At 65.0% G+C, this 55483-nt stretch carries 54 protein-coding genes and 1 riboswitch (1 of these 55 running past the window's edge); of the genes, 30 read left to right on the top strand and 24 right to left on the bottom strand.

Annotated elements, in window-relative coordinates; translation table 11 throughout:
- Positions 1–37, bottom strand: partial view of a DUF1328 domain-containing protein gene (locus AXZ77_RS18795; protein ID WP_075776656.1) — the beginning only. It extends 137 nt beyond the left edge of the window; only the first 37 of its 174 coding nucleotides appear in the window; the start codon lies at positions 35–37; its stop codon lies off the left edge, out of view.
- Between the two features lie 177 nt (positions 38–214).
- Here AXZ77_RS18795 and AXZ77_RS18790 point away from each other — a divergent pair, with 177 nt between their 5' ends.
- The 3 genes from AXZ77_RS18790 (at position 215) to AXZ77_RS18780 (ending at position 2106) form a co-directional block, all read left to right on the top strand.
- Positions 215–409 carry a PLD nuclease N-terminal domain-containing protein gene (locus tag AXZ77_RS18790; RefSeq protein WP_098412320.1) on the top strand — a complete coding sequence of 65 codons (195 nt, stop codon included), beginning with the start codon at positions 215–217 and terminating at the stop codon, positions 407–409.
- A 108-nt stretch (positions 410–517) separates the two neighbouring features.
- A complete protein-coding gene (locus tag AXZ77_RS18785) occupies positions 518–937 on the top strand; it encodes a phage holin family protein (RefSeq protein ID WP_098412319.1) in 420 nt (139 codons plus the stop codon).
- Entirely contained in the window at positions 934–2106 is a 1173-nt protein-coding gene (locus tag AXZ77_RS18780; RefSeq protein ID WP_098412318.1) for a hypothetical protein, read from the top strand. The genes AXZ77_RS18785 and AXZ77_RS18780 overlap by 4 nt, the downstream gene beginning before the upstream one ends.
- A 163-nt stretch (positions 2107–2269) precedes the next feature.
- Here the strand turns inward: AXZ77_RS18780 and AXZ77_RS18775 are convergent, their stop codons facing one another.
- Positions 2270–2467 carry a CsbD family protein gene (locus tag AXZ77_RS18775; RefSeq protein ID WP_098412317.1) on the bottom strand — a complete coding sequence of 66 codons (198 nt, stop codon included), beginning with the start codon at positions 2465–2467 and terminating at the stop codon, positions 2270–2272.
- A 158-nt stretch (positions 2468–2625) separates the two neighbouring features.
- On the opposite strand from AXZ77_RS18775, the gene AXZ77_RS18770 reads away from it, so the two are divergent.
- Positions 2626–3687 (top strand): AI-2E family transporter, encoded by a 1062-nt coding sequence (locus tag AXZ77_RS18770; protein WP_098412316.1) that lies wholly within the window; start codon positions 2626–2628, stop codon positions 3685–3687.
- A 42-nt stretch (positions 3688–3729) separates the two neighbouring features.
- Here the strand turns inward: AXZ77_RS18770 and AXZ77_RS18765 are convergent, their stop codons facing one another.
- The 4 genes from AXZ77_RS18765 to AXZ77_RS18750 form a co-directional block, all read right to left on the bottom strand.
- On the bottom strand, positions 3730–5301 hold the full coding sequence (locus AXZ77_RS18765; RefSeq protein ID WP_098412315.1) for a phospholipase D family protein: 1572 nt from the start codon (positions 5299–5301) through the stop codon (positions 3730–3732).
- A gap of 64 nt (positions 5302–5365) precedes the next feature.
- Positions 5366–7216, bottom strand: a complete 1851-nt coding sequence (locus tag AXZ77_RS18760) for a sensor histidine kinase (RefSeq protein ID WP_098412314.1) — start codon at positions 7214–7216, stop codon at positions 5366–5368.
- Positions 7213–7803, bottom strand: coding sequence for an RNA polymerase sigma factor (locus AXZ77_RS18755; protein WP_098412313.1), 591 nt, complete (start codon positions 7801–7803; stop codon positions 7213–7215). The genes AXZ77_RS18760 and AXZ77_RS18755 overlap by 4 nt, the downstream gene beginning before the upstream one ends.
- Positions 7800–7946: a NepR family anti-sigma factor gene (locus AXZ77_RS18750; RefSeq protein WP_098412618.1), complete on the bottom strand. Its 147-nt coding sequence runs from the start codon at positions 7944–7946 to the stop codon at positions 7800–7802. The genes AXZ77_RS18755 and AXZ77_RS18750 overlap by 4 nt, the downstream gene beginning before the upstream one ends.
- A 97-nt stretch (positions 7947–8043) precedes the next feature.
- Between AXZ77_RS18750 and AXZ77_RS18745 the strand changes: the two genes are divergently transcribed.
- Positions 8044–8841 carry a response regulator gene (locus AXZ77_RS18745; RefSeq protein ID WP_098412312.1) on the top strand — a complete coding sequence of 266 codons (798 nt, stop codon included), beginning with the start codon at positions 8044–8046 and terminating at the stop codon, positions 8839–8841.
- A 96-nt stretch (positions 8842–8937) separates the two neighbouring features.
- Here AXZ77_RS18745 and AXZ77_RS18740 read toward each other — a convergent pair whose 3' ends face one another.
- Positions 8938–10836: a glycoside hydrolase family 15 protein gene (locus tag AXZ77_RS18740; protein ID WP_176536081.1), complete on the bottom strand. Its 1899-nt coding sequence runs from the start codon at positions 10834–10836 to the stop codon at positions 8938–8940.
- 170 nt (positions 10837–11006) lie between these two features.
- Complete coding sequence (locus AXZ77_RS18735) at positions 11007–11711, bottom strand: GntR family transcriptional regulator (RefSeq protein WP_098412310.1); 705 nt, start codon at positions 11709–11711, stop codon at positions 11007–11009.
- 411 nt (positions 11712–12122) lie between these two features.
- Here AXZ77_RS18735 and ehuB point away from each other — a divergent pair, with 411 nt between their 5' ends.
- The 7 genes from ehuB to AXZ77_RS18700 all read left to right on the top strand — a co-directional run bounded on the left by ehuB (position 12123) and on the right by AXZ77_RS18700 (position 18227).
- Entirely contained in the window at positions 12123–12965 is an 843-nt protein-coding gene (gene ehuB, locus AXZ77_RS18730) for an ectoine/hydroxyectoine ABC transporter substrate-binding protein EhuB (RefSeq protein WP_098412309.1), read from the top strand.
- 76 nt (positions 12966–13041) lie between these two features.
- The gene (ehuC, locus tag AXZ77_RS18725; protein WP_098412308.1) at positions 13042–13707 is read left to right on the top strand and encodes an ectoine/hydroxyectoine ABC transporter permease subunit EhuC; all 666 of its coding nucleotides are present in this window, start codon (positions 13042–13044) and stop codon (positions 13705–13707) included.
- A 3-nt stretch (positions 13708–13710) separates the two neighbouring features.
- Entirely contained in the window at positions 13711–14382 is a 672-nt protein-coding gene (ehuD, locus tag AXZ77_RS18720) for an ectoine/hydroxyectoine ABC transporter permease subunit EhuD (RefSeq protein ID WP_098412307.1), read from the top strand.
- The gene (gene ehuA, locus AXZ77_RS18715) at positions 14382–15197 is read left to right on the top strand and encodes an ectoine/hydroxyectoine ABC transporter ATP-binding protein EhuA (RefSeq protein WP_098412306.1); all 816 of its coding nucleotides are present in this window, start codon (positions 14382–14384) and stop codon (positions 15195–15197) included. The genes ehuD and ehuA overlap by 1 nt, the downstream gene beginning before the upstream one ends.
- A 102-nt stretch (positions 15198–15299) precedes the next feature.
- Positions 15300–16346 (top strand): pyridoxal-phosphate dependent enzyme, encoded by a 1047-nt coding sequence (locus AXZ77_RS18710; RefSeq protein ID WP_098412305.1) that lies wholly within the window; start codon positions 15300–15302, stop codon positions 16344–16346.
- Positions 16339–17514, top strand: a complete 1176-nt coding sequence (locus tag AXZ77_RS18705; RefSeq protein ID WP_098412304.1) for a Xaa-Pro peptidase family protein — start codon at positions 16339–16341, stop codon at positions 17512–17514. Before AXZ77_RS18710 ends, AXZ77_RS18705 begins: the two co-directional genes overlap by 8 nt.
- Entirely contained in the window at positions 17514–18227 is a 714-nt protein-coding gene (locus AXZ77_RS18700; protein WP_098412303.1) for an aspartate/glutamate racemase family protein, read from the top strand. The genes AXZ77_RS18705 and AXZ77_RS18700 overlap by 1 nt, the downstream gene beginning before the upstream one ends.
- Positions 18228–18270: 43 nt before the next feature.
- On the opposite strand, the gene AXZ77_RS18695 is transcribed toward AXZ77_RS18700, so the two are convergent.
- From AXZ77_RS18695 to AXZ77_RS18625, 15 genes are all read right to left on the bottom strand, one after another.
- Positions 18271–18435 (bottom strand): peptidase M23, encoded by a 165-nt coding sequence (locus AXZ77_RS18695; protein ID WP_098412302.1) that lies wholly within the window; start codon positions 18433–18435, stop codon positions 18271–18273.
- The gene (locus AXZ77_RS18690; RefSeq protein ID WP_098412301.1) at positions 18432–18932 is read right to left on the bottom strand and encodes a hypothetical protein; all 501 of its coding nucleotides are present in this window, start codon (positions 18930–18932) and stop codon (positions 18432–18434) included. The genes AXZ77_RS18695 and AXZ77_RS18690 overlap by 4 nt, the downstream gene beginning before the upstream one ends.
- Positions 18933–18935: 3 nt before the next feature.
- A complete protein-coding gene (locus AXZ77_RS18685) occupies positions 18936–20210 on the bottom strand; it encodes an agmatinase family protein (protein WP_146673635.1) in 1275 nt (424 codons plus the stop codon).
- Positions 20211–20313: 103 nt separating this feature from the next.
- Positions 20314–21105, bottom strand: a complete 792-nt coding sequence (locus AXZ77_RS18680; protein WP_098412300.1) for an ABC transporter ATP-binding protein — start codon at positions 21103–21105, stop codon at positions 20314–20316.
- Positions 21102–21914, bottom strand: coding sequence for an ABC transporter permease (locus AXZ77_RS18675; protein ID WP_098412299.1), 813 nt, complete (start codon positions 21912–21914; stop codon positions 21102–21104). The genes AXZ77_RS18680 and AXZ77_RS18675 overlap by 4 nt, the downstream gene beginning before the upstream one ends.
- Positions 21915–21970: 56 nt before the next feature.
- Entirely contained in the window at positions 21971–23038 is a 1068-nt protein-coding gene (locus AXZ77_RS18670) for a putative urea ABC transporter substrate-binding protein (protein WP_098412298.1), read from the bottom strand.
- A 96-nt stretch (positions 23039–23134) separates the two neighbouring features.
- Positions 23135–23242: riboswitch (guanidine-I (ykkC/yxkD leader) on the bottom strand.
- 209 nt (positions 23243–23451) lie between these two features.
- Positions 23452–24669 carry an efflux RND transporter periplasmic adaptor subunit gene (locus AXZ77_RS18665; RefSeq protein WP_098412297.1) on the bottom strand — a complete coding sequence of 406 codons (1218 nt, stop codon included), beginning with the start codon at positions 24667–24669 and terminating at the stop codon, positions 23452–23454.
- 3 nt (positions 24670–24672) lie between these two features.
- A complete protein-coding gene (locus AXZ77_RS18660) occupies positions 24673–27036 on the bottom strand; it encodes an ABC transporter permease (RefSeq protein WP_176536080.1) in 2364 nt (787 codons plus the stop codon).
- Between the two features lie 4 nt (positions 27037–27040).
- Positions 27041–27745 (bottom strand): ABC transporter ATP-binding protein, encoded by a 705-nt coding sequence (locus AXZ77_RS18655; RefSeq protein WP_078551102.1) that lies wholly within the window; start codon positions 27743–27745, stop codon positions 27041–27043.
- Between the two features lie 151 nt (positions 27746–27896).
- A complete protein-coding gene (locus AXZ77_RS18650; RefSeq protein WP_098412295.1) occupies positions 27897–28391 on the bottom strand; it encodes a hypothetical protein in 495 nt (164 codons plus the stop codon).
- A 145-nt stretch (positions 28392–28536) separates the two neighbouring features.
- Positions 28537–28923, bottom strand: a complete 387-nt coding sequence (locus AXZ77_RS18645) for a DUF302 domain-containing protein (RefSeq protein WP_098412294.1) — start codon at positions 28921–28923, stop codon at positions 28537–28539.
- A gap of 28 nt (positions 28924–28951) precedes the next feature.
- Positions 28952–30337, bottom strand: coding sequence for a rhodanese-like domain-containing protein (locus AXZ77_RS18640; RefSeq protein ID WP_098412293.1), 1386 nt, complete (start codon positions 30335–30337; stop codon positions 28952–28954).
- 135 nt (positions 30338–30472) lie between these two features.
- The gene (locus tag AXZ77_RS18635; RefSeq protein ID WP_218000501.1) at positions 30473–31837 is read right to left on the bottom strand and encodes a HAMP domain-containing sensor histidine kinase; all 1365 of its coding nucleotides are present in this window, start codon (positions 31835–31837) and stop codon (positions 30473–30475) included.
- Positions 31837–32502 (bottom strand): response regulator transcription factor, encoded by a 666-nt coding sequence (locus AXZ77_RS18630; protein WP_098412291.1) that lies wholly within the window; start codon positions 32500–32502, stop codon positions 31837–31839. Before AXZ77_RS18630 ends, AXZ77_RS18635 begins: the two co-directional genes overlap by 1 nt.
- Positions 32502–32849: a PepSY domain-containing protein gene (locus tag AXZ77_RS18625; RefSeq protein WP_098412290.1), complete on the bottom strand. Its 348-nt coding sequence runs from the start codon at positions 32847–32849 to the stop codon at positions 32502–32504. Before AXZ77_RS18625 ends, AXZ77_RS18630 begins: the two co-directional genes overlap by 1 nt.
- A 125-nt stretch (positions 32850–32974) precedes the next feature.
- Between AXZ77_RS18625 and AXZ77_RS18620 the strand changes: the two genes are divergently transcribed.
- From AXZ77_RS18620 to AXZ77_RS18545, 16 genes are all read left to right on the top strand, one after another.
- Positions 32975–33313 carry a hypothetical protein gene (locus AXZ77_RS18620; protein WP_098412289.1) on the top strand — a complete coding sequence of 113 codons (339 nt, stop codon included), beginning with the start codon at positions 32975–32977 and terminating at the stop codon, positions 33311–33313.
- Between the two features lie 536 nt (positions 33314–33849).
- Complete coding sequence (locus tag AXZ77_RS18615; protein ID WP_098412288.1) at positions 33850–35421, top strand: acyl CoA:acetate/3-ketoacid CoA transferase; 1572 nt, start codon at positions 33850–33852, stop codon at positions 35419–35421.
- A complete protein-coding gene (locus AXZ77_RS18610) occupies positions 35418–36185 on the top strand; it encodes an enoyl-CoA hydratase/isomerase family protein (RefSeq protein WP_098412287.1) in 768 nt (255 codons plus the stop codon). Before AXZ77_RS18615 ends, AXZ77_RS18610 begins: the two co-directional genes overlap by 4 nt.
- A 2-nt stretch (positions 36186–36187) precedes the next feature.
- The gene (locus AXZ77_RS18605) at positions 36188–37714 is read left to right on the top strand and encodes an aldehyde dehydrogenase family protein (RefSeq protein ID WP_098412286.1); all 1527 of its coding nucleotides are present in this window, start codon (positions 36188–36190) and stop codon (positions 37712–37714) included.
- 55 nt (positions 37715–37769) lie between these two features.
- Positions 37770–39020, top strand: a complete 1251-nt coding sequence (locus AXZ77_RS18600) for an ABC transporter substrate-binding protein (protein WP_078541536.1) — start codon at positions 37770–37772, stop codon at positions 39018–39020.
- A 74-nt stretch (positions 39021–39094) separates the two neighbouring features.
- On the top strand, positions 39095–39988 hold the full coding sequence (locus AXZ77_RS18595; protein ID WP_078522163.1) for a carbohydrate ABC transporter permease: 894 nt from the start codon (positions 39095–39097) through the stop codon (positions 39986–39988).
- The gene (locus AXZ77_RS18590) at positions 39988–40872 is read left to right on the top strand and encodes a carbohydrate ABC transporter permease (protein WP_078541537.1); all 885 of its coding nucleotides are present in this window, start codon (positions 39988–39990) and stop codon (positions 40870–40872) included. Before AXZ77_RS18595 ends, AXZ77_RS18590 begins: the two co-directional genes overlap by 1 nt.
- 5 nt (positions 40873–40877) lie before the next feature.
- Positions 40878–41990, top strand: a complete 1113-nt coding sequence (locus tag AXZ77_RS18585) for an ABC transporter ATP-binding protein (RefSeq protein ID WP_098412285.1) — start codon at positions 40878–40880, stop codon at positions 41988–41990.
- Positions 41987–43486, top strand: a complete 1500-nt coding sequence (locus AXZ77_RS19805; RefSeq protein ID WP_098412284.1) for an FAD-dependent oxidoreductase — start codon at positions 41987–41989, stop codon at positions 43484–43486. The genes AXZ77_RS18585 and AXZ77_RS19805 overlap by 4 nt, the downstream gene beginning before the upstream one ends.
- A 43-nt stretch (positions 43487–43529) precedes the next feature.
- Entirely contained in the window at positions 43530–45116 is a 1587-nt protein-coding gene (locus AXZ77_RS18575) for a GMC family oxidoreductase (RefSeq protein ID WP_098412283.1), read from the top strand.
- A gap of 1 nt (position 45117) precedes the next feature.
- Positions 45118–45450, top strand: a complete 333-nt coding sequence (locus tag AXZ77_RS18570; RefSeq protein WP_098412282.1) for a Dabb family protein — start codon at positions 45118–45120, stop codon at positions 45448–45450.
- Position 45451: 1 nt separating this feature from the next.
- Complete coding sequence (locus tag AXZ77_RS18565) at positions 45452–46477, top strand: LacI family DNA-binding transcriptional regulator (RefSeq protein WP_098412281.1); 1026 nt, start codon at positions 45452–45454, stop codon at positions 46475–46477.
- Positions 46478–46570: 93 nt separating this feature from the next.
- A complete protein-coding gene (locus AXZ77_RS18560) occupies positions 46571–47740 on the top strand; it encodes a Gfo/Idh/MocA family protein (protein ID WP_098412280.1) in 1170 nt (389 codons plus the stop codon).
- A 24-nt stretch (positions 47741–47764) separates the two neighbouring features.
- Entirely contained in the window at positions 47765–49855 is a 2091-nt protein-coding gene (locus AXZ77_RS18555; protein ID WP_098412279.1) for an FAD-binding protein, read from the top strand.
- A complete protein-coding gene (locus AXZ77_RS18550; RefSeq protein ID WP_098412278.1) occupies positions 49852–50790 on the top strand; it encodes a sugar kinase in 939 nt (312 codons plus the stop codon). Before AXZ77_RS18555 ends, AXZ77_RS18550 begins: the two co-directional genes overlap by 4 nt.
- A 76-nt stretch (positions 50791–50866) precedes the next feature.
- Positions 50867–51487: a trans-aconitate 2-methyltransferase gene (locus tag AXZ77_RS18545; RefSeq protein WP_098412277.1), complete on the top strand. Its 621-nt coding sequence runs from the start codon at positions 50867–50869 to the stop codon at positions 51485–51487.
- A gap of 19 nt (positions 51488–51506) precedes the next feature.
- Here AXZ77_RS18545 and AXZ77_RS18540 read toward each other — a convergent pair whose 3' ends face one another.
- Complete coding sequence (locus AXZ77_RS18540; RefSeq protein WP_098412276.1) at positions 51507–51935, bottom strand: helix-turn-helix domain-containing protein; 429 nt, start codon at positions 51933–51935, stop codon at positions 51507–51509.
- Positions 51936–52046: 111 nt separating this feature from the next.
- On the opposite strand from AXZ77_RS18540, the gene AXZ77_RS18535 reads away from it, so the two are divergent.
- Both AXZ77_RS18535 and AXZ77_RS18530 read left to right on the top strand, forming a co-directional pair.
- A complete protein-coding gene (locus AXZ77_RS18535) occupies positions 52047–54263 on the top strand; it encodes a heavy metal translocating P-type ATPase (RefSeq protein WP_098412275.1) in 2217 nt (738 codons plus the stop codon).
- Positions 54264–54528: 265 nt separating this feature from the next.
- Positions 54529–55413, top strand: coding sequence for a DMT family transporter (locus tag AXZ77_RS18530; protein ID WP_098412274.1), 885 nt, complete (start codon positions 54529–54531; stop codon positions 55411–55413).
- Positions 55414–55483: the final 70 nt, after the last annotated feature.

Raw genomic sequence — 55483 nt, 5'->3', positions numbered from 1 at the left:
GCGCAATAACGAGAAAAGTCAGTGCCCAACCAAGCATGGGTATTCTCCTTCGGATGTTGCGTACATTAGCGCTGAGTGCTGCGCTTTCATGGCATCCAAACGTGCCATTTTGGCGAAAGTTCCATTACTCTGAGTCAGCATTTTCGAGGAACATCGTGCGCTTTCCGGCGTTTGGGCGGCGATTCACAACCTCACGAAAAAGGGAGATGGGGACATGGAAATGAATATGACTGGCCTTGGCGGCTTCTGGGGTATCGTATTGCTCGCACTCGATATCTGGGCGCTGGTTTCGATCATCGGGTCGAATTCCAGCACCGGAAAGAAAGTGCTCTGGGCGCTTCTGGTCTTCTTCCTGCCGCTGATCGGCTTCCTGATCTGGCTGGTGGCGGGGCCGCGCGCGGCGAAATGACGAAATCCGGCGCGGGATGTGCGGAGACCCTGACGGAACCGCAATCCCCAACCGGCGTTGAAACCACAGAAACGCGGCAAGAGGTCGCGACATGTTTGGGAGAGGTCGATGAGTCACCACGATACCGAGGACCCTGACGGCCACGAAGGCCGCGGAACGGTGAGCGATTTGCTCAATCGCGTGATCGAGCAAACGCGCGAGATCGCACGAACCGAAGCGGAATTGGTCCGTGCCGAAGCTGCCCACCGGGCCGGCCTCGCACGCAATGCCGTCATCCTCGGTGCGATCGCTCTGGTCTTCGCTCTTGGTGCGATCTTCCCCCTCACGCAATCCGCCATCTACGGGTTGGAATGGGCCGGTCTCGATCGGGGGCCCGCCACGCTTATCGTCGGCGCGGTGCTTCTGATCCTCGGCATCATCTCGGCGCTCATCGCCGCGGCGAAGCTGCGCAAAGTGTCGAGCCCGCCCACCCGTCTCAAGGAAAACCTGTCTGCTGACGCGCAGGCGCTGAAGGAGAGTTTCAAATGACCGAGAAGAGAACCATTGAGGAAATCGAGAACCGTCTGCGCCAGGACCGTGCCGATCTCGCATCGACGCTCGGCGATCTGACCGGGCGCATCGCCCCGGACTATGTCTCCGAACAAGTGTCGCAAGTCGTGCGCGACTACGCCGCGCCGGCTGCGCGCAGTGCCGAACAGGCCGTGCGCAAGAACCCGGTGGCTTTCGCCCTCGCAGGCGCCGGGATCGCGTGGCTGCTGCTGCGCCAGCGCAACTCGGCCACCGTAGAGGAAGAAAACCTGGTGGCCGATGCCGATCCGCTCGTGATGCCGAGCGAAGCGGGCGCGGATGGCTGGATCGACGAGATCGACACGCTGCGCCACGATGCGTCGGTGCGTCTCGAAGATCTCGAGGCCGAGCAGCGTAGCTCGACCGACAAGGCGCGCGACTTCGTCAAGGAGCGCTCCGAGGTGATGCAGAAATTCGCGAGCGACCTGCGCGATACGCTGTCCTCGGGTCTGAGCGACCTTAATGAGGATGCGCGCGACCGTGTGATCCGGGCCCGCGAAAGAGCCTATTCCGCCCGGATTCGCCTGCAGGACGGCGCAACTCAGGCCGGATCGACCGGCAAGCAGATGGTCAAGGACCACCCGCTGATCGCCGCCGCTATCGGCTTTGCCATCGGTGCTGCGATCTTCAACGCGGTGCCCAAGCCGGACGTTAATGTCAGCCGCCGCAGCTTTGGTCCGCGTGCGAACCGTCTGTTTGACGAGGCCGAGCGTCTTTACCGCGACGAGAAGCGCCGTGCGGGCAAGGCCGCCGATCATTTCACCGACGAGCTTAAGCGGACCGCGCGGTCGGTGATGAGCTCGGCGGGTGAAGAGGCCCGCAGCGCCGCACGTGATTTCGGCGATCAGGCGATGGCGGCCGGAGAGCAACTGATCGACCGTCTCTCGCGCCAGCTTGCCCAGGAAGCCAACCGCGCGCTGCGTGATGTCGGCGAGTCGCTGCAGAAAGGCGAGGCCGAAGTGCGTGCCGGGGCCGAAGAGGCCAAGGATGCCGCGAAGGCCAAGGCCGAAGAGGTCGCGTCCAAGGCTGAGGCGAAGACCCATGAGGCGGCCGAGAAAGTGAAGGCGAACCATTCGGCGTCCTCCTCGACCAGTTCGGCATCTGCGACGACCTCGAAAACCACCCACTGATCGGTGGACCAGTTCTGAGAAGGCCGGGCATTGCGCCCGGCCTTTTTGTTTGGGCGGCAGCTTGCGCGATGCGTGATCCTCAGCTGCAAAAGAAAACCGGCGCCGCGATCTCTGCGGCGCCGGTTTATGCGGTTTTATGCTGGAATAGGGTCTAAATCGCCGATCAGATCGAGCTGGACCACGTATCCACTTCGCGCTCGGCTTCCTCTTTGGTCTTGCCGTATTTCTTCTGGATCAGGCCGACCATCTGTTCGCGATGGCCTTCGGCCTCTGCAAGCTCGTCATCGGTCAGCTCGCCCCAGGTCTCGCGGGCCTTGCCCTTGAGCTCTTTCCAATTGCCTTTGATTTGATCCCAATTCATGGCGTCACTCCTTTCAAGATGAAGACGCGGGTTCAGGCGTCTGTCATCAACGTTTCGCCGGGAGCGATGTTCCGGCGCACGCCTGCGCAAAAACAAGGGAACTGGGTCTCGCCCAAGGGCGTTAGATCGCGAAACCCAAGAGGGAAGTCATTCTCGAAATGCATCGCCTGGAGACCCTGTCGCGCATCGCCTTGATTGTGATCGCTGTAATCGCTGTCGTGGCTGCGCTTAGCCAGGTGGAAAGCTTGCTCGCCCCCGTCGTGCTCGCGCTCGTCGTGGGGATCGTGCTTTCACCGATTTCCGATGCATGGGAGAAAAGAGGTCTGTCGCCTGTCTGGGGGGCACTTACCTCGCTCGTCATCTCTCTGATGATCGCCGTGCTGCTGGTGCTGGTGATCCAGCCCGTGGTTGCGGAGCTGATGCGTCAGGCGCCGAAGGTGATGGACGACATGCGCTCCACCATCATTCACATGCGCCACATGTTCCAAGGCATTCAGGACGCCTCGAAGGAGGTGAGCGACGCGATCACCCCGGCGGCGGACGCTGCGAAGGATGGCGGCGGCAATGGCGACAAGAGCGCCGTGCCGGATGCCAAGGATCTCGTCATGCTCGCCCCGGCTATTATCGCGCAAGGGCTGATCTATGTCGGGGCGCTGTTCTTCTTCCAGCTCTCGCGCGGCGAGATCTACAACTGGATCGCAAAGCACCTTGCCGAACCGTCTAACCGCGGCGCCACCGCTGCGCGGCTGCGCAAGGCGGAGACCCGGGTGTCGCGCTATTTCCTCACGATCACGGTGGTGAATGGCGGTCTCGGGCTGGCGGTGGGCGTCGCGATGCAGCTGATCGGGTTGCCGAATGCGCCGCTCTGGGGGCTGGTGGCCTTCCTGATCAACTACATCCTCTATCTCGGCCCTGCGGCGCTGATCATTGCGCTGGTTTTCGCAGGCGTGGCGACCTTCGACGGGATCCGGGTGATCCTGCCGCCGCTGATCTACGTGATGCTGAACGCGACCGAGGCGCAATTCGTGACCCCGGCCGCGATCGGGCGGCAGATGCGGCTCAATCCGCTTCTGGTCTTCCTGTCGCTGACCTTCGGGATCTGGCTCTGGGGGCCGCTGGGCGGGATCGTGGCGATTCCGCTGCTGCTCTGGGCGCTGGTGCTGACCGATAGCCTGCCGGACCCGAAATCCGAGGCGGAGCAGAAGCTCGAAACCAACTGAAAACCGAATTGATCCGGCGCGGCCCTTGGCCGCGGGTGCGGATCAGACCATCTCTTCGGGAATGAAGGGCAGCTTGCGCGCAATGCTGCGCGCGGCTGTCATGTCGTAGGGGAGCACGAAGCCGTCCCGGTCCTCGGGGGCTTTGGTGGCATTCGCGCGGGCAAGCTCCGCCCAGGCCGAGACCGCGCGCGTCGGGTCGAAGAACGCCTCTTCCGGCGCGGGCGGCAGCCAATGGCGCATCAGGCGGCGGCGCATGGCCGGGATGCCGTCATTGCGGCGCAGATAGACGCCCGCCTCGCTGTCCCAGTGCAGCGACCGTCCGTTGAGATTGGCCGAGGTGATCAGCGCCGCATCCTCGTCGAAGATCGAGACTTTCGCATGGACGTAGATCAGCGGCGCGCCACCGGTGCGCATCGCCCCGTCATCATCGGGATCGGCGATGCGCGGCTCCGCCGGGCAGCCGATGAACAGGCGGCTGCCGAAGGCTTCCCGGATCGTATCCAGCGCGCGGACCTGAAGATACTCGCCATAGCGCACGTCGCTGGTCGGGCGGTCTCCCATCATCAGCGTCTCGGGCGCGGCGGGCAGCATCAGGATCAGGTTGAGATTGGGGTTCTCGCGCGCGGCGCGGGCCAGATGATTTGCGAGATTGCGCGAGCGGAAGAACTGGCTTTCGAGGTAGATCAGCTTCTGCGCGCGCGCGATCAGCATCTCATGCGCGTTCTCGATCTCGGTGCGGTAAGTCTTCGGCCCGATCCGGAAGGTCGCGAATTTGCGCCGCTGCGAAAGCGTGCGGAGCAGGCGGCGCGGCGGTTTTGCGAGTTTGTCGCCGGCGCAGCTTTCGTGGAAGGTCTCCAGATGGGCCTTCGCCTCGGCGACGACCGGACCGGTCATCATCAGCTGCACATCGTGCCAGGTCTTCTCGCCGTTGCGCTCGTGGACGGGCGTGTCGAAGCGGCGATTGTCGAGATCCAGCCCGCCGATATAGAGCTTCTTGTCGTCGAACACGGCGAGCTTCTGGTGATGCGTCGCCGGGAAGAGTTTCGGCGGGGCCGCGCGGAATTTGCGGAAGATTTTGCTGTCCGATCCGGCCTTGAGATATTCCCGCAGCCCCGGCATGTCGCGCATCGCCGTCAGCCGCTTGGCCTCGTCCATCTCGTTGAGCCAGTCGGCATGGTTGCCGAGCTTGTAATAGACATAGGGCCAGAAGAACGTGCGCGGCAGGATGCCCGATTGCGCCGGGTGCATCAGCGCGCGCAGCCGCAGATTGGCGTTCGGCCCGGCCAGTTCGCGCGCGGCGCAGAACATGCGGATCGACGACCACGTCATGCGGTGCAGCTCTGGCTTGGCGCAGGGGTCGAAATCGGTCAGGTCGATCTGCATCGCCACGCCGCGTTTGAGCAGTTGGATGATTAGGTCGAACCAGGTCGCGCCGATGGCGCGCCCGCGATTTGATTTCAGCTTCGTATTGAGGTCGAAGACGCGGAAGGAGCCGTGGATCGAGTGTCGCGCGTCGAGGAAGGCGTCTTCGAGCACAGGGTAAGCCTCGGCTGCTGTCAAAAGCAGTTTGACGCGGCTCTCGGCGTGAACTCCGGCTTGTTTAAGACGTTCCATGCGGCTCGTTTTTCTTAACGGCCGCGAGGGTGACCAGACGTCGCCGCGGCAGCAGGTATCTCATTCAATGGCTCTCTTCAGAAACTGTTTCGGGCTTCTGAGATTTCAAGCGCTCTTCGTGACGCAATTCGCTCTCGACGAGGGGGCGCAATGTGAAGTCGGCATTGAGCATATACTCCTCATCACTGGTCTCGATCTCGATCGTGCCGGAGAGCTGCTGCACGAAGGCGTTCACCAGTTGCGAGCCCAGCCCGGTGCCGTCCACGGCCTCCAGCGGCGGCGCGTCCTTATCGACGGTGTTGCGCACGCATAGCCGCGCCTGCATCCCTTCGAGCTTGCGCAGCGAGATGTCGAGCTTCGGTTTGTCGTCGCGGGCGGAGGCGTATTTCATCGCGTTGGTCATCGCCTCGGTCAGCAGAAGCGAAAGCGGCACCGCCTGATCGGGCGTCAGGTGGATGTCGTCGATTTGGCAATCGACCGCGATGTGACGGCCCGGCCCGGTCGCGAGACGGGTGATCTGGCGCACGATATCGGGCAGCAACTCCTGCGCGCGGATATCGGTGAGGCCGGAGGTCTGGTAAAGGCCGCGGTGGATCGTCGCGAGCGAGATCACCCGCTCCTGCAGCGATTTCATCAGGCCCTTGGCTTCGGGCGTGCGCGCCTGCCGCATCTGCATGTTGATGATCGAGGCGATGAGCTGGAGGTTGTTCTTCACCCGGTGGTGGACCTCGCGGAGCAGCACTTCCTTGTGGTGCACCATGTCTTCCAGCTCGGCCTCGTCATGCAGGATGGTCTCGGTCATCCGGTCATAGGCTTCGGCGAGATCGCGGATTTCCGAGGGGGCGGTCGACAGGTTGAGATTGCCCACGATCCGGCTGCCGGTGGCGAAGCTGGTGATCGCGCTCGAGAGTTTGCGGACATGGCCGATCACCAGTTTCTGCATCGCGAAATAGGCGACCAGCAGGCTCGCCATCCACATCAGCGCGGGGAACAGCACCGGCGAGATATCGGCGAAGGGGCTCAGCGCGGAGGCCGCCTGTGCGGGCCAGCTGCCGAGTGCGTAGAGTTGGTCGGGGACGAGTTCGACGACGGAATAGACCCGCTCGATGCCGCGATTGGAGTCCCCCGAGAAGGTCACCGCGCCATTGCCCGCCAGCAGTTTCAGAGAGCGATCCACGGGCAGGTGCGACTGAGTGTTCGCCAGCCCGTCCGAAGACGTCAGGATCGTGCCTTCGCGGTCGAAGGTCATGATCACCAGCGGCCGGTCATCTGCGAGCTTCGGCCCGTCTTTCGCCAGCGAAAGCGAAGAGTGGCTCATCGAGATTGCGATGATCCCGATATGATCGCCCGCCGCGTTGTAGACGGGATGTGCCACGCCCAGAACCGAGGTGCCCGACACCGGCGCTTCGCGATTGACGTAGAAGCTGGTGCGATCCGCGGTCATCATCTTCTCGAAGATGTCCTGACCTTTGAAGTTGTAGCTCTTCCCCGAGTTCGAGCAGGTCATCTTGCCGCTGTCGGGGATGAAGGAGACGAGCGAGAATTCGGGGAAAGCGCCCGAGATCTGCCGCATCCAGTCCGAGCAGGCCTCGGCATTGCCCACGAGCGGCTGGACGGTACTGGCAAGGACGCGGGCTGCGTCCTGCGCGTGCTGGATCACCCGCGTCTCCCCCGCGACGGCGCGCATCGTCTCGCCCATCAGGGCGGCCTCGGAGCGCGCCTGCGCTTCGCGAACGACCGAGGTCGATTGCAGCACGGCGATGATCAGAAGGGGAAAGAGCGCGACGGCCAGCATGAAGGCCAGACGCACGCCGAGCCCGTCGAAAAACGGAATGACGCCCCGTTTCCTAGCTCGAAACGGGGCGTGATCGCTGTAGTGCTCGTCGTCTGCCGCTTCCGCGGCCTCCGAATTCATGCGGCGGCAACTCCGGATTTGCCCATCACGGCGAGTGAATTTCGATCCTCACCGGACAGGATGTCCTCACCTTCCGCCAGCCCGAGCATTTCCGCAAGCCGGGCGCGGGCTCGGTTGGCGCGACTTTTCACCGTGCCGACCGCGACGCCCATCATGCCGGCGGCTTCCTCGTAGGAGAAGCCCGAGGCGCCGACGAGGGTCAGAACCTCGCGATGTTCGGGGCTGAGCTGATCGAAGGCCTCGACGAAATCGTTCATCGCGAGACGTCCGTCATGCGCAGGCTTCTCGTAGAGCGAGGCGGCGTGAATCCCTTCCGGGTCGGCGACCTCGCGTTTGCGCTTGCGGCGGTCCGAATAGAAGGTGTTGCGCAGGATCGTGAAGAGCCATGCGCGCAGATTGGTGCCGCGCTCGAATTTCTCGATATTCGACCACGCCTTGACGATCGTGTCTTGCACAAGGTCGTCGGCGGAGGCCGAATTCCGGGTCAGCGACAGGGCGAAGGCGCGCAGGGCCCCGAGATGATCGGGCAGTTCCTCACGCGGATCGCGCGCTTCGGTAGACGAGTTGGCTTTGGAGGACGAAGTCATTTTTCGCCCTCCTTCGCCTTGAGTTGCGCCAGCAAATCCTTGAACCGATCCGGCACTTCTTCTTGAAGCGCCTCCTCATAAACCCTCTTCAGGTTCTGATTGATCTGGTCCCTGATACTGGACTTAGGCTTTTCGTCTGCCATATCACTATACATCCGGTTTCGATCCCACTCACTTTGCATGGAACCGAACGCGGGGCCAGAGAGTTTGGTTCCCGAAAAAACGCAAAAGGGGGTTTTCATGTCCGAAGACATCGCCGGCACCATCGGAGCCAACCTGCCGTATCTGCGGCGTTACGCCCGAGCCCTTACCGGCAGCCAGGACAGCGGCGACAGATACGCCGCGGCTACGCTTGAGGCTATCCTCGAAGACACTTCGCCTTTCGAGAACAACGATCCGAAGCTCGCATTGTTCCACGCCTTCCATCTGGTCTGGGCGTCGGCCGGTGCGCCGCTGGGCGAGCCGGACAACCGGCTGTCGGCACGCGCGCAGGATCACATGTCGACGCTTACGCCGAACACGCGTGAGGCGCTTCTGTTGCACTCGATCGAGGGTTTCCGCGTCGAGGAAATCGGCACGATCATGCAGGTCGAAACCGACGAGGCGAAGGAACTGATCGACATCGCGATCCGCGAGATGGAAACCTCCATCGCGGGTAAAGTGATGATCATCGAGGATGAGGCTATCATCGCGATGGATATTCGTGCCATCGTCGAGGATATGGGCCACCAGATCACCGGCATCGCCCGCACCCGCACCGAAGCGGTGGAGCTTGCCTCCGCAGACAAGCCCGACCTGATCCTTGCCGACATTCAGCTGGCGGATAATTCCTCGGGCATCGACGCGGTGAACGACATTCTCGGCCAGTTCGGCAACGAGCTGCCCGTGGTCTTCATCACGGCCTTCCCGGAGCGTCTGCTGACCGGCGAGCGGCCTGAACCTGCCTTCCTGATCACCAAGCCCTACACCGAGAGCCAAGTGCAATCGGCGGTTAGCCAGGCAATGTTCTTCTCCTCCACGGAGACGCTCGCGGCATAACGGCGGGATCACGCGAAACACATGAAAAAGGCGGCTCCGGGGATCGGGGCTGCCTTTTTTCACATGCGGGCCGCGTGCGGCTTTTTCTGAAGGCGATCAGCTCTTCACGGCCGAACAATAGGCGCTGATCGCCGCGATCATCCCGGCATGGGACAGCCCTTGCGGGAAATTGCCCAGCTGAGCGCCGGTCTCCGGGTCGTGTTCCTCGGACATCAGGCCGAGATCGGTCGTGGCTTTCAGCATCCCCTCGATCTGCGCCCTTGCCTCGTCGAGTCGTCCGGCCCGCACGAGGTAATCCGCCGCCCAGAAACCGCAGGCGTTGAAATGCCCCTCGATGCCGGGAAGCCCATCCTCCTGCACGTCGTAGCGCCGCAGATGGACGCCCGATCCAAGCCGCTCGCGGATCGCCGTATAGGTCGCGGTCATCTTCGGATCGTCCGCTGCGATCACCCCGATGCGCGGCATCAGCAGGACGCTCGCATCGAGCCAATCCTCGCCGATCGCGCCGGTGAAGGCGCCGATCTTCTCATTCCATGCCGCGTCCCGGATAAGCGCCTCGATCGCGGCGCGCTCGGCTCTCCAAAGCTTTGTGTCGGCCTCGATCACGCCGCGCTCGACCAGCGCGATCACCGCGTTCAGCGCGCCCCAGCACATCGCCTTGGAATAGGTGTGATGGCGGCGCGGGTCGGGCATTTCCCAGATCCCGTTATCGGGCCGGGTCCATTGCGAGACCACGACATCGGCGAAATTCGCAAGCCGGATGCCTTCGCCGGGATGCAACTCGCCACCCGCGTCGACATAGGCGCGCGCGGCCATGATCATCGAGCCATAGGCGTCGAGTTGCAGCTGTGTCGCAGCGCCGTTGCCCAATTGCACCGGGGCCGAGCGGCGATAGCCCTCGACCGTCTGCAGCCTGTGCAGCAAGACGTCGCTGTCGCCCTGCACCGTGTAGAGCGTGCCCAGCTCCGGCGCGGTTTCGCGGGTGGCCGCCATCAGCCAGCGGAAGAATGCGTCGGCCTCTCCGGTCAGACCCTGATCGAGAAAGGCATGCAGCACGAAATAAGCGTCGCGCAGCCAGCAATAGCGATAGTCGTAGTTGCGGATGCCGCCGATCACCTCCGGCAGGCCCATCGTGGGCGCGGCGATCACGGCGCCGGTGGGGGCGTGGATCAGCAGTTGCAGCGCCATCAGCGAGCGTTTGAGCGGCCCGGAGAAAGGCCCGTCGCCGAAATCCGTCTGCGACTGCCGCTTGCGCCATGCCTCGCGGGTGGCGGCGAGCGCGGCGCGGGCCGCATCCATCCCGCCGACATGGCCGTGACCGCCTTGGGTGATGGTGAGGGTGACGTAGCCTTCCTCTCCGGCGGCGAGCGTGCCGCGCCCGTTCAGCCGGCCCGAGCCTTCGATTTCCAGCTCTATGGAGCTGTCGATCAGGACGATGTCGCCGTCTTGCGTGAATTGCCAGCTGCCCGGGCCGCGCCGGATGAAATCGGGCGTGCTCAGCGCGTAGTCGCAACGCGGGGCGATGCAGATTTCGACTTCTGCGTCGGCGTCCTGCGCTTCGATCAGCCGCACGACGGAGCGCCCGAAGCTCGCCGCTTCTTCGAGCGAGTCCGGGAGGTTCATGAAGTCGGTGACCTTGAGCCGCCCGGCTTTGGTCGGGTGGGTCGTGGTCAGGATCGGGCCGTGGTCTTCATAGGCGCGCTCGGCGGCGGTCGGGTGGTCCGCATACGGCACCGGCCCGACGTAGAAGGTCCCGCCGCGAAACTGGTCGAGCAACCGACCGAACAGCGGATCGCCGTCGAAATCGGGGCCGCAGAGCCAGTCGATCGCGCCGTCGCGGGCCACCAGCGCCGCCGTGCGCGTATCCCCGATCACCGCGTAATCGCCAATCGGGAGATAGCCGCGCCGCCCTTCGAGAAAGCGCAGCGGCGGGCTGTCCGGATCGGGCGTGGTCTTCGCGGGGCGGTCGGAGGCGGGATCGGTGAACTCGGTCATGAAATGCATGTCCTTCGTCGGCGCCTCCGGGCGCTGCCTCCCGGAGACAATCACATCCCTCTCAGTGATCGAACGGACCCGCCGCGCCGCAGTTCCTTGAACAAACCGTGTGCGTTCGAGAGCCGCGCGTGGTGCAAACCCGGTCGCGGGGCCCGCAGCCCCCTCGTCCGTTAGGGCGCTTTGATCAGGACGGGCATCCGCGCGAAGCCCATCGAGATATGGCCGCGCCGCATATGGCCGAGCGCGTCGAGATCGCCGAGCCGCAAGGCGCGCAGGATGTCGCGCAGCTCGTCATTGTAGATCTCGATCTCCTGCATCAGGTCGATCTGCGAGGCGGTGACCTGCTGCAGCCAGATCCGGGCCGTGCGGAAATACAGCGCCTCCGACATTTCCCTCAGCGGCGCATTCGCAGTCAGGTCCAGCAGACCGAGGAAGGTATCGCGGTCCAGCTCGGCGAAAGCGCGGGCCGTGGGCGCATCGGCAAGGGCGCGGCCGCGTTCCTGCAGCTTGACGAAAGACGCGATCAGTGCGGCGCTTGGCGGCACCGGGTCGAGCGTGGTCTGCAGCACCGTGAGTTCGCGCCGCAGCCGGAAGACCTGAGCCAGTTCGGTGTAATCGACATCGGTGACGAACGTGCCGACCCCATGCATCGAGCGCAGCATCCCGTCATCCTCGAGCCGCGCCAGCACCCGGCGCAGCGGTGTCCGCGAGATGCCAAATTCGGAAGCGAGCGCGGTCTCCGACAGGCGCATGCCGGGCGGGTAGTCGAGCAGGCAGATGCGGCCGCGAATTTCGGCATGGATGAGGTCCAAGCGGTCGCGGCCACGCAGCCGTTCCGGTTTGGTTTGCCGAGGGATCAGGGGTATCTCGTTCATCGGGTTTTGTTGTCTCTTCGCGCGGAGGCCATGATCGGCGGCGGCGGCGCGCAGGTCAATCTGCTTCGCGGCGACGGCCCAAAAGGCATTTCGATTTCACATATTGCGCCTGAGGAGGCGGAGCAATCGGCCCGATGCGGAGGCTGTTGCCGGCAAATGGCCTGTACGGGGCCTGCACTGGGTCCGCACGGGCGCGCGAGATATGAGCGTTCCGTGTTCAACGCTGCGATATTGGGCAATATTGGTGCACAACATCTGCGCAGGGAACTTCACAACCCCACGATATCTGTCTGGCAACCCTGTATAATCAATGTGATCTGCTTGACACTCTCCGGAATCTCATAGGTGTTGTGTACATCAAGCGCGGGAGGCTTTCGGCTTTCCGTTAACAAGAGCCAACAGGAGAGACGCATGAAATCGATTTGGAAATCTGTCGCCGCTGCCGGTATGGGCCTCGCGATGAGCGCGACCGCCGCACTGGCCGGACCCCTGATGGACCGTATCAACTCGGGCGAGCCGATCCGCATCGGCTTCGCGAACGAAGTTCCGTGGGCCTATCCGGGCGAAGACAACAAGCCGCTGGGCTTCGTGAACGCCTATGTTCTGGGTGTGCTCCACGAGATGGGCTATGACAACATCACCCCCGTCGTGACCGATTGGGGCGGGCTGATCCCGGGCCTCAACGCGAACCGCTTCGACATGGTCACGGGCGGTCTCTACATCCTCAACTCGCGTTGCCAGAACGTCGCATTCTCGGAGCCGATGGCGAAGGTGGGCGATGCGTTCATCGTGCCGAAGGGCAACCCGAAGAACCTGAACAACTACGAGCAGGTCGCCAAGGCTGGCGCGACCTTCGTGACGGGCGCGGGCTATAACCAGGTGGAATCCGCAGCCAAGGGCGGCATCCCGGATAGCGACGTGATGACCGTGCCGGGCCCGACCGAAATCCTCGCCGCCGTGAAAGCGGGTCGCGCGGATGCAGGTGGCGTGACCTATTTCACCGCGCAGAACCTCGCCAAGCAATCGGACGGTACGGTTGAAGTGTCGGATGTGAGCCAGCTTCCGGAATGGACCCAGAACTGGGTCGGCATCGGCTTCCGCAAGGCGGATCAGGACTTCGTCGACAAGTTCAACGAAGCCCAGAAGAAGTATCTCGGTTCGGACGCGATGATGAAAGCGGTCGGCGAGTACGGCTACTCGAAAGGCAACCTGCCGGGCGACAAGACCGCCGCAGAAGTCTGCAAGATGCGCTAAGCGCAGCTGCTGAAGACATGGACGGGCCAGCACATGGCCCGTCCATTTTGACATTCACCGCCGGGGCGGGACGGGAATGAGTTACATAGAATTTTTCAAAGAATACGGGCCACGTTTCTGGGACGGGACGCTCGTAACGGCGGGCCAGTTTTTCCTAGCGTCCGCCCTGGCGATCGCCATCGCGCTCGTTGCCGGGCTGATGAAGCTCTCGCGCAACGGGCTGATCCGGGGCATCGCCGTCGTCTATATCGAGATTTTTCGCGGCACCTCGCTGCTGGTCCAGCTGTACTGGATCTTCTTCGTGCTGCCGCTGTTCGGGCTGACGCTGCCGAAATTCACCGCGGGTTTCGTCGCGGTGGGGATGAACCTCGGGGCCTACGGCGCCGAGCTGGTGCGCGGCGGCATCCAATCCGTGCCGAAAGGGCAGTGGGAGGCGGCCTATGCGCTGTCACTGAGCCCGATCAAGCGGATGTGGCGGATCATCCTGCCGCAGGCTTTCGTCAACATGCTGCCGCCGTGGGGCAACCTGCTGATCGAATTGCTGAAGAACACCGCGCTGGTCGCGCTGATCTCCGTGTCGGACCTGATGTTCGAGGCGAAGCAGATCAACGGCTCCACCTTCCTGTCCGCGCAGACCTTCGGGACGGCGCTGATCATCTACTACGTCTTCGCGCGCTTCATCGTGACGCCGTTCATGCGCTGGCTTGAGCTGGTCATGCGGCGCAAGCTGGGGAGGGCCTGATCCATGGGGTTCAACTGGAACTGGGAATTCACCTGGGAAATCCTGCCCAAGCTGCTGCATGCGACGCTCAACACGCTGATGGCTGCGGGCTTCGGCTATGCGATCGCGGTGGTGCTGGGCATGATCTTCGCGCTCGCCCAACGCACGCCCTACTGGGTGCTGACGAAAACGGTGCGCGAGTTCATCGAGTTCATCCGCTCGACGCCGCTGATCCTGCAGATCTTCTTCGTCTATTACGTCGGTCCGCAATTCGGCCTGAAGCTGGGGCCGTGGACGGCGGGCATGATCGCGATCGGCCTGCACTATTCGGCCTACCTGTCGGAGGTCTATCGCGGCGGTCTCGACGCGGTGCCGAAAGGCCAATGGGAGGCCTGCACCGCGCTCAACATGTCGACCCGCGACACCTATTGGCGGATCGTGATCCCGCAGGCCATTCCGCCCGCGCTGGCGGGGATGGGCAATTACCTCGTGGGGATCTTCAAGGACACGCCGATGCTCTCGGTGATCGGGGTGGCCGAATTGATGCACACCGCGAATGCGATCGGCTCGTCGAGCTATCGCTATCTCGAACCCTATACGCTGGTGGGGATCATCTTCCTCGCCATCTCGCTTCCCACCGCTGCCCTGATCCGCGTCTTCGAGGATCGCGTGCGGCGTAAACTCGGATTGAAATGATGGAAGACCTTTCGAACTATCCGCTCGAACTGACGGGCGACGACGTGCCGATGGTGCGGTTCCTGAAAGTCACCAAGCGCTATGGCGATCTGGTGGTACTCGACCAGCTCGATCTCGACGTGGCCGAGGGGGAAATGGTCACGATCATCGGCCCGTCCGGCTCGGGCAAGACGACCGTGCTGCGGATGCTGATGACGCTCGAGACGATCAACGAGGGCGTGATCTACGTGGACGGCAAGCCGCTGACCCATATGGAGAAAAACGGCAAGCTGGTGCCCGCGGACCGCAAATATCTGCGCAAGGCCCGCAGCCAGATCGGCATGTGCTTCCAGCATTTCAATCTCTTCCCGCATATGACCGCGCTGGAGAATTGCATGGAAGGCCCGGTGCAGGTGCTGGGTCTGAAGAAGGCCGAGGCGCGCGAACGGGCCGAGGAACTGCTGGAGCTTGTGGGCATGTCCGACAAGCGCGACCAGCACCCCTCGCGGCTCTCGGGCGGTCAGCAGCAGCGCGTGGCGATCGCGCGGGCGCTGGCGATGCGCCCCAAGGTGATGCTGTTCGACGAGGTGACCTCCGCGCTCGACCCCGAGGTGATCGGCGAGGTGACCAACGTGATCCGGTCGCTGGTGGATAAATACAATCTGACGATGCTGATGGTGACGCACCAGATGGGCTTCGCAAAGGACATCTCGGATCGGGTCTGCTTCTTCTACGACGGCAAGATCGAGGAGCAGGGCGCCCCCGAGGATCTCTTCGGCAACCCGCAGAAAGAGCGCACGCAGCAATTCCTCTCGGCGGTGAAAGAGGCCGACTGACGCGCCTCACGATGTCGCGCAATGGCCTGTCTGAAAAGGTCATTGCGTGCGCGGACGTCTCGTTGCCTTATGGGCCTGCTTCCATCGCAGCGAGGGTCCGATATGCCGATCATCATAGACAATCCCTGGCGCGGCGACGGGCTCGACCCGGACGGCGTCATGCCAATTGCCGATGCGGCGGGCGTGGCCAGCCTGCTTGCGCGCTGTCCGGCACATCACGAGACCCCGCTGCGCGCGGCGCCCGAGATTGCGGAGCGCGCCGGGGTCGGCGAGGTCTGGATCAAGGACGAGCGCGAGCGCATGGGGCTGGGCAGCTTCAAGGCGCTGGGCGCGGTCCATGCGATCGCCCGGGAGGCCGCGGCGCGCGCCGAGGGCGACGACCTGCAAACGGCCCTCGCCGGTGAGACCTATGTCGCGGCCAGCGCAGGCAATCACGGCCTCTCGGTCGCGGCAGGCGCGCGGATATTCGGGGCCCGCGCGATCATCTATCTGGCCGAGACCGTGCCTGCCGCCTTCGCCGCGCGGTTGGAGGCACGCGGGGCCGAGGTCGTGCGCGCTGGCGCGGAGTATCAAGCGAGCATGGAGGCCGCCGAGACGGCCGCCGCGGAGAATGGCTGGACGCTTCTGTCGGACAGCTCGTGGGAGGGCTATGTCGAACTGCCGCTGCGGGTGATGGAGGGCTACACCCAGCTTGCCGCCGAGGCCGTCGCGCAGATCGACGCGCCGCCCACCCACATCCTGCTGCAGGCGGGGGTCGGTGGTCTGGCGGCCGCGGTCGCGGCGCATGCGCGGCTGGCTTGGGGCGACGGGCCTGAGATCATCGTGGTCGAACCCGATGCGGCGCCTGCGCTGATCGAGAGCATTCGCGCAGGGCATCTGGTGAGCACGGAAGGGCCGGTTTCCGCGATGGGGCGGCTCGATTGCAAGACGCCTTCGATGGTGGCGCTGGCGGGTCTGTCGCGCGACGCGGATCGCTTCGCCACGATCACCGAAGCCGAGGCGCAGTCCGGCGTCGACATCCTCGCCGCACACGGGCTGGCCACGACGCCTTCGGGCGGGGCCGGGCTGGCGGCTCTGCTTGCCGGGCTGTCGCTGGGCCCCGAGGCGCGCGTGCTGGCGATCCTCAGCGAAGGCCCGGAAGATGGCTGAGCGCTCGCTCATCTTTCCGGCGGAGGAGTTTCGCACTCGCGTCGGCCGCCTGCAGGCCGAGATGAGCGCACGGGGTCTGGATGCGCTGTTCCTGACCTCGGCTGCGGATATCTTCTACGTCACGGGCTTTCTGACCCGGTTCTGGGAAAGCCCTGCGCGTCCGTGGTTCGTGATCGTTCCGGCCAGCGGTGCGCCGGTCGCGGTGATCCCCTCCATCGGTGCGGAACTTATGGGCCGCACATGGATGACGCAGGTCCGCACTTGGGAGGCGCCCGATCCCGACGATGACGGCGTGAGCCTGCTTGCCGAGACGCTCTGCGATCTGCTGCCCGAGAGCGCGCGGATCGGGGTGCCGATGGGGTTGGAGACGCAGCTGCGGATGCCGCTGGCGGATTACGTGCGGCTCGGGGAGCGTATCGCGCCGCGGCGCTTCATCGACGGCACCGCCGCGATCCAGCGGGTGCGCGAGATCAAGAGCGCGGCGGAGATCGAGAAGATCCGCACGGTCTGCGCCATCGCGGGTCGCGCCTTCGCGCGGGTGCCGGAATTCGCGGGGCCGGGGCGTCCGCTCGACGGGATTTTCCGCGCCTTCCAATCGGCGCTTTTGGAGGAGGGGGCTGACTGGGTCAGCTATGTCGCCGGGGCGGCGGGGCCATCGGGCTATGACGATGTGATCTCGCCCGCCGGGCCCGAGCCGCTTCAGGCGGGCGATGTGCTGATGCTGGATACCGGCGCGGTGCGCGACGGGTATTTCTGCGATTTCGACCGCAATTTCTCGGTCGGGCCAGCGTCGGAGCCGGTGCGGCGCACCCATGCCGCGCTCTGGGAGGTGACAGAGGCGGTGATGGCCGAGCTGCGGCCCGGGATGCGGGCGCGCGACGCGCATCGTCTGCTGGTCGAGGGGCTCGCGGCGCGCGGTGTCGCGGCAGGCGGCGGGCGCTTGGGCCACGGGCTGGGGATCACCCTGACGGAATGGCCGTCCTTCACCCCGCGCGACGACACGGAGCTGCGCGAGGGCATGGTGCTGACGCTGGAACCCGGCGCGTGGGTCGAGACTGCGCAGGGTCCGCGCCGCCTGCTGGTCCATGAGGAAAACATCGTCCTGCGCGCGACCGGGGCGGAACTGCTGTCGCCGCGCGCCCCCGAAACCCTGCCGGAGCTGAGCTGATGGCCGATTTCCCTTATCGTCTTCGCGACGACGCCACGCCCACGATGGGGCTGATCGTGCTACGTGTGGACGAGACCATCGAGGACGAATTCCGCCGCTACATCCCGCCGGGCGACGCGCGGATGCATGTCACGCGCGTCCATTCGGGCGATGACCTGACCCCGTCGAGCATCGCCGAGATGGAGCGCGCTTTGAGCGGCGCGGCGGCGTTGCTGCCGCCTGCGGCGAAGTTCGATGTGGTGGGCTATGGCTGCACCTCGGGCGCGGCGTTGATCGGGCCGGACGAGGTACGGGCGAATGTCATGGCGGGCGTCACGACGCGGCATGTGACCGATCCGCTGAGTGCCGCGCTGGCTGCGATCTCCGATCTCGGGTTGGAGCGGGTGGGGATCGTCTCGCCCTATGTCGCCTCGGTCGCGGAGCCTTTGCGGGCGGCCTTCGTCGCTGCAGGGATCACCGTGCCCGCGACGCTGTCTTTCGGCGAGGAAGTGGAGGCGCGGGTCGCGCGGATCGATCCGGCCTCGATCGCGGCGGCCGCGCGGAGCCTTGCGGGGCAGGCCAAGCTGGACGGGATTTTCCTGTCCTGCACCAACCTGCGGACGCGGCGGATTTTGCCGGAACTGAAAGCGGAGCTCGGGATGCCGGTGCTCAGCTCGAACCAGGCGCTGGCCTGGCATATGCGCAAGCTTGCGGGGCTGGGCGTGCCGGAGTGAACAAGGCGCCCGTCGGGGCGCCTTGTAAGGTCGTTTCGAAAAATCAGCGGCGCGATCTGACGAATTCGACGATGCCATAGACCGCGAGGGCGGCGACGCCGACGATCAGCATCGGCTCGACACCGTGGGTATGAAATTGCGTGCCGGAATGCGCGAGGGCCGGGCTTGCTGCCATTGCGCCCAGAAGCGTTGCGAAGCTGGTCTTCATTGGTCGATCTCTTTCTTGCGTTGGGTCAGGAAGTCGCGGATGTCGAGGACGGATTTCTCGTCCATCGACACGTAGATCAGCGACATGTTGGTGCGTTCGCGGACCATCTCGCCCGGGAACGGAAGGTAGGACAGCTCGCGCGAACCGAAGGAGGGCGAGGCGGTGCCCACCTGCCATTCGGTCTTGAGCTCCACATCCACGAGTTTCAGCGATTTCGGCCCCGTGGACGAGGGACGCTCGAAGGGGACGCCCGCGAGCTTGAGATAGCTCGTCTTGTCGGAGGCCTGCATGAAGCCGTCGATGAACTGGGTGGCCAGAACCTGCAGGTCCGCCGCCTCGTCCTCGTGATGCATGTGGCTGTGCAGATGCTCGCCATGGGCGTGGTTGTGACCATGCCCGTGATGCGCGTGGTCATGGGAATGCCCGTGGCTGTGCCCGTGACTGTGCCCGTGATCGTGGTGGTGATGGTGCCCGTGGGGGGCGTGATCATGCGGCATGGCTCAGCCCACCTTATGCGGTTCGGAATTCGACCAGCGCTTGCCCTCGAATTCGCCATGGGGCAGCGAGACGGGCTTGTCGATATGCTTGCGATGCGCGCCCAGCTTGCCATTGGCGACCAGCGAGCCCAGCACATCCACGATCACCCGCGTGCCCATCAGCGCGGTGATGTCGGACACGTCATAGGGCGGCGCGACCTCGACCAGTTCCATCCCGCAGATGCCTTCGGCCGCGATGCCGGAGGCCAGCGCCAGCGCCTCGCGCGGCAGGAAGCCACCCGGTTCGGGCCAGCCGGTGCCGGGCACGAAGCCACAGTCGATCGAGTCGATGTCAAACGACATGTAGACCATGTCGACCCCGTCCCACGCCATCTCGAGCGCCATCTCGATCGTTTTGTCGATGCCCATCTTTTCCATGTCGCCCATGGTGATGATGTTGGTTTCGCGTTCGCGCGCGACCTTCACCGCCTCGCGCGGGACCTGCCAGCCGCCGATCCCGATCTGAACGAGGTTCTTCGCGGGCACGTTGGGCAGGTTGGTCGAATGGAACCACGGCGTGGTGTGCATCCGCTCGTCGAGGTCTTTTTCCTGAATGTCGGCATGGCGGTCGAAATGAACGATGCCGATCTTCTTAGAGGTGCATTCGGCAATGCCGCGCACGCAAGGAAAGCCGATCGAGTGGTCGCCGCCGATCATGATCGGGAGCGAGCCCGAGGAGAAGACATGGCTGACCGCGCGGCTGATCTGGTCGAAGCTCTTCTCGATATTCGCCGGGATGGTGAACACGTCGCCCGCATCGCAGAGCGTCATCTGCTCGCGCAGGTCGACGCCGATCTCGTAGTTGTAAGGCGTGTAGAGCGCGGAGATCTTGCGCACGCCCTGCGGCCCGAAGCGGGTGCCTGCGCGGTAGGTGGTGCCGCCGTCGAAGGGGATGCCCAGCACGGTCGCGTCGTAATGCGAGACCTCCAGCACGTCCTCGGCATAGGGCGCCTTGAGGAAGGTGTTGATGCCCGCGTAATGGGGCAGCTCGCCGCGCGCGAAGGTCGGGATCGACTTGTCCTCGATGCTGTCGGCGCCGGTCAGCCCCATGCGCAGCGCCCAGCGGCGTTCCTCGTCCCAGCGGCCCTCGGGGAGTTCCGCCTCTTTGCGCATCGCCTTCCAGCCGGCGAGCTTGGTCAGGTCCGGGTGGTGCTGGCGGCGCTCGCGCAGGGCATGCGCCGCGATGGCTGCTTGCGGGTGGTGCGGGCGCGATCGCCCGCCTGGCAGGTCATGGAACATCTCTGTCTCCAATCTATCGAAGCCCCGGATCGGGGCAGGCTGTCTGGACCTTGGCGGCGGCCCGCGCGCGGGGCCCAGCGGCGCGCGCGGTGAAACTTTCGTCTCAGTCCGGCGCGGGCGCAGGGTCGCTTTGCGCGGCCAGAGACGGGATCTTGTCGAGGATGTGCTGATACGGAATGCCGTGATCGCGGGCGTCGAAATCATAGGTGATCGTCGCGCCATAGCGTTCGGGATAATCCGGGTCCCAGCGGGTCTTGTCGAACACGAGAACGCGGTCGCCCAGCTTGAAGCCTTCGCCCAGATCATGCGTGACCATGAAGACGGTCATGCTGGTCTCGGCGCGCAGCTGCGTCAGGAATTCGTGCATCGAGAGCCGCGTACCCGGATCGAGCGCACCGAAGGGCTCGTCGAGCAGCAGGATGCGCGGGCGCGCGTGCAGCGCCTGCCCGATGGCGAGACGTTGCTGCATCCCGCCCGAGAGGGTCGAGGGGTAGTTCTTCGCCACATGCGCGAGCCCGATCCGTTCGAGAACCTCATCGGCGCGCGCCCGGGCCTCGCGCAGCTTCGCGCCGCGAAACCAGCCCCAGCCTTTCGGGAAGCTCTCGGCGGCGACGATGTTGTCGCGCACGGTCATATGCGGGAAGACCGAGTATTTCTGGAACACCACGCCGCGTTCGCGGCCCGGTTCGCGCGCAGGCTGGCCACCATCGACGGTGATGCGGCCCCGCGTGGGCGTCTCGTCGGCCAAGAGCAGCCGCAGGAAGGTGGATTTGCCGCAGCCGGAGGCGCCGACGATCGAGACGAACTCGCCCTCGGCCACGTCGAGATTGACGCGCTCGATGATCGGGCGGCCGTCGTATTCCTGAAACACATCGCGAACGGTGACGAAGCTCATAGCCCACCTCCCAGCCAAGGGAAGGCTCTGCGCGAGAGCGTTTTGAGGGCGAAGTCGATTAGGAAGGCGAGCAGCGTGATCCAGATGACGTAGGTCAGGATGATGTCCATCGCGAGGTAACGCCGGACGAGGAAGATGCGGTAGCCAAGGCCGACCTCGGCCGCGACGGCTTCGGCGGCGATCAGGAAGAGCCAAGCCGCCCCGAGTGACAGGCGGATGGCCGCGATCAGCCGCGGCAGGATTTGCGGCAGCACCACGCGCAGCGCGATGACCCAAGTGGAGGCGCCCAGCGTCTGCGCCTTCACGATCTCTTCGTGCGGAATGTCGAGCACCCGCTGCGAGAGGTCGCGGATCAGGAAGGGCGTGATGCCGATGACGATCAGCACGATCTTCGAGGTCTCGCCCAACCCGAAAACGATGAACAGGATCGGCAGCAGCGCCAGCGGCGGCACCATCGAGAGCACCGCGACGAAGCTGGACAATCCGCGCCGGACATAAGGCAGCAGCCCGATCCCGACGCCGACCGTCAGCGAGATCAGCGCGCCGATGCCGACCCCGAAGGCCAGACGCCGCAGGCTCGCGAAAGTATCGGCCCAGAGGAGGATTTCACCGGTGCGCTTGTTCGGCTCGGTGAAGAGCCGCCCGGCGGTATTCATGATCGTCTCGGGCGCGGGCAGCAGCTTGTCCTGCGGGTTCGCCGCAAGCCGGATTTCCGAGCCGATCCAATAGGCGATCAGCACCGCCACGAAGGGCAGCGCGGCCAGCAGGATGCCGGTGGGCCGGGTCGGATGTCGGTTTAGCAGACGCATGGGCGCTTTCGGCAATTGGCGGAAAAGGGCCCGGCCCGAAGGCCGGGCAAGTCAGATCAAAGCGCGCCGTCGGCCGCCATCTGCATGTAGGTCGTATCGAAGCGGAACTTCACGTTGGCTTCGTCGCCTGTCACCGAGCCGTCGGGATATTCGACGCCCACGAAATCGGCCGAAGGCGCATCGACACCAAGGATGCCCTTGTCGAACAGGAAGTTCGCGACCGTCGTCATGGTCTCGGGCATCTCGGCGCTCGCGGCCTGCTCGACCGCCTTGGCCGGGTCGTAGAACATCGCCGTGGCGGCGAGCTGCGCCTTGTAGCCTTCGAGATCGGTGCCGGCGGCCTCGGCCATCGCGGTCAGCGCCTCTTCGTCGCCTGCGGCCATCTTCGACATGACCTCATACCAGGCGCCGACCACGGCCTTGCCGAAATCGGGGTTGTCCTTGAGCGTCTCGGTATTCACCACCATCAGGTCGAGGATTTCGCCCGGGATCTGCGAGCTGTCGAAGAGCTTGTTCGCATCCGGGTTGGTGTCGAGGATTTCCGACACGAGCGGGTTCCACGTCACGACGGTCTCGACCTCGGGGGTCGCGAAGGCGGCGATCATGTCGGCGTCGGAGGTGTTCACGACACCTGCCAGATCCTTCTCGGCCAGCCCAGCCTTGTCGAGCGCGCGGGCCAGCAGGTAATGCGAGACCGACAGCTCGACGAGGTTCACCTTGGTGTCCTTCAGCTCCTCGATCGAGGTCGCTTTCTTCGAGATGATCGCGTCATTGCCGTCGGAATAGTCGCCGACGATCAGCGCGGTCGTGTCGACGCCGCCGCCCGACGGGATCGAGAGCGTGTCCATGTTGGTCGCGGAGACGCCGTCGAAGCCGCCTGCGGTGTATTGGTTGATCGATTCCACGTAGTCGTTGATCTGAACGATATCGACGGTGATGCCGTATTTCTCGGCCCATTTGTCCATGATCCCCGAGCTGTCCAGATAGCCCCAGGGCATCCAGCCGGCATAGATCGACCATGCGAGTTTGAAATCGGTTTTCTGCTCGGCCATCGCGGGCGAGAGAGAGGCGGCGAGAACGCCCAAGCTGAGGGCCGTGGCGGACAGGAATTTCGTTCTGGTCATGGTCTTCCCCGTTGGCATGCGTCCCGCCGTCATATGGCGTAGAGGCCGACCCGCTGGCGGAACAAGAGATGAGGCGCGGGTCAGACCTGCGCAGTAATCTCCCGGGATTTTGGCCCGCCGTGTGCCCGCACGGAATTTGCCGCGTGGGTGGCACTTCTCGGACCAGACCTGCCTCTCGGCAACGGAACCCTAAGCGCCCTGCACCTTCATTCGGGCATGACCGTGGTGCGTTTCCAAAGCTGGAGAGGGGGCAAAAGCCGCCTCGATTGCGCCCCGCATGGCATTTGGGCGCAAAAAACTCTCAAGTGATGGTTTTTTGAGCGTCACCCCAAGCATTTTTGATCGGTTGGTGCGCTTTTCGTGCGGCTTCGTGATTCCTCGCGAGGTGGGAGGGGCGGGGCGTGAGGCGCACCTCACCCTCCCGAACGGGCCTCCACCGGCGAGCCGTCTTCCAGCGTTTCGACCGGATAGAGCACGACGCGGTCGCCCTCGCTCAGACCGTCCTGAAGCTCGGCATAGGTGCCGTTATCGGTCCCGATTTTCACGTTCACTTCCCGCGCGCGCCCGTCCTCGACCTTGAAGACGGCCCAGCCGGTGCCGCGCCGGAACAGGGCGCTCGACGGGACGCGCAGCGCGTCGGGGTTCTGCCAGACCACGATCCGGGCGGTCACCTGAAAGCCGTGGCCCAGCCCCGCCCGCTGCGCGGAATCGCCGGTGAAGGCGATGACCACGCCGACGCGTTGCTCCTCGACGCCCAGGGCGGAGACCTTCGTCGTGCCCGACGGGTCGATGCGGACCACCTTGCCCTCCAGCACGTCCGGCCCGCCCCAATCGGTGATCTCCACCGGATCGCCGAGGCGCACGCGCACCGCATCGCGCGAGAGAAGATCGGCCACCACCTCAAGCCCCTCCGAGATGTCGCCGATCTCCATGATCGGGGAGCCTGCAGAGAGCACGGTCTCGTTTTCCTGCAGGATTTGCAGCACCGTTCCGGTCGCGGGCGCGTAAAGCGGGATCGTCTCGACGCCCTCACTGTTGCTGGCGGCGGCATCGTTCTGCAGTACGGATTTTGCCGAGGCCAGCGCCGCCTCGCGCATCGCGATGGCGGCTTTCGCGGCGGCTTCCTGCGCGGCGGCGTAATCGGCATTTATCTGATCGCGGTCCAGCTTGGACTGGCTGATCGTGCCGGAAAGCGCGAGCCGCTGCGACCGCGCGAGATCGCTATCGGCCTGTTCGCGCATCGCGACGGCGGCGCGGTAATCGCCCTCGGCCGCGCTCAGCGCGGCTTGGGCTTCGGCGAGCGCCGCCTCCGCCTGCGCCCGGCTGCGCGCATCCAGCACGGCGGGCAGGGCGGGGCGCATCCGGGCGACGACCGTCTCATTCGCGACGACATGATCGCCGACATGGATATCGAGCCGCTGCAGCCTGCCGCTGACCGGGGTCGAGACCGTGTAGCTTTCGCTCACGCGGGTCCGGCCATCATCCTCGATGACGAGCTTCATCGGGCCGCGCGTGACCTCGCCCATATCGACGGTCTGCGGTTGCGGCCAGAGAAGCGCAGCGATTGCGCCCGCCGCGATCAGGCCGATCAGGATGAGAATGAGCCATCTGGTCCGGGGTTTTGGTGTCACGGGTCAGTCCCTCGCCTTGAGCGCCGAAATCATGTTCAACCGATCCAGCGCGCGGCGCAACATCAGGATCGAGGCCAGTGTCGCCGAGACCACGACCAGAACCGCCATCGCGATGCTGGGCAGATCGAAGCTGACGCTGACCCGGTAGAGTTCATTGGAGAAAACGCGTGCGATCAACTTGGCAAGTGTCCAGCCGAACCAGATGCCGACCGGGAGCGCGCAGGCGACCAGCAGGGTGATCTCCCCGGCCAGGATCAGCGTCACCTCGGAGCGGGTGAAGCCAAGGACGCGCAGGCTCGCCAACTCATGCGCGCGTTCGGCGAATGCGTTGCGCGCGGCGTTGTAGACGATGCCGAAGCTCAGCACGAAAGCGATCGCTCCGAAGACGAAGCGCATCTGGCCCGCACCCTCGTCGGCGATTTCCCGGAACGCCGCCAGACTGTCGGATTTGATCGAGACGCCCGCGACTTTGGGGCGCTCGCGCAGCTCGTGCAGAAGCTCCGGCGACGGGGCGCCTTCGGTGCGGATCGAGACCGAGGTGATCCGGTCCGCCTCGCCCACGGCGCGGGTCAGCGAGTCGAGGCGCATATAGGCCGGAGCGCCCAGCAGGGTGTCGGAGATCGCCGCGACCGGCAGCGACAGGGTCCGTTTGCGGCCCTCGGTGACTTCGGCGGTGAGGTTTTCGCCCGGCTGAAGTTTCAGCACATCCGCGAGCCCCCGCGAGATCACGACGCCCTGCGCGGGCAGGGCGATCGGCTCCAGATCGGGCCGCAGCGCGCGGTTGAGCTGCGCATCCTCGGACAGGCCGGTCAGTTCGCCGCGATGGGTGATGACGCCGTTGCGGAAGAGGACCGGCACGTAGCGCGTCGGCTCGGCCTCCAGCACGCCGGGCAGGTGCGCGATCTCATGCGTCACATCGCGCGAGACGGGGTGGATGAAGCTCACCGTCGCATCCGAGCGGTCGGCAAAGCCGAAGGTGACATCCATCGTGTGATCGAAGCCCGAATAGATCATCAGCATCGCCATGTTCAGCGCGAGCCCCGCGGCCACGCCCGCGACCGTGCCGAGGCTGCGCACCGGTTGCCGCGTGATCTGGCGCAGGATCATCCGTCCCGGCTGGTCGAAGAATCTCGTGACGATCGCGAGGAAGCCGACCCGGCCATGGGTGAAATCGGGCGGGGCAGGCGGGCGCATCGCCTCGGCGGGTGTCAGGCGGAACACCGTGCGCAGCGCAATCGCCGCACCGAGCGCGGCGGCGATCAGCGAGAAGGCGAGACCCCCGGCGAAGGGACCGGGACGCATCGAGAAGACGAGATAGGGGAATTTGTAGAATTCCATGTAGAGCCCGGTGATCGACCGCCCGAGCATCACGCCCAGAGCCGATCCGAGCAGCGCGCCCGCGAAGGCGATCATCAGCGCCATTTCGAGGTAGTGCCCGGCGATCTCCGCACCGCTATGGCCGAAGGCTTTCATCAAGCCGATCTCGCGCCGCTCGGCCTGCACGATCCGGGTGATCGTGACGTTGAGCAGAAAAGCCGCGACGGCGAGGAAGATCGGCGGCAGAAACACCCGCGACTGGCGCAGGCCCTTGAGTTCTTCCTCGATGAAGCGCGCCGAGGTCTGCTGGTCCTGCACATAGCCCGCGCCTCCGCCATAGGGCGCCATCAGCCGGTCGAGATCGGCCAGCACCGCCTTGCGCGGCCGCTCGCGCGTGGTGAGCGCCAGCACCTCGTTGAACGCGCCGTCGAGGTCGAGCACGGCACCGGCCGCCTTGCGCTCCATCCAGATCACGGCGAAGCGGCCATCGGTCGGGAAGAATTCGCCCGGTGCGGGCATGAATAGAAACTCCGGCGCGCGGGCGAAACCGACGACATGCAGTTTTTGGTGGCGGCCTTCGACGGTGACGCCGAGCGTGTCGCCAAGCGCGATCCCGCGCGCGGCTGCGAACGTGTCGAGCAGCACGACCTCGTCGCTGCGTCCGGCGATGGGCTTGCGTCCCGCCGTCATCAGGATGCCGTTGAGCCCGGCAGGGCCGGGTAGCGACAGGATGCGCGCCTGCACCGGCTCGCCGCCGTCTGCATCGATCCGGCCGAAGCCGCTGATCCGGCCCTCGGCGGCCAGCACACCGGGAATGGCGTTGACCTGTTCCATCATCGAGCTGGGTGCCCGGGTGAGCGGCTCGAAGACCTGCGCCAGCCGGTGCCGTTCGAAATAGGCGTCGCGGGTGACGGTGAGCGTATCGGTCAGCCCCGCCATCATCACCTGCACCATCACGCCCAGAGCGACGACCGCCGAGATCGCCAGCGCCTGCGCCCGGATGCGCCAGAGGTCGCGGAACAGTTTGCGATGGAGAACGGTCAGGGCCATCGGCTCACCATTCGATCTCGGCAGGATCGGCGCGGGTCTCGTTGACGATCGTCTCGCGCAACTGGCCATCGGTGAAATGCAGCACGCGATGCGCCATCGCCGCCGTCGCCGCCGCGTGGGTGACGATCAGCACGGTGGTGCCCAGCTCGCGGTTCACATCGTTGAGTACCTGCAGCACCCGCCGCCCCGTCGTGCTGTCGAGCGCCCCGGTCGGCTCGTCGCAAAACAGCACGGCCGGGCGCTTCGCGATGGCCCGCGCGATGGCGACGCGCTGCTGCTCGCCGCCCGACATCTGCGCCGGGAAATGGTCGAGCCGTTCTTCCAGCCCCACCAGCCGCAGCGCCTCGCCCGCATCCATCGGATCATGCGAGATCTCGGTCACCAGATCGACATTCTCGCGCGCGGTGAGGCTGGGCATCAGGTTGTAGAACTGGAAGACGAAACCGACATGGCTGCGCCGATATTGCGTCAGCGCGCGGTCGGACATTTCGGTCAGGTTCTGATCCCCGAACCACGCCTGACCCGAGCTTGGTCTGTCGAGCCCGCCGATGATGTTGAGAAAGGTGGATTTGCCGCTGCCCGAGGGGCCCAGCAGCACGACGACCTCGCTGCGCGGAATTTCCAGCGTCACCTCTCGGAGCGCGTGGACCGCGGCAGGACCTTCGCCATAGGTCTTCGACAATGCTTCGGTGCGAAAGGCAGGCTGCACGCTCGGCCTCTTGAAATAGATCGGGCAGGGCGCCCGACCCGGATCAGATCACAGCCGTGTCAGACAGTCAAAACCTGTCGGGACCGGCGGCGGTTGGCATGTGCTTGCGTGGCCTTAGGGCATCGGGTGGCCGCCTCGCGGCGCGGGCGCGTCAGGTGCTGAGGCTGTGGAAGAAGAGGTCGATTTCCAACGCCAGTCCGAACTCGAATTCAGTCAGTTCGGGATGGGTCCATTCGTGCTGTTCGAGATGGTCGAGGAAGTCGCGCCGTTTTCGCTCGTCGCCCGCATCCAGCGACAGGGTCTCGGCGGCGCGCAGCAGGTCGATCCGCTTATGGACCTCGCGCATGGCGGAGAAGGCTTCCATCATAACCGGCATCAGGCGCGGCTCGCTCTGCCAGGTTTGCCCGCCGAAGACCTCTTGCACGACACGGTTGCCCGAGCCGAGGCAGTCATAGGCGACGCAGCCCGCCATGCCTTCCTGCGTCAGCTTGTCGTGGATCGAGCAGTCATGCCCACAGAGATGCCGACAGGGCTCGCCGGGGTTCTTGCTGAACGCGAAATCCTTGCCCTTGTCGAAGGCCAGCACAAGACAGCACAGGGCTGCGCATTGCGAACAGTCGGTCTTGAGACGATCGGTCTGGGACATTCGGGCCTTCGTTTAACGGGACCTCGCATGGGAGGTCGTCGGGCCGTGATATCCCGCAAAACGGCTCTCAAATGCAAGGGCTGCGCGGGACGCGCGTGAGGGTGCCCCGGCAGCGGCGGGGGGTTCCGCTGCCGGGGTCTCTGGCTCAAATGGCCTGAACGGCCTTTTCCAGCATGTCGCGCACTTCGCCCGCGACCGATTTCAGCTGCGGATTGTCGATCGCCGTCATCGAGGCCTGCGGGTCGATCGCGCAGACGAGGATATCCGAACCGTCCTGCCGCAGAATGACGTTGCAGGGCAGCATCGCGCCGACATTCGGCTCCAGCTGGATCGCCTGATGCGCCATCTTCGGATTGCAGGCGCCGAGGATCATGTAGCCGGGCATGTCTTCGTCCAGCTTCTTCTTCATCGTGCCCTGCACGTCGATCTCGGTGAGCACGCCGAAGCCCTGCGCCTTCAGGGCCTCGCGGGTCCGGGTGTCGGCCTCTTCGAGCGTGGTATCGGTGAGGCGTTTGTCGATGGTGTAGCTCATGGTGTTGGCTCCTTGAGTTGAAAGCGATTCAGGTTTCGACCGGGTAGTCCTGCGCGGACCATGCGCCGAAGCTGCCCGGCACCGCGGAGACGTTCTTGAACCCGGCGCGGTGCAGGAGGCTCGCGGCGAGGCTGGCGCGGTAGCCGCCCTGACAGTAGACGGCGTAGTCGGTGGACCGGTCGAGTTTGTCCATCTCGTCGTCGAGCGTGCCGAGGAAACGGTGGATCGCGCCGGGGATATGACCGCCGTCCCACTCCTCGTCCTTGCGCACGTCGAGCGGGGGCAGATCGCTGCCCTTCAACTCCTGCACGGTGACCTGCGGGATATGCGCGAGCGGTCGCCCGGAGGTGCGCCACGCGGCGATGCCCCCCGTCAGATAGCCCGCGAATTTCGTGAAACCGACGCGCCAGAGGAACAGCACGGCCTCGTCGATCTCGCTGTCTTTTTCGCTCACCAGCGCGATCGGCTTGTCGGGATCGAGCATCCAGCCCGCCCAGACCGACAGCTCCGGCTGCAGGCCGATATTGAGCGCACCTTCGATGAAGCCGCCGCCAAAGGCGAGCATGTCGCGCACATCGACCAGCTGCACGTCGTCCTTGGCGATCAGGGCCTCGAACTCCTCCGGGATCTTGCCGATGCAGCGCGGCAAGCCGTGCATCACCTCGGGGCCCGCCGCGTTGACCTTCTTGAGGCGCGGGTAATGCGTGGGCACAGGTGGGGCGTCCTTCGTCATCTCGTCCTTGAAGGCCTCGAGATCGGTGATCTGGACATATTTGTTATGGGCTTTCTCATAGGCGATGCTGGTCGACATCCGGTCGCCGATATTCGGCCCGCAGGCCGAGCCCGCGCCGTGACAGGGATAGACCAGCACGCCCTCGGGCAGTTGCATGTAGAATTCCTGCGTGGTGCGGAAGAGCGCTTCGGTCAATTCCTCGGTCTTGTCGTCGCCCAAGAGGTCGGGGCGGCCGACCGAATCCACGAAGAAAGCATCACCGCTGAGCACGCCCCACGGGTCGTCATTGTCCTTCTCGTAGAGCAGGAAGGAGACGTGTTCGGGCGTGTGACCCGGCGTGTGCCGCGTCTCGAGCGTGAGATCGCCGAAGGCGAAGCGGTCGCCATCGCGGATGCCCTCATGCGCGAAGTCATATTCGGCGCCGCCTTCGACGCTGACGCAGAGCTTGGGTTCTCCATCCAGTCGCGCCACCAACTCGCGCGCGCCCGACAGGAAGTCGGCGTGGATATGAGTCTCGAACACATGGGTGATCGTCAGGCCGAGCGACTTGGCACGCTCGATATAGATGTCGCAATCCGGGCGGGGATCGACGACGGCGGCGGTGCCGCTGCCGGTATCGCCCAAGAGGTAGGAGCACTGGGCGATCCCTTCCGCAAGGATCTGTTCAAAACGCATGGTCATCGCATTTGCCTCCGGGTTTCCGTCCGTTCGGGATTGCTGGAGGAATGCGTGGGGAGCGATTCACGTTCCGAATTCTGAATGTGTGTGCCGCCGGAACAGGCATAAAAGATCCGTGAGGATCGCCTTGGTGCGTGGTCAGGTTCGGCGGGCGTGAGTTGTGCCCGCGCGGGCATCGGGCAGGATCAGGGTCACGCGCAGCCCGGTCTCCGCATTCGCGATGCTCAGTTTGCCGCCGACGGCCTGCGCGATCTCGGCGCTGATCGACAGGCCCAAGCCATGACCGCTTTCATCGGCCCGCGCACCGCGTTTCCGAAGATGCTCGATGCGGTCCGCCGAGATGCCCGGGCCGTCGTCCTGCACCTCGATCGCGATCGCCGCGTCGCGGCGGCTGGCGCGGATCGTGACCTGCGACGTGGCGTGGCGGCTGGCATTCTCGATCAGCGCCCCGAGGGCTTCGGCCAGATCACTGGCGTCGAGCGGCACCTGCAGATCCTCGGGCACGGCGATGTCCCACTCCACCGCGCTGCCCGTGGGGGTGCGCCGGATCACCGAGACGATCTGCTGCACGACAGGGGCCACCGTGGCCTTGTCTTTCACGACGCGCCCTGCGAGGCGCGACCGGGTCAATTCGCGGTCGACATGGCGGCGCATCGCTTCGGCAATTTCTTCGATGGCGGCGGCGGGCTCGGTCTGGCCGGTCTGGCGCAGCCGGTCGGCCTCGCCCATCAGCGCCTGCAGCGGGGTCTTGAACCCATGCGCGAGATCGGCGGCGCGGTGGCGCGCGCGGTCCAGCTCGGCCTCGCGGGCGTCGATCAGCGCATCGACCTCATTCGCGAGCGGCTGCACCTCTTTCGGGAAATCGCTGCCAAGCCGCCGCTGTTCGCCCGAGCGCACGGCGAGCACGCGCCGCCCGACCTCTGACAATGGGCGCAGGCCGAAGAAGAGCTGAACCCATCCGGCGACGATCAGGGCGGCTGCGAGGATCGCGTTATAGGGCAGCAGTTCTTTCAGAAAATCGCTGCGCGCCTGATCCAGATCGGTCGTCGTCAGCGCGACCGCCGCGCGCACTCGGCCCCCGCCCAGCGAGGGCGGCAGGGTCACGCTGCGCTCCAGCGTCAGAAGCGTCCCGCCGGTCTGATCGGGCAGGCGATGCACATGGACATGCCCGTCGGGCAGCGCATCGGGCGGCAGCGGCAGCACGTAATCCCAAAGCGAGCGCGACCGCAGCAGCGTGTCGCCGAGGTCGATCTGCCAGTAAAGCCCGCTCAGAGGCTGGTCGAAGCGCGGATCGGCGGGCGGCGTCTGCAGCGCGAGCCTCCCGTCGGCGTCGCGCCCGAGCGCGGCCACGACCTGATCGAGCTGCACCGACAGTTCGGCCTCGGCCCGGCGCTGAACATGGGCGGCAAACAGCGCCGTCAGCGCGGCGGAGGCAATCGCCAGCGCCAGCACCACCGCGAGCGCGCCGCCAAGCGCGAGCCGGAGGCGCAGCGACAACCGCATCACGCGCCGCCGCCTTCGAGGAAATAGCCAAAGCCGCGCCGCGTGCCGATCACGCCGGGGCCCATCTTGCGGCGCAGTCGCGCGACGAGCGCCTCCAGCGCATTGGCCTCGCGCGAGTCGTCATCGCCGTAGAGATGTTCAAGCAGTTCTGTCGGCGGCACGACCCGGTCGCGATGCAGCATCAGGTAGGAGAGCAGCCGGAATTCCAGCGCCGTCGCCGCGATCGGCACGCCGCGGATCGACACGCTCATCCGGTTCGCGTCGAGCGTCAATTCGCCCACGCTCTGGTTTGCCGAGGCCCGCCCCGCCGAGCGCCGGATCAACGCGCGCGCACGGGCGACCAGCTCTTCCATGCGGAACGGTTTGGGGAGGTAGTCATCCGCGCCTGCGTCGATGCCTTCGACCCGCTCGGTCCAGGCGCCGCGCGCGGTCAGCACCAGCACCGGCATCTCGCGATCATTGGCGCGCCATTTCTTGAGGATGCTCAGCCCGTCCATCTTCGGCAGGCCCAGATCGAGAATGACGAGGTCGTAATCTTCGGTATCGCCCAGAAACCACGCATCGAGCCCGTCCGCGCAGGTCTCGACGAGAAACCCCGCCGCCTCGAGCGCAGCCTTGAGATCCGCCGCGATCCTCTGGTCGTCCTCGACCGCCAATACGCGCATTACTTGTCCCCGTTGCGCTCGCTGTCTTCGGGACCACCAATCGGCAAACCGGTCGCCGCGTCAACCTCAAGCTCGATGATCCGGCCTTCCGGGGTGATCAGCTTGAGCTCGTAGACATAGTGGCCGTCATCCGATTCCAGCTCCAGCTTGATGACGCGGCCTCTGAAACGCTTCTGCAGGCCGCCGAGAATCTTCGACAGCGGCAGGATCTCTTCGCGCTCGACCGCGCTGCGCGCCCGGTCGTGATCCGAGCCGTTTCGGCCCGGACTGCCGCTACCCGCACGCTCGGCGAGGGCGGGCGTGGCCAGGGCCAGCGAGAGAATTATGAGGGACGTGAGCGTTTTCATGCGGCTTTTCTAGCGCAAACAAGCTGACAGAACGCTGACAAAGCCAGTCAGCACGGCGTCAGAGTGATTCTGCCAATGTCGTCTCATCCGGGCAACTCGCCCCTATCCGATCACAGGAGTTAACGATGAAACGCACTCTTCTCTTCACCGCTGCCCTCGGTGCCGCTGTCGGCGCTTTCTCCCTTGGTGCCGCACAGGCGCAGGGCCCCGCTGGCAATGGGAATGGCGGCGGCGGGCAGTCGGGCGGTCAGGTCATCCTGCCGCAGAAGAATGCCACGCAGACCAAGTCGCAGAACCGCGAGACCTACGAGTACCGGAACGAATATCGCAACCAGTACCGCTACGGCGAGTCCGAGGGCGAGTCCGGCATGCCGTCGAACTACCGTGAGGAAGTTCGCTACATGAATCAGGCACGCGAGCAGTGGAAGAAGATGGGCGAGGTCATCGGTTCCGAGCTGGACTGATGAGCGAAGGAGCGGCCAGTCGGGTCTGAGGCCCTTTGGTACGCTTCGGATACTGCGGGCTGGCGGCGAGATTCGCCGCCGCCCACCTGACACTCGACCTGAGTGCCCTACATTTGGGAGGCGTCCCCCTCGCGACCCCTCTCATCCCGAACACCTCGCGAGAGCCATGGTCACCGGCCGCAAACACGCCTGACCTGAGCCGCGGGGTATCGAGCGAGCTTTGTTGTGCCGTCCCCACACCCCTCACAAAGCTCGCTCGATCTCCCTTTTGAAGACGAGCCGGACCGGTCGATGCGCGAGTCATTCGGGCCTTCGATGCGGCGCGTGACCAATTTTCTTTCAGCCCTCAAAGCCTGCTCTCATTTGCCATTTCGGCGCCGAGGCATCGCTTGTCTCTCCCCTCTTCGGAAAAATGTTTGACAGAAATTTGGAACGTTCCTATTAATATTTGGAACGTTCCTAAAAGGCTGAGTCCTTTGGGTGTGCCGATTGCGGTTTTGTCCCGCGTTGGCAATTTGGATGGGGAGAAACGAACAATGGGCACGATCGTCAGTGCATCGGAAGCAGTGGGGAAAATCGCGGATGGCGCTATCATCACGGTGTCCTCGTCTTCGGCATTGGGCTGCCCCGATTCCGTGCTCAAGGCGATCGGCGAGCGCTTCGATCAGGAGCAACATCCGCAGAAGCTGACCATGATCCATCCGATCGCCGCGGGGGACATGTACGGTGTGAAGGGCATCGACCATATCGCCAAGGATGGTCTTCTCGACACGGTTCTGGCCGGGTCCTATCCGTCGGGGCCTTCCAGCCTGCCGATGCCGGAAATCTGGAAGATGGTCGTCGAGGATCGGGTGACCGCCTATAACGTGCCCTCCGGCATCCTGTTCGACATGCATCGCGAAGCGGCTGCGCGGCGTCCGGGGGTGATGACCAAGGTCGGTCTGAAGACCTTCGTCGATCCCGAGCGCGAGGGCTGTGCGATGAACGATCGCGCAGCAGGTGCGCCCATCGTGCGCCGGGTGGAGTTCGACGGCGACACCTGGCTCCATTTCCCGAATATCTACCCCGATGTCTGCATCCTGCGCGCAACCACCGCCGATGAGCGCGGCAACCTGACCTATGAGCACGAGGGCGCCTATCTCGGCGGGCTCGAGCAGGCGATTGCAGTGCGCAACAATGGCGGGCTGGTGATCGCGCAGGTGGAGCGCGTCACTGCGGCGGGCTCCCTGCGTCCGCATGACGTCCGCGTGCCGGGCCATCTCGTGGATTACGTGGTCGTGGACGAAGATCAGAAACAGACCTGCGAGACTCCCTACGATCCGGCGATCTCGGGTCAGGTGATGCGTCCGTGGGCGAGCTTCGAACTGGCCGAGCACGGCATCGAGAAGGTGATCGCACGGCGCGCGGCGATGGAGCTGCGCGGCGGCATGACGGCCAATCTCGGCTTCGGGATTTCGGCGATGGTGCCGCGCATCCTGCTCGAGGAAGGCCATCCCGACGCGGTCACCTGGGCGATCGAACAAGGCGCGGTGGGCGGTATGCCCCTGACCGGCTTCGCCTTCGGCTGTGCGTCGAACGCCGATGGCTACGTGCCCTCGCCGCAGCAGTTCATCTATTTCCAGGGCGCCGGATTCGACATGTCCTTCCTGTCCTTCCTCGAAGTCGATGTGGAGGGGAACGTGAATGTCTCCAAGCTCGGCAAGAAGCCCTACCTGACCGCTGGCTGCGGCGGCTTCGTCGATATCACCGCCCATGCGCGCAAGATCGTCTTCTCGGGCTGGTTCGAGGCCGGGGCGCAAATGGAGATGGACGCGACCGGCATCCGCGTCCGTGCGCCCGGCAAGTTCACCAAGATGGTGGACCGGGTCGAGCATGTGACCTTCTCCGGCGCGCGTGCGCGCGAGCAAGGGCAGGAAGTGCTCTATATCACCGAGCGCTGCGTGATGCGGCTCGATGACAAGGGGCTCATCGCGACCGAAATCATGCCGGGGATCGATCCCGAGCGCGACATCGTCGGCGCCTCCGAGGGGCGGGTGCGTGTGGCGGAGAATGCCGTCACCATGTCCACGAAGCTTCTCGCCGATGCCCCGATGGGGTGGACGCCATGAGCGATGTTCACCTGATCGTCGACGGCGCGGCGGCGGAGCTGCGCCTCGACAACCCGGCAAAGATGAACGCGCTGACGGTCGAGATGCTGAGCGCGCTCGAGGCACATCTCGATCGGATCGAACGCGATGTCGAGATTCGCTGCGTGTTGGTGAGCGCCGAAGGCGACCGGGCCTTCTGCACCGGGGCGGATATCAACGGTTGGGGCGATCTGAGCCCGGCCCAGTTCGCGCGGCATTGGGTCCGCGACGGACACCGGATCTTCGACCGGCTGGCGCGCCTCTCGAAGCCGACGATTGCGGCGCTGAACGGGCACGCCTTCGGGGGCGGTCTCGAACTTGCCGCAGCCTGCGACCTTCGGGTCATGGCACCCGGCGCCAGCCTTGCCCTCCCGGAAGCTGGCGTCGGGATCGTTCCCGGTTGGTCGGGCACGCAGCGGCTGATGCGTCTGCTGCCCGAACCGATGGTGAAGGAGATGGCGCTTTTCGGTCACCGGGTGAAAGCCGAGCGGGCTTTGGCGGTCGGCTTCGTGGCCGCGGTCTCCGACGATCCGCGCGCGGCAGCGCAGACCCTGATCGACCGTGCGCTCGGGCTGTCGCCCCGCGCCGTCGAAATCACGAAATCGATGATCCATGTCGCGGCGGGTGAAGATCGCGGTGCCATGGCTGAGGCGCTCGGAAGTGCCGCCATTTCGGCCAGCGAAGATCGCGCCGAAGGGGTCACCGCTTTCCGCGAGAAACGCGAACCTAATTTTTCGGGACTTTGAACATGACCGAGCTGAACCTGATCTCCGCCGTCGATGCGGCGATCCCCGCAGAGCCCTTCATCTGTCGTCACCTGATCGCGGGCGAGTGGCGCGACAGTGCCTCCGGCGAGACCTACGATCGGATGTCCCCGGCGCATGGCTGCCTCGTGAGCCGCGCGGCGCTGGGCGCCGAAGCCGATGCGGAAGCCGCGATCGTCGCGGCGCGCGAAGCGTTCGACAGCGGCGTCTGGAGCCGGATATCGGGCAAGGAACGCGCCACGATCCTGCTGCGCGTCGCCGATCTGATCGAGGGCAATGTCGAGCGCATGGCGCTGCTGGAAACGTTCGAAAGCGGCAAGCCGATCTCGCAGTCGCGGGCCGAAGTGTCGGGCGCCGCGGATCTGTGGCGCTACGCGGCCTCGCTGGCGCGCACCATGCATGGGGACAGCCATAACACGCTGGGGCCGGACATGCTCGGCGTCGTCGTGAAAGACCCGATCGGCGTCGTGTCGATGATCACGCCGTGGAACTTCCCGTTCTGGATCCTGAGCCAGAAGCTGCCCTTCGCGCTTGCCGCCGGCTGCACCACGGTTATCAAGCCGTCCGAGCTGACGCCGTCGACCACGGTGATGCTCGGGGAGCTGCTGTTCGAGGCCGGGATGCCCGCGGGCGTCGTGAATATCGTTCTGGGCTACGGGCCTGCCGTGGGCGGCCTGATGTCGACGCATGAGGCCGTGGACATGGTGACCTTCACCGGCTCGACCGTGGTCGGCAAGGCAATCTCGGCGGCCGCGTCGAGCACGTTGAAGAAGGTCGCGCTGGAGCTTGGCGGGAAGAACCCGCAAGTCGTGTTCCCCGATGCCGATATCGAGAGCGCGGCCGATGCGATCACCTTCGGCGTCTATTTCAACACCGGGCAATGCTGCAACTCGAGCAGCCGGATCATCGTCCATGAAGATATCGTGGACGAGGTGGTCGAGCGCGTGGTGGAACTGTCGAAGCGCGTGGCTTTCGGCGACCCGCTCGATCCGCGCACGCAGGTCGGGGCGATCATTTCCGTCCAGCATCAGGGCAAGATCGACGACTACGTTCGCGCGGCCGTCACTGAAGGCGCCGAGATCGCGCTGGGTGGCGGGCCGATGACCGTGCCGGGTCTCGAGGGGCAATTCTATCAACCCACCATCGTGCGCGGCGTCTCGCCCGAGATGGCGATCGCCCGCGAGGAGGTCTTCGGACCGGTCCTCTCCGTTTTGACCTTCAGAACGATGGACGAAGCGGTAGCGCTAACGAATGATGCCAGCTACGGTCTGTCTGCGGGCGTTTGGAGCGAGAACGTCCACACCTGCCTCGAGTTCTCGACGCGGGCGCAGGCGGGCACTGTCTGGACGAATACCTGGATGGACGGTTTCCCGGAATTGAGCTTCGGCGGGGTCAAGCAATCCGGTCAAGGGAGAGAGATCGGACGCTACGGCCTCGAGGAGTTCTTCGAGATCAAGACGCTCGTGATGCGCATCGGTCGCACGCGTGAGCCTTGGGTGAGACCCGAATGACCTGATCGGTCGCACGGGAGGAGAAGTGTAACGACAACGCAGAGGGAGGAAAATCATGCGTAGTTACATCGGACGGACACTGAAAATGGCGAGCGTTCTGGCGCTCGTCGCAGGTTCGGCACAGGCGGAGGATGTGGAGGTCCTTCACTGGTGGACTTCGGGCGGCGAAGCAGCCGCGCTCAACGTCCTCAAGGACGATCTGCAGAAAGAAGGCATCGGCTGGAAGGACATGCCCGTCGCAGGTGGCGGTGGCCAAAGCGCGATGACCGTGCTGCGTGCGCGCGTCACCTCGGGTGATCCGCCGACCGCGGTTCAGATGCTCGGCTTCGACATCTCGGACTGGGCGCAGCAAGGTGCGCTGGCCGATCTCGACAAGGTCGCGGCCGATGGCAACTGGGATGCCGTGGTGCCTGCGGCGCTGCAGAAGTTCTCGAAATATGACGGCCACTGGGTCGCGGTTCCGGTGAACGTGCACTCGACCAACTGGGTCTGGTCGAACAAGAAGATGCTCGCCGATCTCGGGATCGAAGAGCCGAAGACCTGGGACGAGTTCATCGCTGCGATGCAGAAGGTGAAGGATTCCGGGAAGATCGCGCTCGCCGCGGGCGGCCAGCCCTGGCAGGAAGCCACGATGTTCGATGGCGTCGTGCTGTCGGTCGGTGGCCCCGAGTTCTACAAGAAGGCCTTCGTCGATCTCGATCCCGAAGCGCTCGGCGGTCCGCAGATGGTCGAATCCTTCAAGCGCATGGAGCAGCTTCACAGCTTCGTCGACCCGAACTTCTCGGGCCGCGACTGGAACCTCGCGACCGCGATGGTCATCAATGGCGAAGCCGCCTTCCAGATGATGGGCGACTGGGCCAAGGGTGAATTCCTGCGGGCCGGCAAAGAGGCCGAGGTCGATTTCGGCTGCTTCCGCACCCCGGGGACCGCAGACGATGTGACCTTCAACTCTGACCAGTTCGCGATGTTCAAGGTGGGCGAGGATGCGCAGGCCGCGCAGGACGCGATGGCGAAAGCCGTGATGTCGCCGTCGTTCCAGATCGCCTTCAACACGGTGAAAGGCTCTGTTCCCTCGCGCACGGACGTGTCGGACGAAGAGTTCGACGCCTGCGGCAAGAAGGCGATGGCTCAGCTGAAATCGGCGAGCGAGAACGGCACGTTGCTGGGCTCGATGGCGCATGGCCATGCTGACCCGGCTTCGGTGAAGAACGCGATCTATGACGTGGTGACGGCGAATTTCAATGGCGACTATGACGCCGAGACCGCCGCCAAGGAACTCGTCAAGGCGGTGTCGCTGGCTCAGTAAAAGGCTCTCGGGCCGGTCGACCTGACCGGCCCGTATCCCCACCCGTCCGTCTCATTTCCCCAAAGGAGAGAGCAATGGCCCGTCCGGTCCAGTCAGACTTGCGTACCCGGCTTCAGGAATGGATTCCGAAGATCGTCCTCGCGCCCTCTGTCGCGTCTATGTTGATCTTCGTCTACGGCTTCATCGTTTTCACCGGTTACCTGTCGTTCACGAACAGCCGAATTCTTCCGAGTTTCGACCTTGTCGGGTGGCATAATTACTGGCGGCTTTTCCAATTGCCGACCTGGACGATCGCGGTCCAGAACCTTGCGATCTTCGCCTCGCTCTACATCGCGATCTGTATCGCGATCGGCCTCACCCTCGCGATCTTTCTGGATCAGAAAATCCGCGGCGAGGGGATGTTGCGCCCGATCTTCCTCTATCCGATGGCGCTTTCGTTCATCGTGACGGGCACGGCGTGGAAATGGCTTCTCGATCCGGGCATCGGCATCGAACATACCCTGCATCTCTGGGGATGGGAGAGCTTCCATTTCGGCTGGATCAAGAGCTCGTCCATGGCGATCTACACGGTGGTGATCGCCGCGGTCTGGCAAAGCTCGGGTTTCGTCATGGCGATGTTCCTCGCCGGGCTGCGCGGCATCGACAACGAGATCCTGAAAGCGGCACAGATGGATGGCGCCTCGAACTGGAACCTCTATCGCCGCATCATCATTCCGCAGCTTCGGCCCGCGTTCCTGTCGGCCTTCGTCATCCTCGCGCACCTCGCGGTCAAATCCTATGACCTCGTCATCGCGCTGACCGGTGGCGGCCCGGGCCGGGCAACCGAACTGCCCGCGACCTTCATGTATTCCTACACTTTCACCCGCAACGAGATGGGCGTGGGCGCAGCGTCGGCGGTTATCATGCTGATGACCATCGCCGCGATCATGATCCCCTATCTCTACGCTGAACTGAAGGAGCCGAAGTAATGTCCGGCGCCGTCGATACCGGGGTCGCGATCCGCACAAATCGCGTGACCCGCACCTTCATCTATCTTTTCCTGCTGCTGTTCGCGCTGTTCTACCTGCTGCCGCTCGCGGTGATGCTGATCAACTCGGTCAAACCTCTGAGCGAGATCACGGGTGGCAACATGATGGCGCTGCCCGATGTCTGGACCTTCGAGCCCTGGCGCGAAGCCTGGTCCTCGGCCCAGATCGGCGTTCAGCCGACCGGCCTGCGCCCCTACTTCATCAACTCGATCCTGATCGTGGTTCCGGCGGTGGCGATCTCGACCATCATGGGCGCGCTCAACGGGTACGTGCTGACCAAGTGGCGGTTCCGCGGCGACACGATCCTCTTCGGGATGCTGCTGTTTTCGTGCTTCATTCCGTTCCAGATCGTGCTGATCCCGATGGCGCGGGTGCTGGGCATGATCGGGCTCGCAGGCTCGGTGCCGGGGCTGATCCTCGTCCACGTCGTCTACGGGCTCGGCTTCACGACGCTTTATTTCCGCAACTACTACTCGGCCTTCCCGACCGAGCTGGTGCGCGCGGCGCAGATCGACGGGGCCGGGTTCTTCCGGATCTTCTACCGCATCCTGCTGCCGCTGTCGGGGCCGATCATCGTGGTCACGATCATCTGGCAGTTCACCAATATCTGGAACGACTTCCTGTTCGGGTCGTCCTTCGCCGGGCAGGCCAGCCAGCCGATGACCGTCGCCTTGAACAACCTCGTTCAAAGCTCGACCGGCGTGAAGGCCTACAACGTTCACTTCGCGGGTGCGATCCTTGCGGCGCTGCCCACTCTCATCGTCTACATCGTCTCGGGGCGCTTCTTCGTGCGCGGCCTGATGGCGGGCTCAGTCAAGGGGTAATGCCAATGGGTCTCCTCGATATTTCAAACGTCACCAAGTCCTACGGCGCGGTCGAAGTGCTGCACAGCGTCGACATCTCGGTCGATGAAGGTGAATTCCTCGTGCTGGTCGGCCCGTCCGGCTGCGGTAAGTCCACGCTTCTGAGCATGATCGCGGGGCTGGAAGGGATCACCTCCGGCGAGATTTCGATCAAGGGGCGCACCATGAACGGTGTGCACCCGTCGAAGCGCAACATCGCGATGGTGTTCCAGTCCTACGCGCTCTACCCGAACATGACGGTCGGCCAGAACATCACTTTCGGTCTCGAGATGCATGGCACGCCCAAGCCCGAACGCGAGGACGCGATGAACCGGGTGGCGGAGATGCTGCAGATCGACAATCTGCTCGACCGCAAACCGGGGCAGCTTTCGGGCGGTCAGCGCCAGCGCGTCGCGATGGGCCGTGCGCTGGTGCGCGACCCGGATGTGTTCCTGTTCGACGAGCCGCTGTCGAACCTCGACGCGAAACTGCGCGTCGACATGCGCACCGAGATCAAGAAGCTGCACCAGAGCCTTGGCACCACGATCGTCTACGTCACCCACGACCAGATCGAGGCGATGACGCTCTCGACCCGGATCGCAGTGATGAACAAGGGCTATGTGCAGCAGCTCGGCACGCCGAAGGAAATCTACGACACGCCCTCGAATGTCTTCGTGGCGACCTTCATGGGTAGCCCTGCGATGAACGTGGTGCCTGCGCGGATCGTGGTGAAGGACGGTGCGCCGCATGCCGCCGTGACGGGCCATGACGGGGTGGAGCAACTGCTCAGCTTCCCGCAGCCCAATCTCGCCGCGTGGGACGGGCGCGAAATCCTTCTCGGGATCCGGCCGGAGACGATCACCGATCCGGAGGGGGCCGATCGCAACGCCGACCATGTCGCGTCGCTGCGCAACCATATCGGCGTCACCGAGCCTGCCGGGTCCGATACATTCGTGACGATGACGCTGGGCGGGCGCGACGCCATCGCCCGGATGCGGGCCGATGTGACCGTGCGGGCGGGCGAGGTCTTCGATTTCGCCGTCAACATGGACAAGGCGGTGGCCTTCGATCCCAAGACGGAGGAGCGCATCCAGCCATGAGCGATGCCGACGTCATCATCATCGGCTCGGGCATGGGCGGTGCCACGACGGCGGCGGCACTGGCCCGGACGGGGCGGCGCGTGCTGGTGCTCGAGCGTGGCGAACGCCTGCCCGACACGCCGGACGCGCGCGACCCGGACGCGATCTTCGCGCGCGGTCATTACCGGCCCGAGGAAACCTGGCTCGATGGCGATGACGTGCCGTTCAACCCCGGCAATTACTACAATGTCGGCGGCAATTCGAAATTCTACGGCGCCGTTCTGATGCGCTACCGCAAGGCGGATTTCTCGCCTGTCGCGCATCAGGGCGGGACCACGCCGGGCTGGCCGATCGCCTATGACGAGATCGAGCCGTTCTACCAGAAGGCCGAGGCGCTCTATCAGGTGCGCGGTCAGCTTGGAGAGGACCCGACGGAGCCGCGCCATTCCGGTCTCTACGCCCATGCGCCGGTCCCGGACGAACCAGATATCGTGGCGCTTCGGCGGCGGCTGAAATCGGTCGGGCTGCACCCGTCTTCCCTGCCGCTCGGGGTCGATATCGAGCGTTGGCTCGCGCATGGGAAAACGCCTTGGGATGCGTTCCCCGATACCTGCGGCGGCAAGATGGATGCCGAAAGCGTCGGTCTGGCGACGGCGCTGAAAGCCCCGAATGTGGAGCTGATGACGGGCGCGCGGGCGCGGCGTCTGATCGTCGATGCCGAGAACCGCATCAGCGGGGTCGAGATCGAGAAAGACGGGCAGACGCAGACACTCACGGCGTCGGTCGTCGTGCTCTCCGCCGGCGCGGTGCAAAGCGCGGCCCTCTTGCTCGCTTCTGCGAATGAGCGTCATCCGACCGGGCTGGCGAACGGCTCCGATCAGGTCGGGCGCAATTTCATGAATCACAACTGCTCGGCCGTTCTGGCGCTGCATCCGCTGCGCCGGAACCGGGCGGTCTATCAGAAGACGCTGGCGATCAATGATTTCTACCTGTCGGGCGGGGCGAATGGCGCGCCGCTGGGCAATATCCAGCTGCTCGGCAAAATCTCCGGTCCGATCCTCGCCTCGGCCTCGCCGCTGCCGCGTCCGGTGGCGAGCTGGATCGCCAACCGCTCGGTCGACCTTTATGCGATGTCCGAAGACCTCCCCAATCCCGAGAGTCGCGTGACCCTCAAGGACGGCAAGATCCGGCTCGACTGGAAGCGCTCCAATTGGGAGACCCATCTCGAACTCGTCGCCATGCTGCGCAGAAAGCTACGCGCTGCGGGCTACCCGATCGTGCTCGCGCGGCCGTTCGACCGGCAGACCCCGTCGCATCAATGCGGGACGGCGCGGATGGGTAACGATCCGGCGTCGAGCGTCGTCGATACGTTCTGCCGCAGCCATGACCACCCGAACCTGTTCATCGCCGACGCGTCCGTCCTGCCGACCTCGGCTGCCGTGAACCCCGCCCTTACCGTCGCGGCGCTCGCCCTGCGCGCGGCCGAGCATATCGAACAGACAGAGCTTGCCGCCTGAGCCACCCGGGCTGCGGCGAGAGACTTGGCCAAAGGAGGCCAGCATGAAGACGACTTATGATTTCATCATTATCGGCGGCGGTTCGGCAGGCTCGGTGCTGGCCGGGCGTCTCTCCGAGGACCCGTCGGCTGACGTGCTGCTGCTCGAGGCGGGCGGCAGCGATCGCCACCCATTCTATCATCTGCCCGCGGGCTTTGCGAAGATGACCAAGGGCATCGGCAGCTGGGGCTGGGAAACGGTTCCGCAGCGGCACATGCAGAAGAAGGTCTTTCGCTACACGCAGGCCAAGGTGATCGGCGGCGGCTCCGCGATCAACGCGCAGGTCTATACCCGCGGCAATGCGCGCGATTACGACGAATGGCGTCAGATGGGATGCACCGGCTGGGGCTACGAGGACGTGCTGCCCTATTTCCGCAAGGCCGAGGATAACGCGAGCCTCGAGAACCGGTATCACGGCAAGGGCGGCCCGCTCGGCGTGAGCGATCCGCGCGCGCCCCTGCCGGTCTGCGAGGCCTATTTCGAAGCGGCCGCCGAGCTTGGTATTCCGCGCAATTACGACGTGAACGGCGAGAAGCAGGACGGGGTCGCCTATTACCAGCTGACCCAGCGCAATGTGCGCCGCTCCTCGGCTGCGATGGCCTATGTCGCGCCCAACCGTCACCGCGAGAACCTCACGGTGCAGCTGGGTGCTCAGGTGCGCCGGATCGTGGTCGAGAATGGCCGCGCGACCGGGGTCGAGCTTGTCGATGGCACGCAGCTTCGGGCGGAAAGCGAAGTGCTGCTCTGTTCGGGGGCGATCGGCTCGCCGCGGCTCTTGCAGCTGTCGGGGATCGGGCCGGCGGACGAGCTGGCCTCGCTCGGGATCGATGTCGTCTTCGACCAGCCGGAGGTGGGGTCCAATCTGCAGGATCACCTCGACCTTTATTGCATCAGTGAGCTTTCCGGCCCCTATAGCTACGACCGTTATGCGAAACCGCATTGGGCGGCGCTGGCGGGGCTGCAATATCTGTTCGGACGCAAGGGGCCGGTGGCGTCGTCTTTGTTCGAAACCGGTGGCTTCTGGTATGCCGATCCCGAGGCGCGGTCCCCGGATCTGCAGTTCCATCTCGGGCTCGGGACCGGCATCGAACACGGCGTCGTCTCGATGCCGCAGGGCGGTATCACGCTCAATTCCTGCTATCTGCGCCCGCGCTCGCGCGGCAGCGTCCGCCTGCAAAGCGACGATCCGGCGAAGGCGCCGCTGATCGATCCGAACTACCTGCAGGATCCGCTCGATCGCGAAATGTCGATCCGGGGGCTGAAGCTGACGCAGGAAATCCTGTCGCAATCGCCTCTGCGCAAATATATCCTCGCCGAGCGCCTTCCGGGGCCCGATGTCCGAACCGATGAGGATTACTTCGATTTCATCTGCACCCATTCGAAAACGTCGCATCACTGCGCGGGGACATGTCGCATGGGCGCCGATCCGGGAGCTGTCGTAGACCCGACATTGCGGTTCAACGGGATCGAGGGGCTGCGCGTCGTCGATAACTCGATCATGCCGCGCGTGATCTCGTCCAATACCAACGCCGCGGCGATCATGATCGGCGAGAAAGCCGCCGATATGATCCGCGCGTCACATGGAGGCTGACATGACAGTGCGCCACATCGTTCTCGTCAAATTCAAACCCGAGCTGAGCGAGGAAGAGATCGCGCCGCTCTGGGAGGAGCTGCACGCGATCGAGGGCAAGGTGGACGGGCTTGGCGCGATCTGCGCGGGCCGCTCCGAGAGCCCCGAGAAGATCGAGCGCGGTTACATGCATGGCTTCACTGTCGATTTCCGCGACTGGGAGGCGCTCGCCGCCTATCAGGAACATCCCGATCACCGGGCGCTCGGTGCGAAGCTCGTCGCCAACGCCCAAGGCGGGATCGACGGCATCCTCGTCTTCGACCTTGAGATCGCGGCTCAGCCGCAGGGGGCGTGACATGGCGCCGAGCGACCGCAGACCGACGATCATCGACGTGGCCCGCAAGGCCGGGGTCTCGAAATCGACCGTCAGCCTCGTGATCCAGAACAGCCCCCTGGTGAAGCAGAAAACGCGCGAGCAGGTGCAGGCTGCGATGACCGAGATCGGCTATGTCTATAACCGGGCGGCGGCCAATCTGCGCAGCGCCGGGGCCGGGCTCGTCGGTCTCGTGATCAACGACCTTCGCAACCCGTTCTTCACCGAATTCGCGACATCCGTTCAAATGGCGTTGTCGAGCCGCGGCTATGCGGCGGTCGTGGCCAATACCGACGAAGACCCGCAGCTGCAGGCGCAGGTGGTCGAGGCGATGATCGAGCACGGCGTCTCCGCGATGATCCTGTCGCCCGCCTATGGCGACGAGGCGCTGAGCTTCGAGGCGCTTCAGCGGGCGGGCATTCCGGCGATGCAGGTGCTGCGTAAAGTCGAGATGCGGACCGAGCTCTTCCCCTTCGCCGCGCCGGATTATCCGAACGGGACGCGCATCGCGACCGAGCATCTTCTCGAACAAGGCGCGAAGCGGATCGCTTTCGTGGGCGGTCTGGAAGGCCGGGCCGTCACGCAGGAACGTATGGCGGGTTATCTGAGTGCGATCGAGATGGCCGGGCTCGAGCCTCATGTTCTGACCGGCAGCGCGAGCCGCGCCTTCGGCAGGCAGGCGGCGCATGAGTTGGCGGACGACCATCCGGAGGTGGATGGCGCGGTCTGCTTCAACGATCAGGTCGCGCTCGGGATGATTTCGGGCTGCGCCGAGATCGGGCGCAATGTCGGCCGTGATCTGCGCATCGTGGGCTTCGATGACATCGAGGAGGCGGCCCATTCCTGGCCCCCGCTCAGCTCGGTGCGCTGCGACATTGACGGCTTCGGGAAGCTTGTCGCCGAAACGATCCTGGCCTGGCTCGAGAACGACAAGGTGCCGGCGCCGGAAATCCGCACGCCGGTCTCGCTGGCCATACGTGGATCGAGTGGCGAGACGCCTGCGGGCTGAGACGACAGGGAGACGGGAGGCCCGCCCGTTCGGACGAAACAGAGACGAGACCGCGCGGAGAGACACCGGCGCGAACAGGAGAGGAGTGTTCAAATGACAGAGATCCGCGTTGCCGTGCTCGGCGCTTCGGGGTGGATGGGCAAAGTCCACACGATGGCCTATCAGACCTTTCCGCATTTCTTCGGCACCGAAGGTGGCACGGCGCGCGTCGTCACCCTCGTCGATCGCAATCCCGCCGCCGCACCGGAACTCGCGAAGCGGACACCCGGCGCGCGGATCGTTCAGGACTGGCGCGAGGTGATCTCCGATCCCGAGGTCGATCTCGTGGATATCTGTCTTCCTGACAACCTGCATTACGAGGTTGCGAAAGCCGCGCTCGAAGCGGGCAAGCATGTCTTTTGCGAAAAGCCGCTCGCGGAATCCGCCGAGGAGGCGCGCGAGCTTGCCGATATCGCGAAGGCGCGCGGCCTGATCACCCGCGTCGGTCACGCCTTCCCGCGCAACCCCGTCCACGATCTCGCGAAGGAGATCATCGATGCGGGCGAGATCGGCGAGATCACGATGTTCAAAGGGTGCCAGCATGTCGACATGTATGGCGACCCGATGGTGCCCTATATGTGGCGCGCCGATGGGACGCTCGCGCCCACCGGGATCGTCGGGGATACCGGCAGCCATGTCTTCAGCTTCATGGAATTCCTCGTCGGTCGCGTCTCGTCTCTGATCGCCAACAACATCATCGTCACGCCGCGCCGTCCCAAGATCGAAGGGCTGGGGCTTGGTGAGACGGCAGAGCTGACCGGCAGCGAGGAATGGGCCGATATCACCAATCCCGACGCGACCCAGCTTCTGTGCACATTCGAGAACGGTGCGAACGGGATCGTGGATTTCAGCCGTGTCGCGACTGGGCGCAAGTTCATGCAGACCTACGAGATCTACGGCACGAAAGGCAGCCTCGCCTATACGTTCGACGAGGTGAACCGGCTGCGCTTCTACACCAATGCCGATCCGATCGGGCGCCGCGGCTACCGCGAGATCGATGTCGGGCCCGAGCATCCGACCTACGCGGCCTTCCTGCCGCTGCCGAATTTCGCGCTCGGCTATAACGAGACCAAGATCATCGAAGCGGCGGAGGTCATCCGCTCCATCGTCTCTGGCAAGGCGATGTGGCCGACCTTCGAGAGCGGACATCACATCACCCAGATCGTCGACGCCTGCATGAGCTCGTCCCGGCAACGCGCCTGGGTCGACATTCCGCAGAGCTGATCGCACCGCAAACGGAGCCAAGACATGGACAGTGCAATCCCTCAGGAAATCCTCGACGCCCTGACCGATATCGAGATGCCGCGGCTGCGGGCCGACGAGACGGTCCCGGAGATGCTCGAGATCGCGGGCCTCACCCTGCCGGTCTATCGCACCGGTTGCCTCGTCGTCGGCAGCGGGGCCGCGGGGCTTCGCGCCGCCGTCGAACTCAAGCGGCGCGGCGGCGAGGTGATCGTCGCGAGCCAGAGCGCCTGGGGCGGGGCCTCCGCCTGCTCGGGCTCCGACAAGCAGACGCTGCACACCGCGAACACCGCCGATCACGGGGATGATTTTCAAGCGATGGCGCGGGCGATCCGGGCTGGCGGCGCGATGGACGAGGACACGGCCTATATCGAGGCGGTCGGCTCGCCGCGCATGATGGCCTCGCTGCAATATCTCGGGCTGCCGCTGCCGCAGGACCGGTTCGGCGCGACGCTGCGCTACAAGACCGACCATGACGAGACCGGGCGCGCGACGAGCTGCGGCCCCCGAACGTCACGGCTGATGGTCAAGGTGCTGGCGGAAGAGGCGCTGCGGCTCCACGTGCCGATCTTCAACCACACGACGGTCGTGCAACTGCTCACCGAAGGCGAGGGGGATGACCGCCGTGTCACCGGGGCGCTGGCGTTCCGCAAATCCGACCGCAGCGAGGCCAATCCCTATGGTCTCGTGCTGTTTGCCGCGCCGAATGTCGTGCTCGCGGCGGGCGGGCCGGGCGAGCTTTATCGCGACAGCGTCTATCCCAATGGCTGCTTCGGCACGCTGGGTCTCGCGCTCGAAGCGGGGATCGAACTGGTCAACCTCACCGAGAGCCAGTTCGGCATAGGGACGCGCCGCGAAGGGTTCCCGTGGAACCTTTCGGGGACTTACGTGCAATCCCTGCCGCATATCTATTCGGTCGATGCCGAAGGGCGCGAGCATCATTTCCTCGCGCAGTACTACCGGACGACGCAGGAGCTGGCCTCCAACGTGTTCCGCAAGGGTTATCAATGGCCGTTCCACGCGACGCGGATGCTGGATTTCGCGTCGAGCCTCGTCGATCTGGCGGTCTGGCGCGAGAGCGCTGCGGGGCGCCGGGTCTTCATGGACTTCAACCGCAACCCGCTTCCGGTGCCTGGGGATCAGCCCTTCGATCTCACCCGCCTCGACGAGGATGTGCGGACCTATCTGGGCACCGCCGGGGCGGATCAGGAGTTGCCGATCGACCGGCTGCGCCACATGAACCCGCTCGCAATCGAACTGTACCGCCGCTACAAGGTCGACATCGCCGCCGCACCGCTCGAATTCGCGGTGAACAACCAGCATATGAATGGCGGGATCGCGGTCGATCCGTGGGGGCGTTCCAACCTGCGCGGTGTCTATGCCGCGGGCGAGGCGGCGGGCACGCATGGCGTGACGCGCCCGGGCGGATCGGCCCTGAACGCCGGTCAGGTCTTCGGCACCCGCGTTGGCGAGCATATCGGCGCGAGCCGCACGGCCCATGCGCCGGATGCCGTCGGATCGGAGGCCCTCACTGCGTCGGTGACGGATCTGCTCGCACGGTTGAAGACGGACAGCACGCATTCCGTGAAGTCGGTCCGCGACGAAGTTCAGGCCCGGATGAGCGACCATGCCGGGATGATCTGCAACGGCGAAGACGTGGCCGAAGCGCTTGCAGCGGCACGCCAGTTGAACCGGAGTTTGCGCAGCGGCGGGATTGCCCCGGAGCGCGCGGGCGATGGCGGTCGCGCGATCCAGTGGCAGCAGATGGCGCTTGCCTCCGAGGCCGTCCTTGCCGCGCTCGACCAGTATATCTCGCAGGGCGGTGGCAGCCGCGGCGCGCGCGCGATCTGTTCCGATGACGGCGAAGCGATCCCGATGGCGCGCGATACGGATCTGGGCGCGTTCCGCTTCAAGACGGAGCGCGGCATCGACAAGCAGACGCAAATCCTCGTCCGTCTGGAGGGGGAAGACTTGAAGATCGACACCCGCGAAAACCGCAGCTTCGACGAGAGCGCGCGCGCGTTCTTCGAGCGGGACTGGCCCGATTGGCTGACCGGACGCATCTTTGATCTCGACGCGAAAGGCCAGCGCGAATGAGTGAGAACCCGAAGAAGATGGTCGCCATCGGCGAAGCGATGCTGGAACTCGCCCCGGTCGAGGGCGGCACGTTCCGCCTCGGCTATGCGGGCGATACGTTCAACACGCTGTGGCATGCGGCGCAATTGCTTGGGTCGCGTGCCCGGGCGGGCTTCGTCACGCGCATCGGCGAGGATAAGCTGTCCGGTCGTTTCCTCGCAGAGATGGAGGCGGATGGCTTGGACATCTCCACCGTTCAGCGCGATGCCGAGCGCGAGATGGGCCTCTACATGATCGAGCTCGAGGGGGCGGAGCGCAGTTTTCACTATTGGCGCCAGCTCTCTGCGGCGCGTCGGCTCGCGGATGATCCCGATACCCTCGGGCGCGCCTTGTCCGGCGCGGATCTCGTCCATGTGTCGGGCATCACCCTTGCCATTCTCTCGCCGGAGGCGCGCGAGACGTTGTTCGACGCGATTGCCAAAGCGCGCAGCGACGGCGCGCGAATTTCCTTCGATCCGAACTATCGGCCGCGGCTCTGGCAATCGCCGGAGGAGGCGCGTGACACGTGTCTGCGCATGCTCGCCTATACAGATATCGCGCTGCCGAGTTTTGACGACGAGGCAGCCTTGTGGGGCGATGCGACGCCGGAACAGACCTTGGAGCGATTGAGCGGGCAGGGGGTGGCGGAGATCGCCGTGAAGGATGGCGCGCGCCCCGTCTGGTATCTTGCCGAGGGGCGCACCGGTCGGCGCGACACCCCGGTTCTGACAGAGCTGCGCGATACCACCGGCGCGGGCGACGCGTTCAATGCGGGCTATCTTGCCTCCCGTCTTCTTGGGCATCCGGTCGAACAGGCGATCGGGATGGGGCAGACAGTCGGCGGCGCGGTCTTGGGCGCGCCGGGCGCACGGCTGGGCAAGGACGCAGTGCGCGCCCTCGCCGCGTCGCTCGAATAGGATGCCAAGCGTGAGGGCGGTTTGCGCATATTCGTAATCTTAACCACGCGCTATACTGGCCGCGTGGAGGATTTGGATGAACGAGGCGCGAAAGGATCACTGGGACCGGATCTACGGCAGCAAGAGTGACAGTGACCTCAGCTGGCATCAGGACGCTCAGGAGATCTCGCTCGAACTTGCCGAATGCGCCGGTTTGACGCCGGACACTCGGGTGATCGACGTGGGCGCCGGCACTTCGCGGGTCGTTGACGGCTTGATCGCGCGTGGCCTGCGCGACATTTCCGTTCTCGACCTCTCCCAGACGGCCCTCGACGCCCAGCGTGCCCGGCTTGGGCCGCGCGGCGCGGATGTGGAGTGGATCGTCGCCGATATCACGCGCTGGTCGCCCCAGCGGGTCTACGACCTCTGGCATGATCGCGCCGTGTTCCACTTTCTGGTCGACCCATCGGACCGGGATGCCTATGTGACGCGCCTGTCTCGTGCCCTGCGCGTTGGCGGTCACGCGATCATCGCGACCTTCGCGCCTGACGGGCCGGAGACCTGCAGTGGCCTTCCCGTCCGTCGCTACAGTCCGGAGGCCCTCGGCGATGCGCTGGGCCCCGATTTTGAGCTGGTGGCGAAACGGTTCCAGAAACACATGACACCCTCAGGCAACCTGCAGTCATTCCAGTTCAGCCTGTTCCGGAAGCTCAGCTGATCGGCCCCTGTCTGCGGGGTCAGCCTATCGCGTCGTGATCGTCGGCGAGGCATTCCGAGTGGTCGCGCAGCACCTCCAGCACCCGGCAATCCGAAGCGGTTCCACCGCGACATTCGCCGATCATTCGTTCCAGCTCGCGCTTCAGCGCCGCGAGCCGGGCGATCCGGGTCTCGACCTCGCGCAACTGTCGCCGCGCGATCGAATCCGCAGCCCCGCAATCGCGCGCGGGATGATCCGAGAGGTCCAGCAATTCGCGGATCGCCTCGAGCGGGAAACCAAGCTGGCGCGAATGGCGGATGAAGGCGAGCCGGTCGAGATCGGCATCGCCGTAGCGCCGCTGGCCGCCCGCGGTCCGCCCCGGCTCTGGCATCAGGCCGATCTGCTCGTAATAGCGGATGGTCTGCACCTTGGTGCCGGTGCGGCGCGCCAATGTTCCGATCGTATGCATGTCGTTCCTCGGTCTCGGTCACGCGAGGGCGAAATTCCCCCTTGAACCTATAGTCGCTGTAGCTCCTATCTTCTCTGCTGTCGAGAAATCGAAGGAAGAGGACGGCAGCAGATGACCGAGGCGACAGACCTTCAGGAATGGCGGGTGACCGGGATGGATTGCGGTTCCTGCGCGGCAAAGGTGCGCGGCGCGGTCGAGGCTCTGCCCGGCGTCGAGGCGGTCGAGGTCACGCTGATGAATGAGCGTCTGCGGCTGCGGCTGGACGCGGCCACCACCTCCCGCGAGAGCGTGGAGACGGCAGTGCGCCGCCTCGGTTTCGGGATTTCGGTCAAGGGCGCGGCCCCGGAAAAACCCAAGGGCGGGTTCGTCCTGCCCGAGGGGGCTTTCACCGGAACAGAGGAGTTCGGAGAGGGATCGGAGCTTCCCGCTCAAAGCGAGACGCCACCCGCCGATCCTGCATGGTATGCGACCGTCAAGGGACGCTACCTGATCGCGACAGGGGTCTTGCTGACCTCGGCCTGGATCGTGAAGCTGCTCGTCGGCGGACAGATCGCGCATTGGGTCTTCATGCTCGCCACCGTAATCTCCGTCGCGCCAGTGATCCGGCGCGCCGCGCTGATGGCGCGGGCGCGGATGCCCTTCACCATCGAAATGCTGATGAGCATCGCCGCGATCGGTGCGCTCTTTCTTGGCGCGGCGGAAGAGGCGGCGCTCGTCGTCTTCCTGTTCGCGGTGGGCGAGATGCTGGAAGGGGTTGCGGCATCGCGGGCGCGCGGTTCGATCCGTGCGCTGGCCGATCTGGTGCCGCAGACCGCCCGGCTGGTCGTGGGCGACCGTATCAGCGAGGTTGCCGCTGACAGCCTCGCCATCGGACAGATCGTGCAGGCCCGCCCGGGCGACCGCATCCCGGCGGATGGCACCATCGTCTCCGGTAGTTCGGGCGTCGATGAAAGCCCGGTGACCGGCGAGAGCGTGCCGGTTCTCAAAGAGCCGGGCGAGGCGGTCTTCGCCGGCTCGATCAATACCGAGGGCGAGCTGCGCATCCGCGTCGAGAAGGCCGCCGAGGACAACACGATCTCGCGCATTCTGCATCTCGTGGAAGAGGCCGAGAGCGCGCGCGCCCCGGTGGAGCGGTTCATCGACCGGTTCAGCCGCGTCTACATGCCTGCGGTGGTGGGCGTGGCGCTTCTGGCCGCAGTCGTGCCGCCGCTGGTCTTCGGGGCGCCGTGGGAGACATGGATCTATCGTGGCCTCGCGCTGTTGCTGATCGGCTGCCCCTGCGCGCTGGTGATCTCGGTCCCCGCCGCGGTTGCTGCAGGCCTCTCCACCGGCGCGCGCCACGGGCTGTTGATGAAGGGCGGCGCGGTGATGGAGACGGCGGCCAAAACCAGCCTCGTCGCCTTCGACAAGACCGGCACGCTGACCGAGGGGCGACCGCAGATCACCGATCTGGTGCCGCTGCACGGCGATGAGGTCAGCCTTCTCGCCACCGCTGCGGCGGTCGAGACGGGCAGCAGTCATCCGCTGGCGCAGGCGATCCTCGCCCGGGCGGAGGAGCGCGGCATCGCGGTTCCGCAGGCGATGTCAGCCACCACGATCCCGGGCCGCGGCGCGCGCGCCGTGATCGCCAGTGAAACCTGGCACGTAGGGGCCCCGCGTCTCGCCACGGAGGCGGGTGTTCTGACGGAGGCGGATCGTGCCGCTGTCCACCGGCTGGAAAGCGCCGGCAAGACCGTCGTGACCGTCTTTACGGACGAACGCCTTCTGGGCCTGATCGCGCTGCGCGACGAGCCGCGCGCCGATGCCGCCGAGGCGATTGCCGCGCTCAAGCGCATGGGCATCGGCTCGGTCATGCTGACGGGCGACAATCCGGTGACGGGTCGCGCGATCGCCGACGGGCTCGGCATCGAGGCGCGTGCCGGTCTGCTGCCCGAGGATAAGGTGACGGAGGTTCGCGCGCTGGCGCGGGATGCGCATGTGATGATGGTGGGCGACGGTATCAACGACGCCCCGGCACTGGCCAGCGCGCATCTCGGCATCGCGATGGGATCGGGCACCCATGTCGCGTTGGAAACTGCCGATGGTGCGCTGCTGCGCGATCGGGTTCTGGATGTCCCGAGGCAAATTCGTCTGGCGCGCGCGACGATGGCCAATATCCGTCAGAACGTGGCCATCGCGCTCGGGCTCAAGGGGGTGTTCCTCGTGACGACGCTTCTCGGTGTCACCGGTCTCTGGATCGCGGTGATGGCGGATACCGGGGCGACTGTGCTGGTCACGATGAATGCGCTGCGCTTGCTGGGATTCCGGGGGGAGCCGAAAGAGGCCTGACCGCTTGTCGCGAACGGCGCGCGATGTCCGGGGGCCCAAGCGCCCCCGGGCGCTTGCGTTGCAGCCGAGCGTCTTTCGGTCGCGGATGACCGCCTTGCCGGTTTGAGCCGTTCCGGCGTGAAATCGCGAGACGAACGCCTCCAGTCCTGCACGACATATCCAATCGACAGGGCTCTGCCACAGTGCTTTCGGGTTCTGGATGGGCAGTGTAAGTCTCAATCCTGTGATCCCTTTTTGGAGGGCAGGACCGATCAGGGAGGTGACGATGAGCTCTGCGATTTCCGACGCGCCGAGAACGTACACGCAGGGCATATTCCTGATGTGCGTGGGGGTGGCCTGTCTGAGTGCCAACGACGCGATCGCGAAGACGCTCACCGCCGGCTATTCTCCGCTCCAGATCCTTTTCCTGCGCAACGTGATCGCCCTGCCGGTCACCATCGCTATTGCCCTGATCCTGGGCGGCCCTTCAGCCCTGCGTTCGTACCGGCCGCTTGCGCATTTGCTGCGCGGCGCGCTCTGGGTTGGGGCCGCGATGATGTTTTTCACCAGCTTCATCTATCTCGCTCTGGCCGAGGCCACCGCGCTGATTTTCGTCGCGCCCTTCTTCATCACCCTGATATCCGCCCTTTTCCTTGGGGAAGAGGTCGGGTGGCGGCGCTGGCTGGCGGTGTTGGTAGGGTTTCTCGGGGTGCTCGTGATCATCCGGCCGGGCGGCGCGTCGTTCCAGCTGATCTCGCTGCTGCCAGTCGCGACGGCGCTTGTCTATGCCCTGCTGATGCTCAGCGCCCGTTGGGTGGATAGCCGCGAGAGCGTGTGGACGCTGCTTGTCTACCTGACGGGCGCGGGCGCGCTGTTGAGTGCGCTGATCGTGCCCTTCGTCTGGATCCCGGTGCGGTCCGAGGACCTCTGGCTTTTCGTCGGTCTCGCGATTTTCGGCACCGCGGGGATGACGATGATGACACAGGCATTCCGCTTCGCCCCGGCGGTCGTGGTGGCGCCGCTGGACTACACCGGCCTGCTCTGGGCCACGCTCTTCGGCTGGCTCATCTGGCGCGAGAGCCCGGATGCGATGACGATCGCCGGTGCGGCGATCATCATCGCGAGCGGCGTATTCACGATCTTTCGCGAGCAGAGGCAGGCGCGCGGCTGACTCCCGATGGGGGCACGAAGACGCAGGGCGTTCCGGATGGTCTGATGGTCCGAAAGGCCGATGCCGGTCG

This window comes from Thioclava sp. ES.031 (assembly GCF_002563775.1).
In the GTDB taxonomy this organism is placed as follows: domain Bacteria; phylum Pseudomonadota; class Alphaproteobacteria; order Rhodobacterales; family Rhodobacteraceae; genus Thioclava.
The sequence above is the reverse complement of the archived record's forward strand: the minus strand, read 5'-3'. Positions and strand labels throughout refer to the sequence as shown.

What these genes read in the sequence shown, in the direction of transcription:
- AXZ77_RS18790 (WP_098412320.1), top strand. Translation starts at nt 215, where the DNA reads ATGGAAATGAATATGACTGGCCTTGGCGGCTTCTGGGGTATCGTATTG.
- AXZ77_RS18785 (WP_098412319.1), top strand. Translation starts at nt 518, where the DNA reads ATGAGTCACCACGATACCGAGGACCCTGACGGCCACGAAGGCCGCGGA.
- AXZ77_RS18780 (WP_098412318.1), top strand. Translation starts at nt 934, where the DNA reads ATGACCGAGAAGAGAACCATTGAGGAAATCGAGAACCGTCTGCGCCAG.
- AXZ77_RS18775 (WP_098412317.1), bottom strand. Translation starts at nt 2,467, where the DNA reads ATGAATTGGGATCAAATCAAAGGCAATTGGAAAGAGCTCAAGGGCAAG.
- AXZ77_RS18770 (WP_098412316.1), top strand. Translation starts at nt 2,626, where the DNA reads ATGCATCGCCTGGAGACCCTGTCGCGCATCGCCTTGATTGTGATCGCT.
- AXZ77_RS18765 (WP_098412315.1), bottom strand. Translation starts at nt 5,301, where the DNA reads ATGGAACGTCTTAAACAAGCCGGAGTTCACGCCGAGAGCCGCGTCAAA.
- AXZ77_RS18760 (WP_098412314.1), bottom strand. Translation starts at nt 7,216, where the DNA reads ATGAATTCGGAGGCCGCGGAAGCGGCAGACGACGAGCACTACAGCGAT.
- AXZ77_RS18755 (WP_098412313.1), bottom strand. Translation starts at nt 7,803, where the DNA reads ATGACTTCGTCCTCCAAAGCCAACTCGTCTACCGAAGCGCGCGATCCG.
- AXZ77_RS18750 (WP_098412618.1), bottom strand. Translation starts at nt 7,946, where the DNA reads ATGGCAGACGAAAAGCCTAAGTCCAGTATCAGGGACCAGATCAATCAG.
- AXZ77_RS18745 (WP_098412312.1), top strand. Translation starts at nt 8,044, where the DNA reads ATGTCCGAAGACATCGCCGGCACCATCGGAGCCAACCTGCCGTATCTG.
- AXZ77_RS18740 (WP_176536081.1), bottom strand. Translation starts at nt 10,836, where the DNA reads ATGACCGAGTTCACCGATCCCGCCTCCGACCGCCCCGCGAAGACCACG.
- AXZ77_RS18735 (WP_098412310.1), bottom strand. Translation starts at nt 11,711, where the DNA reads ATGAACGAGATACCCCTGATCCCTCGGCAAACCAAACCGGAACGGCTG.
- ehuB (WP_098412309.1), top strand. Translation starts at nt 12,123, where the DNA reads ATGAAATCGATTTGGAAATCTGTCGCCGCTGCCGGTATGGGCCTCGCG.
- ehuC (WP_098412308.1), top strand. Translation starts at nt 13,042, where the DNA reads ATGAGTTACATAGAATTTTTCAAAGAATACGGGCCACGTTTCTGGGAC.
- ehuD (WP_098412307.1), top strand. Translation starts at nt 13,711, where the DNA reads ATGGGGTTCAACTGGAACTGGGAATTCACCTGGGAAATCCTGCCCAAG.
- ehuA (WP_098412306.1), top strand. Translation starts at nt 14,382, where the DNA reads ATGGAAGACCTTTCGAACTATCCGCTCGAACTGACGGGCGACGACGTG.
- AXZ77_RS18710 (WP_098412305.1), top strand. Translation starts at nt 15,300, where the DNA reads ATGCCGATCATCATAGACAATCCCTGGCGCGGCGACGGGCTCGACCCG.
- AXZ77_RS18705 (WP_098412304.1), top strand. Translation starts at nt 16,339, where the DNA reads ATGGCTGAGCGCTCGCTCATCTTTCCGGCGGAGGAGTTTCGCACTCGC.
- AXZ77_RS18700 (WP_098412303.1), top strand. Translation starts at nt 17,514, where the DNA reads ATGGCCGATTTCCCTTATCGTCTTCGCGACGACGCCACGCCCACGATG.
- AXZ77_RS18695 (WP_098412302.1), bottom strand. Translation starts at nt 18,435, where the DNA reads ATGAAGACCAGCTTCGCAACGCTTCTGGGCGCAATGGCAGCAAGCCCG.
- AXZ77_RS18690 (WP_098412301.1), bottom strand. Translation starts at nt 18,932, where the DNA reads ATGCCGCATGATCACGCCCCCCACGGGCACCATCACCACCACGATCAC.
- AXZ77_RS18685 (WP_146673635.1), bottom strand. Translation starts at nt 20,210, where the DNA reads ATGTTCCATGACCTGCCAGGCGGGCGATCGCGCCCGCACCACCCGCAA.
- AXZ77_RS18680 (WP_098412300.1), bottom strand. Translation starts at nt 21,105, where the DNA reads ATGAGCTTCGTCACCGTTCGCGATGTGTTTCAGGAATACGACGGCCGC.
- AXZ77_RS18675 (WP_098412299.1), bottom strand. Translation starts at nt 21,914, where the DNA reads ATGCGTCTGCTAAACCGACATCCGACCCGGCCCACCGGCATCCTGCTG.
- AXZ77_RS18670 (WP_098412298.1), bottom strand. Translation starts at nt 23,038, where the DNA reads ATGACCAGAACGAAATTCCTGTCCGCCACGGCCCTCAGCTTGGGCGTT.
- AXZ77_RS18660 (WP_176536080.1), bottom strand. Translation starts at nt 27,036, where the DNA reads ATGGCCCTGACCGTTCTCCATCGCAAACTGTTCCGCGACCTCTGGCGC.
- AXZ77_RS18650 (WP_098412295.1), bottom strand. Translation starts at nt 28,391, where the DNA reads ATGTCCCAGACCGATCGTCTCAAGACCGACTGTTCGCAATGCGCAGCC.
- AXZ77_RS18645 (WP_098412294.1), bottom strand. Translation starts at nt 28,923, where the DNA reads ATGAGCTACACCATCGACAAACGCCTCACCGATACCACGCTCGAAGAG.
- AXZ77_RS18640 (WP_098412293.1), bottom strand. Translation starts at nt 30,337, where the DNA reads ATGACCATGCGTTTTGAACAGATCCTTGCGGAAGGGATCGCCCAGTGC.
- AXZ77_RS18635 (WP_218000501.1), bottom strand. Translation starts at nt 31,837, where the DNA reads ATGCGGTTGTCGCTGCGCCTCCGGCTCGCGCTTGGCGGCGCGCTCGCG.
- AXZ77_RS18630 (WP_098412291.1), bottom strand. Translation starts at nt 32,502, where the DNA reads ATGCGCGTATTGGCGGTCGAGGACGACCAGAGGATCGCGGCGGATCTC.
- AXZ77_RS18625 (WP_098412290.1), bottom strand. Translation starts at nt 32,849, where the DNA reads ATGAAAACGCTCACGTCCCTCATAATTCTCTCGCTGGCCCTGGCCACG.
- AXZ77_RS18620 (WP_098412289.1), top strand. Translation starts at nt 32,975, where the DNA reads ATGAAACGCACTCTTCTCTTCACCGCTGCCCTCGGTGCCGCTGTCGGC.
- AXZ77_RS18615 (WP_098412288.1), top strand. Translation starts at nt 33,850, where the DNA reads ATGGGCACGATCGTCAGTGCATCGGAAGCAGTGGGGAAAATCGCGGAT.
- AXZ77_RS18610 (WP_098412287.1), top strand. Translation starts at nt 35,418, where the DNA reads ATGAGCGATGTTCACCTGATCGTCGACGGCGCGGCGGCGGAGCTGCGC.
- AXZ77_RS18605 (WP_098412286.1), top strand. Translation starts at nt 36,188, where the DNA reads ATGACCGAGCTGAACCTGATCTCCGCCGTCGATGCGGCGATCCCCGCA.
- AXZ77_RS18600 (WP_078541536.1), top strand. Translation starts at nt 37,770, where the DNA reads ATGCGTAGTTACATCGGACGGACACTGAAAATGGCGAGCGTTCTGGCG.
- AXZ77_RS18595 (WP_078522163.1), top strand. Translation starts at nt 39,095, where the DNA reads ATGGCCCGTCCGGTCCAGTCAGACTTGCGTACCCGGCTTCAGGAATGG.
- AXZ77_RS18590 (WP_078541537.1), top strand. Translation starts at nt 39,988, where the DNA reads ATGTCCGGCGCCGTCGATACCGGGGTCGCGATCCGCACAAATCGCGTG.
- AXZ77_RS18585 (WP_098412285.1), top strand. Translation starts at nt 40,878, where the DNA reads ATGGGTCTCCTCGATATTTCAAACGTCACCAAGTCCTACGGCGCGGTC.
- AXZ77_RS19805 (WP_098412284.1), top strand. Translation starts at nt 41,987, where the DNA reads ATGAGCGATGCCGACGTCATCATCATCGGCTCGGGCATGGGCGGTGCC.
- AXZ77_RS18575 (WP_098412283.1), top strand. Translation starts at nt 43,530, where the DNA reads ATGAAGACGACTTATGATTTCATCATTATCGGCGGCGGTTCGGCAGGC.
- AXZ77_RS18570 (WP_098412282.1), top strand. Translation starts at nt 45,118, where the DNA reads ATGACAGTGCGCCACATCGTTCTCGTCAAATTCAAACCCGAGCTGAGC.
- AXZ77_RS18565 (WP_098412281.1), top strand. Translation starts at nt 45,452, where the DNA reads ATGGCGCCGAGCGACCGCAGACCGACGATCATCGACGTGGCCCGCAAG.
- AXZ77_RS18560 (WP_098412280.1), top strand. Translation starts at nt 46,571, where the DNA reads ATGACAGAGATCCGCGTTGCCGTGCTCGGCGCTTCGGGGTGGATGGGC.
- AXZ77_RS18555 (WP_098412279.1), top strand. Translation starts at nt 47,765, where the DNA reads ATGGACAGTGCAATCCCTCAGGAAATCCTCGACGCCCTGACCGATATC.
- AXZ77_RS18550 (WP_098412278.1), top strand. Translation starts at nt 49,852, where the DNA reads ATGAGTGAGAACCCGAAGAAGATGGTCGCCATCGGCGAAGCGATGCTG.
- AXZ77_RS18545 (WP_098412277.1), top strand. Translation starts at nt 50,867, where the DNA reads ATGAACGAGGCGCGAAAGGATCACTGGGACCGGATCTACGGCAGCAAG.
- AXZ77_RS18540 (WP_098412276.1), bottom strand. Translation starts at nt 51,935, where the DNA reads ATGCATACGATCGGAACATTGGCGCGCCGCACCGGCACCAAGGTGCAG.
- AXZ77_RS18535 (WP_098412275.1), top strand. Translation starts at nt 52,047, where the DNA reads ATGACCGAGGCGACAGACCTTCAGGAATGGCGGGTGACCGGGATGGAT.
- AXZ77_RS18530 (WP_098412274.1), top strand. Translation starts at nt 54,529, where the DNA reads ATGAGCTCTGCGATTTCCGACGCGCCGAGAACGTACACGCAGGGCATA.